Origin of the sequence: Streptomyces sp. NPDC059850, from assembly GCF_042731515.1 — a bacterium.
GTDB lineage: Bacteria > Actinomycetota > Actinomycetes > Streptomycetales > Streptomycetaceae > Streptomyces.
In genome coordinates this window covers 57,672-114,181 of sequence record NZ_JBHWJI010000014.1, presented here as the reverse complement: position 1 = coordinate 114,181, position 56,510 = coordinate 57,672, and the positions used below count along the sequence as shown (strand labels likewise).

At 72.8% G+C, this 56,510-nt stretch carries 49 protein-coding genes and 1 pseudogene (1 of these 50 only partly in view); 28 read left to right on the top strand and 22 right to left on the bottom strand.

Translation table 11 applies throughout. The features are described from left to right. Positions 1-38 precede the first annotated feature (38 nt). The 3 genes from ACFV9T_RS14140 to ACFV9T_RS14130 are packed head-to-tail and all read left to right on the top strand — an operon-like array spanning position 39 to position 3,174. Entirely contained in the window at positions 39-1,448 is a 1,410-nt protein-coding gene (locus tag ACFV9T_RS14140; protein WP_385439772.1) for an extracellular solute-binding protein, read from the top strand. After that, positions 1,445-2,353 (top strand): carbohydrate ABC transporter permease, encoded by a 909-nt coding sequence (locus tag ACFV9T_RS14135; RefSeq protein ID WP_385439771.1) that lies wholly within the window; start codon positions 1,445-1,447, stop codon positions 2,351-2,353. Before ACFV9T_RS14140 ends, ACFV9T_RS14135 begins: the two co-directional genes overlap by 4 nt. Then, positions 2,350-3,174 (top strand): carbohydrate ABC transporter permease, encoded by an 825-nt coding sequence (locus tag ACFV9T_RS14130; protein WP_385439767.1) that lies wholly within the window; start codon positions 2,350-2,352, stop codon positions 3,172-3,174. The genes ACFV9T_RS14135 and ACFV9T_RS14130 overlap by 4 nt, the downstream gene beginning before the upstream one ends. A gap of 9 nt (positions 3,175-3,183) precedes the next feature. Here ACFV9T_RS14130 and ACFV9T_RS14125 read toward each other — a convergent pair whose 3' ends face one another. Next, positions 3,184-3,942, bottom strand: a complete 759-nt coding sequence (locus ACFV9T_RS14125) for a DUF72 domain-containing protein (protein WP_385439766.1) — start codon at positions 3,940-3,942, stop codon at positions 3,184-3,186. Positions 3,943-4,032: 90 nt separating this feature from the next. Here ACFV9T_RS14125 and ACFV9T_RS14120 point away from each other — a divergent pair. From ACFV9T_RS14120 to ACFV9T_RS14100, 5 genes and pseudogenes are all read left to right on the top strand, one after another. Further along, positions 4,033-4,674: pseudogene (locus tag ACFV9T_RS14120) on the top strand (phosphoribosyltransferase); the annotation flags it as partial. A 17-nt stretch (positions 4,675-4,691) separates the two neighbouring features. Next, complete coding sequence (locus ACFV9T_RS14115) at positions 4,692-4,982, top strand: DUF1876 domain-containing protein (protein WP_385439764.1); 291 nt, start codon at positions 4,692-4,694, stop codon at positions 4,980-4,982. Positions 4,983-5,123: 141 nt separating this feature from the next. Next, the gene (locus tag ACFV9T_RS14110) at positions 5,124-5,870 is read left to right on the top strand and encodes a DUF4232 domain-containing protein (protein ID WP_385439762.1); all 747 of its coding nucleotides are present in this window, start codon (positions 5,124-5,126) and stop codon (positions 5,868-5,870) included. A 103-nt stretch (positions 5,871-5,973) separates the two neighbouring features. Beyond that, positions 5,974-6,150, top strand: a complete 177-nt coding sequence (locus ACFV9T_RS14105) for a hypothetical protein (RefSeq protein ID WP_385439759.1) — start codon at positions 5,974-5,976, stop codon at positions 6,148-6,150. Further along, positions 6,147-7,940, top strand: a complete 1,794-nt coding sequence (locus tag ACFV9T_RS14100) for an HEXXH motif domain-containing protein (protein ID WP_385439756.1) — start codon at positions 6,147-6,149, stop codon at positions 7,938-7,940. The genes ACFV9T_RS14105 and ACFV9T_RS14100 overlap by 4 nt, the downstream gene beginning before the upstream one ends. A 13-nt stretch (positions 7,941-7,953) precedes the next feature. On the opposite strand, the gene fxsT is transcribed toward ACFV9T_RS14100, so the two are convergent. The 4 genes from fxsT to ACFV9T_RS14080 all read right to left on the bottom strand — a co-directional run bounded on the left by fxsT (position 7,954) and on the right by ACFV9T_RS14080 (position 16,238). Then, complete coding sequence (gene fxsT, locus ACFV9T_RS14095) at positions 7,954-12,312, bottom strand: FxSxx-COOH system tetratricopeptide repeat protein (protein ID WP_385439754.1); 4,359 nt, start codon at positions 12,310-12,312, stop codon at positions 7,954-7,956. Continuing rightward, positions 12,309-13,499, bottom strand: coding sequence for an AAA family ATPase (locus tag ACFV9T_RS14090; RefSeq protein ID WP_385439753.1), 1,191 nt, complete (start codon positions 13,497-13,499; stop codon positions 12,309-12,311). Before ACFV9T_RS14090 ends, fxsT begins: the two co-directional genes overlap by 4 nt. Beyond that, positions 13,496-14,944 (bottom strand): hypothetical protein, encoded by a 1,449-nt coding sequence (locus ACFV9T_RS14085; RefSeq protein ID WP_385439750.1) that lies wholly within the window; start codon positions 14,942-14,944, stop codon positions 13,496-13,498. Before ACFV9T_RS14085 ends, ACFV9T_RS14090 begins: the two co-directional genes overlap by 4 nt. A gap of 193 nt (positions 14,945-15,137) precedes the next feature. Continuing rightward, positions 15,138-16,238 (bottom strand): hypothetical protein, encoded by a 1,101-nt coding sequence (locus ACFV9T_RS14080; RefSeq protein ID WP_385439748.1) that lies wholly within the window; start codon positions 16,236-16,238, stop codon positions 15,138-15,140. Between the two features lie 128 nt (positions 16,239-16,366). Here ACFV9T_RS14080 and ACFV9T_RS14075 point away from each other — a divergent pair, with 128 nt between their 5' ends. Then, a complete protein-coding gene (locus tag ACFV9T_RS14075; protein WP_385439745.1) occupies positions 16,367-16,711 on the top strand; it encodes a hypothetical protein in 345 nt (114 codons plus the stop codon). Between the two features lie 28 nt (positions 16,712-16,739). Here ACFV9T_RS14075 and ACFV9T_RS14070 read toward each other — a convergent pair whose 3' ends face one another. Beyond that, entirely contained in the window at positions 16,740-18,545 is a 1,806-nt protein-coding gene (locus ACFV9T_RS14070; protein WP_385439742.1) for a sigma-54-dependent Fis family transcriptional regulator, read from the bottom strand. 145 nt (positions 18,546-18,690) lie between these two features. Between ACFV9T_RS14070 and ACFV9T_RS14065 the strand changes: the two genes are divergently transcribed. Both ACFV9T_RS14065 and ACFV9T_RS14060 read left to right on the top strand, forming a co-directional pair. Beyond that, positions 18,691-20,481, top strand: coding sequence for an FAD-dependent oxidoreductase (locus ACFV9T_RS14065; RefSeq protein ID WP_385439740.1), 1,791 nt, complete (start codon positions 18,691-18,693; stop codon positions 20,479-20,481). 250 nt (positions 20,482-20,731) lie between these two features. Beyond that, a complete protein-coding gene (locus tag ACFV9T_RS14060; RefSeq protein ID WP_385439738.1) occupies positions 20,732-21,655 on the top strand; it encodes a YceI family protein in 924 nt (307 codons plus the stop codon). 60 nt (positions 21,656-21,715) lie between these two features. Here the strand turns inward: ACFV9T_RS14060 and ACFV9T_RS14055 are convergent, their stop codons facing one another. After that, positions 21,716-22,300, bottom strand: a complete 585-nt coding sequence (locus ACFV9T_RS14055; protein ID WP_385439736.1) for an MmpS family transport accessory protein — start codon at positions 22,298-22,300, stop codon at positions 21,716-21,718. A 163-nt stretch (positions 22,301-22,463) separates the two neighbouring features. On the opposite strand from ACFV9T_RS14055, the gene ACFV9T_RS14050 reads away from it, so the two are divergent. Together ACFV9T_RS14050 and ACFV9T_RS14045 are read left to right on the top strand one after the other, a co-directional pair. Next, positions 22,464-22,943: a hypothetical protein gene (locus ACFV9T_RS14050; RefSeq protein WP_385439733.1), complete on the top strand. Its 480-nt coding sequence runs from the start codon at positions 22,464-22,466 to the stop codon at positions 22,941-22,943. Positions 22,944-23,020: 77 nt separating this feature from the next. After that, positions 23,021-23,509, top strand: a complete 489-nt coding sequence (locus ACFV9T_RS14045; protein ID WP_385439730.1) for a glutathione peroxidase — start codon at positions 23,021-23,023, stop codon at positions 23,507-23,509. A gap of 60 nt (positions 23,510-23,569) precedes the next feature. Here ACFV9T_RS14045 and ACFV9T_RS14040 read toward each other — a convergent pair whose 3' ends face one another. Continuing rightward, the gene (locus ACFV9T_RS14040; RefSeq protein WP_385439729.1) at positions 23,570-25,366 is read right to left on the bottom strand and encodes a glycoside hydrolase family 9 protein; all 1,797 of its coding nucleotides are present in this window, start codon (positions 25,364-25,366) and stop codon (positions 23,570-23,572) included. Between the two features lie 31 nt (positions 25,367-25,397). Next, positions 25,398-26,423 (bottom strand): cellulase family glycosylhydrolase, encoded by a 1,026-nt coding sequence (locus ACFV9T_RS14035; protein WP_385439727.1) that lies wholly within the window; start codon positions 26,421-26,423, stop codon positions 25,398-25,400. 220 nt (positions 26,424-26,643) lie between these two features. Between ACFV9T_RS14035 and sigJ the strand changes: the two genes are divergently transcribed. Continuing rightward, positions 26,644-27,534, top strand: a complete 891-nt coding sequence (gene sigJ / locus ACFV9T_RS14030) for an RNA polymerase sigma factor SigJ (protein ID WP_385439723.1) — start codon at positions 26,644-26,646, stop codon at positions 27,532-27,534. Positions 27,535-27,951: 417 nt separating this feature from the next. On the opposite strand, the gene ACFV9T_RS14025 is transcribed toward sigJ, so the two are convergent. The 3 genes from ACFV9T_RS14025 to ACFV9T_RS14015 form a co-directional block, all read right to left on the bottom strand. Next, positions 27,952-28,857 (bottom strand): HpcH/HpaI aldolase/citrate lyase family protein, encoded by a 906-nt coding sequence (locus ACFV9T_RS14025; protein ID WP_385439721.1) that lies wholly within the window; start codon positions 28,855-28,857, stop codon positions 27,952-27,954. Then, the gene (locus tag ACFV9T_RS14020; protein ID WP_385439719.1) at positions 28,847-30,058 is read right to left on the bottom strand and encodes a CaiB/BaiF CoA transferase family protein; all 1,212 of its coding nucleotides are present in this window, start codon (positions 30,056-30,058) and stop codon (positions 28,847-28,849) included. Before ACFV9T_RS14020 ends, ACFV9T_RS14025 begins: the two co-directional genes overlap by 11 nt. Before the next feature lie 84 nt (positions 30,059-30,142). Then, complete coding sequence (locus ACFV9T_RS14015) at positions 30,143-31,087, bottom strand: LysR family transcriptional regulator (protein WP_385439717.1); 945 nt, start codon at positions 31,085-31,087, stop codon at positions 30,143-30,145. Positions 31,088-31,252: 165 nt separating this feature from the next. Here ACFV9T_RS14015 and ACFV9T_RS14010 point away from each other — a divergent pair, with 165 nt between their 5' ends. Next, a complete protein-coding gene (locus ACFV9T_RS14010; RefSeq protein ID WP_385439714.1) occupies positions 31,253-32,563 on the top strand; it encodes a CitMHS family transporter in 1,311 nt (436 codons plus the stop codon). Between the two features lie 112 nt (positions 32,564-32,675). Continuing rightward, positions 32,676-34,700, top strand: coding sequence for a 3-hydroxybutyrate oligomer hydrolase family protein (locus ACFV9T_RS14005; protein ID WP_385439712.1), 2,025 nt, complete (start codon positions 32,676-32,678; stop codon positions 34,698-34,700). A gap of 37 nt (positions 34,701-34,737) precedes the next feature. Here the strand turns inward: ACFV9T_RS14005 and ACFV9T_RS14000 are convergent, their stop codons facing one another. Continuing rightward, on the bottom strand, positions 34,738-35,034 hold the full coding sequence (locus tag ACFV9T_RS14000) for an antibiotic biosynthesis monooxygenase family protein (protein WP_385439710.1): 297 nt from the start codon (positions 35,032-35,034) through the stop codon (positions 34,738-34,740). 153 nt (positions 35,035-35,187) lie between these two features. Here ACFV9T_RS14000 and ACFV9T_RS13995 point away from each other — a divergent pair, with 153 nt between their 5' ends. From ACFV9T_RS13995 to ACFV9T_RS13985, 3 genes are all read left to right on the top strand, one after another. After that, the gene (locus ACFV9T_RS13995; RefSeq protein ID WP_385439920.1) at positions 35,188-36,378 is read left to right on the top strand and encodes a sensor histidine kinase; all 1,191 of its coding nucleotides are present in this window, start codon (positions 35,188-35,190) and stop codon (positions 36,376-36,378) included. After that, on the top strand, positions 36,375-37,103 hold the full coding sequence (locus tag ACFV9T_RS13990) for a response regulator (protein WP_385439708.1): 729 nt from the start codon (positions 36,375-36,377) through the stop codon (positions 37,101-37,103). The genes ACFV9T_RS13995 and ACFV9T_RS13990 overlap by 4 nt, the downstream gene beginning before the upstream one ends. Before the next feature lie 96 nt (positions 37,104-37,199). After that, complete coding sequence (locus ACFV9T_RS13985) at positions 37,200-38,378, top strand: serine hydrolase domain-containing protein (RefSeq protein ID WP_385439707.1); 1,179 nt, start codon at positions 37,200-37,202, stop codon at positions 38,376-38,378. Here the strand turns inward: ACFV9T_RS13985 and ACFV9T_RS13980 are convergent. The 7 genes from ACFV9T_RS13980 to ACFV9T_RS13950 all read right to left on the bottom strand — a co-directional run bounded on the left by ACFV9T_RS13980 (position 38,357) and on the right by ACFV9T_RS13950 (position 45,692). Then, the gene (locus tag ACFV9T_RS13980) at positions 38,357-39,427 is read right to left on the bottom strand and encodes a zinc-dependent alcohol dehydrogenase family protein (RefSeq protein ID WP_385439706.1); all 1,071 of its coding nucleotides are present in this window, start codon (positions 39,425-39,427) and stop codon (positions 38,357-38,359) included. The two genes, ACFV9T_RS13985 and ACFV9T_RS13980, sit on opposite strands and share 22 nt — an antisense overlap. 59 nt (positions 39,428-39,486) lie before the next feature. Then, positions 39,487-40,284 carry an SDR family NAD(P)-dependent oxidoreductase gene (locus ACFV9T_RS13975; RefSeq protein ID WP_385439704.1) on the bottom strand — a complete coding sequence of 266 codons (798 nt, stop codon included), beginning with the start codon at positions 40,282-40,284 and terminating at the stop codon, positions 39,487-39,489. 86 nt (positions 40,285-40,370) lie between these two features. Then, a complete protein-coding gene (locus tag ACFV9T_RS13970; RefSeq protein WP_385439702.1) occupies positions 40,371-40,721 on the bottom strand; it encodes a hypothetical protein in 351 nt (116 codons plus the stop codon). 62 nt (positions 40,722-40,783) lie between these two features. After that, positions 40,784-41,953, bottom strand: coding sequence for an amidohydrolase family protein (locus ACFV9T_RS13965; protein WP_385439700.1), 1,170 nt, complete (start codon positions 41,951-41,953; stop codon positions 40,784-40,786). Between the two features lie 3 nt (positions 41,954-41,956). Then, positions 41,957-43,321, bottom strand: a complete 1,365-nt coding sequence (locus tag ACFV9T_RS13960) for a glutamine synthetase (protein ID WP_385439698.1) — start codon at positions 43,319-43,321, stop codon at positions 41,957-41,959. Positions 43,322-43,462: 141 nt separating this feature from the next. After that, a complete protein-coding gene (locus ACFV9T_RS13955) occupies positions 43,463-44,446 on the bottom strand; it encodes an ABC transporter substrate-binding protein (RefSeq protein WP_385439696.1) in 984 nt (327 codons plus the stop codon). Positions 44,447-44,495: 49 nt separating this feature from the next. After that, positions 44,496-45,692, bottom strand: coding sequence for a CdaR family transcriptional regulator (locus ACFV9T_RS13950; protein ID WP_385439694.1), 1,197 nt, complete (start codon positions 45,690-45,692; stop codon positions 44,496-44,498). A 171-nt stretch (positions 45,693-45,863) separates the two neighbouring features. Here ACFV9T_RS13950 and ACFV9T_RS13945 point away from each other — a divergent pair, with 171 nt between their 5' ends. Genes ACFV9T_RS13945 through ACFV9T_RS13935 form a run of 3 tightly spaced genes read left to right on the top strand, consistent with a single transcriptional unit; the run spans position 45,864 to position 49,749 of the window. Further along, complete coding sequence (locus ACFV9T_RS13945; RefSeq protein ID WP_385439692.1) at positions 45,864-47,279, top strand: MFS transporter; 1,416 nt, start codon at positions 45,864-45,866, stop codon at positions 47,277-47,279. Then, positions 47,276-48,580: an NAD(P)/FAD-dependent oxidoreductase gene (locus ACFV9T_RS13940; protein WP_385439691.1), complete on the top strand. Its 1,305-nt coding sequence runs from the start codon at positions 47,276-47,278 to the stop codon at positions 48,578-48,580. The genes ACFV9T_RS13945 and ACFV9T_RS13940 overlap by 4 nt, the downstream gene beginning before the upstream one ends. A gap of 14 nt (positions 48,581-48,594) precedes the next feature. Next, positions 48,595-49,749, top strand: a complete 1,155-nt coding sequence (locus ACFV9T_RS13935; RefSeq protein ID WP_385439689.1) for a glycoside hydrolase family 105 protein — start codon at positions 48,595-48,597, stop codon at positions 49,747-49,749. A gap of 58 nt (positions 49,750-49,807) precedes the next feature. On the opposite strand, the gene ACFV9T_RS13930 is transcribed toward ACFV9T_RS13935, so the two are convergent. Together ACFV9T_RS13930 and ACFV9T_RS13925 are read right to left on the bottom strand one after the other, a co-directional pair. Beyond that, positions 49,808-50,899, bottom strand: a complete 1,092-nt coding sequence (locus ACFV9T_RS13930) for a PQQ-dependent sugar dehydrogenase (RefSeq protein ID WP_385439687.1) — start codon at positions 50,897-50,899, stop codon at positions 49,808-49,810. An 11-nt stretch (positions 50,900-50,910) separates the two neighbouring features. Then, on the bottom strand, positions 50,911-51,720 hold the full coding sequence (locus tag ACFV9T_RS13925) for a hypothetical protein (protein ID WP_385439686.1): 810 nt from the start codon (positions 51,718-51,720) through the stop codon (positions 50,911-50,913). Positions 51,721-52,007: 287 nt separating this feature from the next. Here ACFV9T_RS13925 and ACFV9T_RS13920 point away from each other — a divergent pair, with 287 nt between their 5' ends. The 6 genes from ACFV9T_RS13920 to ACFV9T_RS13895 form a co-directional block, all read left to right on the top strand. Continuing rightward, positions 52,008-53,507 (top strand): glycoside hydrolase family 28 protein, encoded by a 1,500-nt coding sequence (locus tag ACFV9T_RS13920; RefSeq protein ID WP_385439684.1) that lies wholly within the window; start codon positions 52,008-52,010, stop codon positions 53,505-53,507. Between the two features lie 63 nt (positions 53,508-53,570). After that, on the top strand, positions 53,571-53,711 hold the full coding sequence (gene pqqA / locus ACFV9T_RS13915; RefSeq protein WP_385439681.1) for a pyrroloquinoline quinone precursor peptide PqqA: 141 nt from the start codon (positions 53,571-53,573) through the stop codon (positions 53,709-53,711). Between the two features lie 76 nt (positions 53,712-53,787). Next, entirely contained in the window at positions 53,788-54,486 is a 699-nt protein-coding gene (pqqC, locus tag ACFV9T_RS13910; protein ID WP_385439679.1) for a pyrroloquinoline-quinone synthase PqqC, read from the top strand. After that, positions 54,483-54,749 carry a pyrroloquinoline quinone biosynthesis peptide chaperone PqqD gene (pqqD, locus tag ACFV9T_RS13905; RefSeq protein ID WP_385439676.1) on the top strand — a complete coding sequence of 89 codons (267 nt, stop codon included), beginning with the start codon at positions 54,483-54,485 and terminating at the stop codon, positions 54,747-54,749. The genes pqqC and pqqD overlap by 4 nt, the downstream gene beginning before the upstream one ends. Further along, positions 54,746-55,840, top strand: a complete 1,095-nt coding sequence (gene pqqE, locus ACFV9T_RS13900) for a pyrroloquinoline quinone biosynthesis protein PqqE (RefSeq protein ID WP_385439674.1) — start codon at positions 54,746-54,748, stop codon at positions 55,838-55,840. Before pqqD ends, pqqE begins: the two co-directional genes overlap by 4 nt. A gap of 87 nt (positions 55,841-55,927) precedes the next feature. Then, positions 55,928-56,510, top strand: partial view of an SDR family NAD(P)-dependent oxidoreductase gene (locus ACFV9T_RS13895; protein ID WP_385439671.1) — the start only. The gene runs 944 nt beyond the window's last position; 583 of the gene's 1,527 nt are visible here — the first part of the coding sequence; its start codon is at positions 55,928-55,930; its stop codon lies off the right edge, out of view.

The window sequence follows — 56,510 nt, the reverse complement described above, 5'->3', positions numbered from 1 at the left end:
GTCGCCCGCACGTCGCCCGTACGACAAGGGAGAACCGCATGGGATGTCCCCGCCGGGCCTTACCGGCCGCCCTCGCCCTCGGCGCCACCCTGCTCGCCGCCGCCTGCGTGCCCGGCACCGACGGCTCGGGGGCCGCCGGACCCGGGACCGGCGGCGCCACCGCCGTCCCCGATCCGGCCAGGGCCGGGAAGACCACGCTGACCGTGTGGGACCAGGAGATCCGCGGCGGTACGAACGGCGAAATCACCCAGCTGAACCGGGAGTTCGAGGAGAAGTACCCCAACGTAACGATCAAGCGGGTGGCGCGGAGCTTCACCGATCTGAAGACCACGCTCAAGCTCGCCGTCTCCGGCAACAACCCGCCCGACGTCATCCAGGCCAACCAGGGCTACCCGGACATGGTCTCCTTCGTCCGCGCCGGGCTGCTCACCCCGCTGGACAACTACGCCGGGATCTACGACTGGAACACCCGCTACCCGAACACCCTCCTGAACCTGAACCGGGTCTCCGTCGACGGCACCGACTTCGGCCGTGGACGGCTCTACGGCATCTCCCAGACCGGTGAGTTCGTCGGCCTCTACTACAACAAGGACGTGCTGCGGAAGGCGGGCCTGGAACCGCCCAAGACCTGGGGCGAGTTCACCGCCGGGCTCGCCCGCCTCAAGGAGCGGGGCGAACTGCCCGTCCAGTTCGGCAACCTCGACAAGTACCCCGCGATCCACACCTTCGGGGTGCTCCAGGACCAGTACGCCGCCACCGAGGCCCGCGACACCGTCCTCGGCCGAGGGCCCGGCTTCGCTACCTCGGCCACCAGGAAAGCGGCCACGACCCTGCGCGACTGGATGAAGCGCGGCTATCTGCCGAAGGGCGCGGGCGGCCTCGGATACGACGACGCGGCCAAGAAGTTCGCCTCCGGCGACGGCGCGTATCTGATGACCGGAAACTGGCTGCTGGCCGACCTCAAGAAGGCTATGGGCGACAAGCTCGGCCTCATGCCGCCACCGCCCGCGAAACCCGGCGGCGCCCCCGTCACCACCGGCGGCCAGGGCCTCGCCTGGTCCATCACCTCCCGCTCCCGCCACCCCGAAGTGGCCGCCGCCTACCTCGACTTCCTCACCAGCGCGCACGCCTCCGACGTCATGACCCGCCACGGAGTGCTGCCCGCCGTCCCCGGCGCGGCCGCGGCCAAGGTCGGCCCGGACACCGTGGACGGCCAGATGATCGACGGCTGGCAGCGGCTCAGCGCCGCCGACGGCCTCGTCCCGTACCTCGACTACGCCACCCCCACCTTCTACGACACCCTCTCGGCCGCCCTCCAGGGCGTCGCCAGCGGCAAGACCTCACCGGACCGGCTGGCCGACACCCTGCAACGGGACTACGGCGCCTTCATGGACAAGCAGCGCCAACGCCACCCCGATGCACGGCCCGCCCCGGCGGAGTCGCGATGAAGCCCACCGCCCTGACCGGGGGATACCGCCGCCGGGCCCCCGGTGAGCCGCGTGCCATCGGCTATCTCTACATCCTGCCCGCGCTGCTCGTGTACGGGGTGTTCCTGCTCTACCCGTTCGGGCAGTCGGTGTGGCTGTCGTTCGTTCACTGGGACGGGCTGACCGCCGCCACCCCGGCCGGATTCGACAACTACCGTGACCTGTTCGGCGATCCCGCGCTGCGCGCCCCGTTCGCCCACGCCCTGCTGCTGCTCGTGTTCTACTCCGCCCTGCCGGTGGCCATCGGGCTGCTGCTGGCGGCCGCGATGTCCCGGGTCCGGATCCACGGCATGACCTTCTTCCGCACCGTCCTGTTCCTGCCGCAGGTGCTGGCGCTCATCGTGGTCGCCGTGGCCTGGCGGTCCATCCTCGCCCCCGACGGACTGCTCAACGACACCCTGCGCGCGGTCGGCCTCGGCTCCCTCGCCCGCCCCTGGCTCGGCGACTACACCTGGGCGCTGCCCGCCGTAGGGATCGTCGGCACCTGGGTGGGCACCGGGCTGTGCGTGGTCCTCTTCCTCGCCGGGGTCCAGCGCATCCCGCGCGAGCTGTACGAGGCGGCGCGGATGGACGGCGCCGGGCCGGTCCGGGAGTTCTTCGCCGTCACCCTCCCGGGGCTTCGGCCGCACATCGCGGTGGCGCTGACCCTGACCATTGTCGCGGGCCTGCGCAACTTCGACCTCATCTACGTCACCACCAGCGGCGGCCCCGGGAACGCCACCTCCGTACCCGCCTACGAGGTCTACCACCGGGCCTTCGAGACCAACCAGGTCGGCTCGGCCGCCGCCGTCGGGGTGGCCCTCACGGTCCTGACCTTCGCCCTGACCGTCACGGTCTCCCGGCTCGTGGAAGGGCGGCGGACATGACCACACGCCGGGAACGCGCCATCACCTACGCCCTCCTCACCCTCTTCGCCGTCCTCTCGCTCACCCCGGTCGTCGGCATCCTCTCGACCGCCTTCGGCTCGCAGGGCTCCCTGGACACCGGGTTCTCGCTGCCCCGGGACGGACTGCACTGGGGCAACTTCGCCGACGCCTGGAACCGCGGCCACTTCGGCACCTACCTCGGCAACTCGGTGCTGGTCACCACGGCCGTGGTCGCGGCCACCACCGTGCTGGCCGTGCTCGCCGCGTACGCGTTCGGCGTGATGCGCTTCCCCGGCGCCACCCCGCTGTTCTACCTCTTCGTGATCGGGCTGACCCTGCCCCAGGAGGCCCTGGTCGTCCCGCTCTACTTCGATCTGCGGTACGCCGGACTCACCGACACCTACTGGGCGTTGATCCTTCCGCAGACCGCCCAGTCGCTGGCGTTCGGCGTGTTCTGGATGCGGACGTACTTCCGGGGCAGCGCGCGGGCGGTCATCGAGGCGGCCCGGATCGACGGGGCGAACAGCTGGACCACGCTGTGGCGGGTGCTCGTCCCGATGGGCCGCCCGGCGATCTCCACCATGGTCGTCATCACCTTCATGTGGACCTGGAACGAGTTCCTGATGGCGCTCGTGATGATCAGCGACGAGGCCCATCGCACCGTCCCCCTCGGCCTCGCCTTCTTCCAGGGGCAGCACAGCTCGGACGCGCCGCTGCTCGCGGCGGCGTCGGTGCTGATCGCGCTGCCGGTGGTGGTCGTCTACGTGGCGCTCCAGCGCCGGTTCATCGAGGGCATGCTGGGCGGCGCCGTAAAGGAGTAGCCGCCGCGCTCACAGCTCGGGCGTACGGCTGACCGCGCGGCCCAGCCCGGCGACGGCACGGGCGAAGACGGCGGCGTCGTGGACCGCCGCCCCGCCCGTGTCGTTGTTGAAGTACGCGTAGACGTCGGCCTCGCCGGGCCAGGTGTCATGGACCCGGCGCGCCCAGGTGGCGAGTGCCTGGCGGCCGTAGCGCGGTGCGGGCTCGGCCCGGCCGCCGTGGAAGCGTACGTACCCCCACCCGGCGGTCCGCCACAGCGGGGCGGCCGGGCGCGAGCCCACGTCCGCCCAGCACAGCGCGGCGCCGTGGTCCTCCAGCAGGGTCCGGATCTCCCCGGTCCACCAGGAGTCATGGCGCGGCTCGACCGCGACCCGGGTACCGGCCGGGAAGCAGGCCAGAGCGGTGTCCAGCAGTCCGGGGTCGGCCCGCAGGGTCGGCGGGAGCTGGAGCAGGACCGGGCCCAGCCGGTCGCCGAGCCCCGCCGCGTGGGACATCAGCCGCGCCACCGGCTCCTTCGGGTCGCGCAGCCGCTTGATGTGGGTGAGATAGCGGCTGGCCTTGAGCGCCATCACGAACCCGCCGGGCGTACGGTCCCGCCAGACCGCGAACTGATCGTGCTCGGGGAGCCGGTAGAACGCGTTATTGCTCTCGACCGTGGTGAAGCCCCTGGCGTACTCCTCCAGCCACAGCCGCTGCGGGCAGTCGGCGGGGTACAGGACCCCGCGCCAGTCCTTGTACTGCCACCCCGATGTGCCGACCAGGACACCCATGTTTCCAGGGTGCCGGACGCGCCGCCGGTTTGCGGTCCGGGGCATTGTCGGCTTGATTCGAAGGAGAGGAATCCGAACCGGGGGTGAGCGATGATCTTCACTGACCGGGTGGACGCCGGACGGCGCCTCGCCGAGCGGCTGCGGCCCCAGGCCGAGGAGAAGCCCGTGGTGCTGGGGCTGCCGAGGGGAGGGGTGCCGGTGGCCTTCGAGGTGGCCCGGGCGCTGCGCGCACCGCTGGACGTGATCATCGTCCGTAAGCTCGGCGTCCCCTTCCACCGCGAGCTGGGCTTCGGCGCCATCGGCGAGGGCGGGGTACGGGTCGTCCACGAGGCGATCATCCGGATGAGCCGGGCGGACGAGGAAGAGATCGCCGAGGTCGAGCGGACCGAGCAGGCCGAGCTGAGCCGCCAGGCGCGCCGGTTCCGCGGCGACCGGCCGCGGATCCCGGTGGAGGGCCGTACGGCGATCATCGTGGATGACGGGATCGCGACCGGCGCCACCGCCCGCGCCGCCTGCCGGGTCGCGCGGGCCCAGGGAGCGGCCCGGGCCGTCCTGGCCGTGCCCGTGGCGCCGCCGGACGCGGTCGCCTCGCTGCGCGAGGACGCGGACGAGGTGGTGTGCCTGTCCACGCCGCCGGACTTCTCCGCGGTCGGCGAGTGGTACGAGGACTTCTCCCAGACCGACGACGCCGAGGTGATGGAACTGCTGACCAGGTCGACCGGACAGCACGGGGAGGCGCATCCTGGAAGGTGACGCAGGAGGTGATCGTGATGGAGACGATCGTGGGATGCGACATCCAGATGGAATTCCGTGAGATCGGTCCGCTGACCGAGGCGGTCGTCCGGCTGCGGATGCACGACGGCACCGAGATGCTCGCCCAGGGCCGCGCGAACCGCAACCCCGACGACCCGGCACAGCCTCGGGTCGGCGAGGAGATCGCGGCGGCGAGGGCGCTGAGCAACCTGGCCCACCGGCTGATCGGCAAGGCGGGCGGCGACATCGAGGAAGTCACCCACAGCAAGGCACACCTGGTGATGTAACCGGCCTGGTGCCGTTGGACCGGCGGCTCCCCGGTGGCAGCCAGGTCACCGGGGTGCGGCGGAGACATGCGGAGACATAAGGGCGTCCAAGCGGGGAAAGGGGAGCCGAAAGAGAGCGGACACGACCCCGGGAGGTCGCTCATGGCGCACCGGAACGAGATGACGACGCCGAGGCCCCGGCGGTCCCGGCGGTGGCGGTTATGCGCGCTGCTCATCGGAGCGCTGTCCGTGGTGACGGCCTGCGGCGCCGACACCGGGGGTGAGGTGTCCGCGCGCCCCGGCTCCTCCGGCGCACCGGACGGCACACGGTCCGCGGCGCACACCGGGCGCACGGCGCCACCCGTATCGCACCCCGCAACGTCGCGCATCGTCACGCACTCCCCGTCCACATCCGCGACGCACTCCGCGTCCACATCCGCGTCCGTCTCCGCCTCCGCCACGGTGGCGAGCAGCGGCGCCGCGCCGCGGCCCGGTGCCCGGCGCGTCTGCTCCACCGAACAGCTGCGGCTGACCCTCGGGCGCAAGGACGTGGGCGCGGGCAATGTCTATATGCCGCTGGTGCTCACCAACAAGTCCACCGGCACCTGCACCCTCACCGGCTTCCCCGGGGTCTCGCTGCTGGACTCCGCCGGTTCCGCGATCGGCGACCCCGCCACCCGGCGCGGCGGGTCGCGCTCCACGGTCTCCCTGGCGCCGGGCGCCAGCGCCTCCGCGATGCTCCACACCCTCAACGTGGGCACCTCCGACACCCCGTGCCGCCGCGCCCCCGCCCGCATCCGGGCCTACCCGCCGGACTCCTTCACCTCCATGACCGTTCCGGCGCGCTCCTTCCGCGTCTGCGGTGGCGTATTCGAGGTCGAAGCGGTCCATTCCGGAAAGGGCGCCTGAGGCTTCAGCTGGCCGTGTTCACCCTTTCGCAATCAATAGGGGTAGGTCACCATAGGGATGCCTCACGTGAGTCGGTGTGGAACGTCCGGAGGAGGGCGGTGTCATGGAGCGAGTCGCGACCGAGGTCGAGACGGAGCTGCTGGACCTTTCGGGAGCGACACTGGAAGACCTCGACCGGGACGAGGGGGCGGTCGAGGTGGCGCTGCGGCTGATCCGCGCCGTCCGGAACCCGGCGACATCCGCCAGCTCCTCCGACGCGCAGCAGGGTTGCATTAGTTGACGGACTCCCGCCACCACTTATCGGCGCAGTGCTTCACCGAGCTGGCCGTGGGTTCGGGAAGCGCGTCATCCGTCGCCGAGCTGAGATCGGGTCAGCGCAGCCGCGCGATGCTGCTGTTGCGGGCGCTGGTCGAGGTGGCCGCCGCGCACCCCGCCCTGCCCGGCCCGCTGCCGCCCGCCGGGGAGGCCTGGCGGCTGCTGATCCGCGCCGAGCGCCGTTCCCCGGCCGCCGTGGAGCGGCTGTTGCTGCATCCGCAGACGGGGGTGTGGCTCAGCCGGTGTCTGCGGCGGCTGCGCGGGCAGGAACCGGCGGACGCGCCGCTGTGGAGCGAGACCGGCTATCTGTACGCGATGGCGGCCTCGGCCGCCCTCCTCGCGGGCATCGACTTCCGTATCGCGGTCGTGGTGCGCGACGGCGGGGTGATGCTGCCCGCGCTGGGCTTCGCCCTCGTACCGGACCGCGCGCCGGACCTAGCCGAGGTGGTGGGTACGGCGGAGGGGACGGCCGCCGTGGTGGCCGGGCCGCACACGGTGCCGCTGCCCGCCTCCGGTTTCGCGGACGACGCCCCAGGATGGCACGGCCTGAGACGGCTGCGCGGTGACCACCGGGGGCACAGCTGCTCGCCGTTCCTCGACGATCTCGACCCCTATCGCGACTTCTTCTGCCGCAGACCACCGGACCGGCTCACCGACGACGCGTGGAAGCACTGGCAGGAACGTTTCGCGGGCGCCTGGCGACTGGTCGCCGAGCAGCGCAACGTGGACCCGTCGGGGCTCGCCGCCTGCATCGCCTCCGTGGTCCCCGTACCGTACGCGGCCCACCCCGAGCCGTTCAGCGCCTCGTCCCCGGAGGCATACGGCTGCGTCCTGATGGACGGGCCCGTGGACGAGCCGGACCTGGCCGCCGCGCTGGTGCACGAGGCCCAGCACATCAAGCTCAGCGCCCTGATGGATCTGGTGCCCCTGATCGAAGGGGGACGGGAGGAGGTCCACCACGCGCCGTGGCGGCTGGATCCGAGGCCGCTGCGGGGGCTTCTGCAGGGGGTGTACGCGTTCCTGGGCGTGACCGGCTTCTGGCAGGACCGCCTGCACCGTACGGACCACGGGCCCGATGGGGACACCGCCGCGTTCGAGTTCGCCCTCCGGCGGGAGCAGACCGCCCACGGGCTGGAGACGCTGCGCACCCACGCCGAACTGACGCCCCTGGGAGAGAGCTTCCTCGATCAGGTGGCGGAGCGGCTGGCCGACTGGCTCGCGGAGCCGGTCCCGTCCGTCCCCCGGCGGCTGGCGGCGGATCTGGTCGTCGATCACCGGCTCGTATACCGCATGCGCCATCTGCGGCCCGAACCCGCGCCGCTCGCCCGGTGGGTGGGGGCCTGGCGGACGCGCGGTACGCCGCCCCGGCAGGTGCCCCCCGCCTCGGTCGAGTCCGCCCCGGCGGAGGCGGTGCCACGGACAGCGCTCGCCAGGCTCCGGTTCACCGAACCGGAACGGCTCCGGGACGCACCGGAACGGCTCCGGGCCGGGCAGGGCTGCGACGGCGCCGATCTCGCCTGGGCCAGGGGCGACCGGGCGGCCGCGCTGCACGGCTACCGGGGCCGACTGGCCCGGGACCCGGACGATGTCGCGGCCTGGGCGGGCCTCGCCCTCACCCTGCCGGACGGGGCGGCCAGAGCGGCGCTGCTCCGCGCGCCCGAGACCGTCCTCGCCGTCCACCGGGCGCTGCGGGACGGCGGCGGCGAGGTGCCCGATCCGGTCGCGCTGGCGACCTGGATCGGGGACTCCCTCTGACGGCGAAGCGGCGTCAGAAGGCGATCGCCTCCACGTCGCAGTCGGCGCGGATGCCCCGGGCCGCCGCGACCGTGGCCGGGTGGTTGGGAGTCAGGACGGCGCGCATCCGGGCGAGAGTGTCGTTGTGCAGGTCCTCGGCGGACCGGCCCTCACCGAGCGCGCGCAGATCCCCGGACAGATTGACCGCGCAGGCCAGCGTGGTGGGGTGGTCCTCGCCCAGCCGTGACCGGCAGGCCGCGAGCGTCTCGGTGTCCAGGTCCCGCGCCTCCTGGTAGTCCGCCAGCGTGTAGTGGTCGCTGGCGAGATTGATCGCGCAGGCCAGGGCGATCGGATGGTCCGCTCCCAGCTGCTCGACCTGCACCGGGAGCGTCTCCTTGTTGAGCGCGAGCGCCGCCTCGGTGTCTCCCAGCAGCCGCAGCGTGACGGCCAGGTCGATGGCCGCGCTCAGCGTCACCGGGTGCCGTGGCCCGAGCACGGACCGCATGTCGTCCAGGCAGGTGCGGCCCAGCTCACGGGCGCCGTCGAGGTCGGCGGTCTGGCGCAGGTCCATGGTCAGGTTCAGCGAGGTCGCCGTGATGTGGAGGTTGGGCTCGCTGTAGCGCAGCCGGTACCGCTCCAGCACTTCCCGGGTGATCTCCAGCGCCCCCTCGTGGTCGCCCGCCTTGCGGCGCGCCACGGCGAGGTTGCGCAGGGCGAAGACGCCGATCGGCGCGTTCTGCGGAAGCTGTCGGCGGACCCGGGCGCAGGTCTGCTCCATCATGGTGCGGGCGGTCACGTAGTCGCCGCTCTCCCGGACGTCGATCGAGAGATTGGCCTCCAGCAGGATCGTCAGCAGCGAGTCCTCGCCCAGGACGACCTTCGCGACGGTGTGGGCCTTCTGGTCCACCTCGCGGGCGCGCGCGTAGTCACCGGTCGAGCGCAGCGCCAGGGCGTAGTCGTTCGCGGCGGCGATGGTGTACGGGTCCTCGTCGCCGAACAGCCGGATGGTCCGCCGCCAGCGGTCCTCCTCCAGCTCCACGGAGCGCGCGTAGTCCCCCTGGTAGCGGGCGTCTTTGGCGACCGCACCGATGGTGACCAGCGTGTTCTCGTGGTCGTCGCCGTGGCTGGCGCGGGTCAGCTCAAGCGTCCGGCTGTTCAGCTCGCTGGCCTGCTTGAACTGGCCGAGCAGGGTGAGGACATGGCCGAGCGTGCGGGAGATGGCGAGCGTCTCCGGGTTGTCCTCGCCGAGCGAGACCAGCCACTTGTCCCGTACCCGGCTGCCGAGTTCGAGAGCGCCCCCGTGGTCGCCCCAGACATGGAGGAACCGGACCAGGTTGCGCACCATCTGCCGCACCCATTTGTCGTCGCAGTCCATCGCGCGGGACGCCCGGACATGGGACAACAGGTCCGCGTAGCGGCTCCAGTTGGCGGGCGCGACGTCGTTGGGGTCACCGTAGGCCAGCAGCACATGGGCGCTGTGCCGCATGTCGGCCTGCTGCTGCGGGGACATCTGGCCGATCAGCACCGCCTGCACCAGCCGGTGCAGTTCGATGGTGTTGCTGCGGTGATTGATCTTGATCAGGGCGTAGCGGTTGATCTCCCGGATCGCATGACCGAGTTTGATCGGATCCTGAAGCACTTCCGACAGCTCGGGGGAGAGGGAGACACCCCGGATGCCCGAGAAGAGCCGCCGGGAAATGGGCTCGGGGGCGAAGAAGGAGCACATCTGCAGCAGCTGCAGCGCCCCCGGATGGTGCTCGGCGAGGCGGCGCAGTGACATGTTCCAGGCGGCGGCGACCGGTTCGGGATAGTCGACCGGAACCCCGGCCGCCAGCAGCTCGTTGCGGCGGGTGCTGACGTCGGCCCGCTCGTCCTCGAAGACCTGGAGATACTCGTCGACCGGCATACCCGTCTCGGTCAGCCACGCCGCCGCCTGCTCGATCGCCAGCGGCAGGTCGCCCAGGGTCTCGGCGACCCGGTCGGCCTGCTCGTGCGGCAGCTCCGGCCCCCGCCGCAGCAGGAGTTGGATGCTCTCCTCGCGCTCGAAGACATCCACCTCGACGGTCCGGGCGGCCCGCGACCACTGGGCGTTCCGCGACGTCACCAGGATCCGCCCTGGTCCGCCCGCGGGGAAGAACGGCCGGACCGTCTCCAGCTCCTCCGCGTTGTCGAAGACCAGCAGCCAGTTGCGGCAGGGGCGCCCGGTGCGCAGCGCGTCGAGCACGGTGGGCACCGCCGTGTTCGCCTCCATGCCCGCCTGCAGCCCGAGCCGGTCGGCGAGCTGCACCAGCGCCTGGCGGATCTGCTCCGGGCGCTCCGCCGGGATCCACCACACCGCGTCGTAGTCCGCGGAGTGCGCATGCACGTATTCCAGGGCGATCTGGGACTTTCCGACTCCGCCGAGACCGTGCAGTGCTTCGGGGAGCACGGCGGCCGTACCCTCGCTGCGCAGCCGCTCGTGAAGGGTGTCGAGCAGCGTTCGCCGTCCGGTGAAGTTGTTGTTCCGGGGCGGCACATTGCCCCAGATGGACGGGGGTTCCCCGGCGCGGCGCTCCTCCACGGCGGGCAGGGACCGGGCAGCGGTCACGGACACGAAGGTTCCTCTCGAATGCTCGCCCGCCGTACCCGGCGTGCCGTGCGCCGGCGGGGATGGTGAATCGTCGGCTTGGGACGACGGACGGGATCGGGGAGTCATGGAGTCAGTCACGGCAACCTCAGGGACCACATTTCCCCAATGGGGTACGTCTTCAAAGGGATCCGGACGGCTTTCGCCCGTGCGGGGGAGCGCTTGACGCGCGAGGACAAGGGCGCGAAAGGAGCGCGCGCCTTCGAGGTAGGGCCCGGAGAGCGCCTGGTAGACCTGTTCCTGAAGGCGGATGTACGGCATCAGGCGGTCGGTGTCGGGCAGGTCCCGCACCGGCCCCGAGGGATGGTTGAGCAGATCGCGCAGCAGATGCAGCGGCTTCCAGCGGCGGCCGAGCCGGTCCAGGACGCTGCGCAGGGTGTACAGCGACTCGTCCCGTAACCCGGCGGACAGCAGCAGCTCCCGCACCCCGTCGTGGAACTCGTAGCCGATTCCGGTCTCGTCCAGCGGATCGGCGGTGCCGACCTTGCGTAACAGCCCGCCCAGCAGGATTTCGGCCAGATCGCCGGGGCTGCCCTCCGGCTGGTGGATCCCCTGGACGAACTCCATCACGGGAATGTTCAGCGGCGCCGCCGCGAGCCGGGCCGCGAGCCGGAAGGCGCTCGGCGAGGCGGTGGAGCGGAACCGGAACACCCGGTCCCAGGCGCTGGGTTCCGGCCGTGGATCCCAGGGCTCGGCCTCCGCCCCGGGCAGCAGGGCGAGGGTGTCATGGCCCCGGTCGGACGGACGGCCCACCAGCCGCGCCCAGTTGCCCAGCCAGCGCGCGTCCAGCTCCAGCACCGGAACCGGCGGTTCGCCGCCCGGCCAGGTGCCGCCGTCGCCCCGCCGCCAGGCGCCGTTGGGCGCGCCGGGCTCGGGGACCCGTACCCGGACCCGCTCCGGCGCGATCCCGGTGTGGTGCCAGCGGCCCTGGCGCAGCACATGGAGCACGGCGACCGACGCGCGCCGGGCCCAGCGCCCCAGGGCGCGCTGGGCGCTCTCGTCGCCCCAGGCCGCGCCGATCCCGTCGGTGAGCACCAGCACCGCCCGCTTCCCGCGCGGCGCCATGCCGTCCACCGGGGAGTCGTGGCCTTCGGGTATCGGGAGGTCGGTGTTCATCCGGTGCACCCGGACGTCCCGGAAGGCACCCGTCCGCTCCAGCACGGTGACCAGCCGCGCCGCCGTACGCCGCCACACCACCATCGAACTGCCGCAGTCCAGCACCAGGACCGCGTCCATCCAGCGCTCCCGGACGGGCGCGAACTCCGGCAGCCACAGCCCCTCGCGGGCGGCCCGCTCGGCCGTGGCCTCCTCGTCCAGCTCCAGCGCGACCGGCGAGGGCGAGGTGCGCTTGAGGGGGCGCAGCGCCCGGGAGAGCGCGCGCTCGGCGACCAGCGGTCCGGCGGCGGTCGGCCGGGGCGCGGGCACCATGACGTCGGTGACCAGCGCCGGTTCCGTCCCGGCCGGTTCGTCCGGGGCGCCCGGGGCGTCGACGAGTTCCACGGGCCACGGTGCCGAGATGGCCGGTTCGGGCACGGACTCGGGCTCGGGCCGGGGCCCGCCCTCGTCCTCCGGCGGCGGTTCGGGGGACTGGTCGCCCGTGGGCGGCGGGGACTCCGGGGGCGCGGGGAGCGGGCCGGGCGCCGGATGGCCGGGTCCGCGCTCCGTTTCGGCCGTGCAGACGGTCAGCCAGAAGGCATCGGCGATCTGCTGCCAGTCGAGGTCCTGTGGGCCGTGCTCGCAGGACCCGCCGCCTGGGTCGTCTGTCATGTCGAGCCTGCGGCGTCCAGCCGGTGCCAGACAGCGCGCAGCAGCTCCTCCCACTCGGGCCCCGGAGCCTCCGAACGGGCCGTCACCAGATACACCGCGTTGAGCAACTGATCGGCGGCGAGACCGCCTTCGTGCCGACTGCGCTCCAGGAACACATCGATGAGTTCCCGGGCGCGCGGGTCGTCCGCTCTGCCCAGATGCGCGGCCACGATCGCGGCGAGCCGGTCGGCGTCCGGGTCGGGCAGCCGCAGCTGGAGACAGCGGCGCAGGAACGCGGGCGGGAACTCCCGCTCCCCGTTGCTGGTGATGACGACCACGGGGAAGGCACGGCAGCGCACCCGGCCCGAGGCGATAACCGTGCTGCGGTCGGGGTCGTCGGTGAGGACCGATACGGCCGGGCGCCGCCTGCGCAGGCGCACCAGCTCGGGGATGGAGTACTCCCCGGCCTCGAAGATGTCGAGGAGGTCATTGGGCAGATCGATGTCGCTCTTGTCGAACTCGTCGATGAGCAGGACGCGGGGGAGGCGGTGCGGCAGCATCGCCGTGCCCAGCGGGCCGAGTTGGAGGAAGTCGCCGATGTCCTCCGGTCCGGGTTCGTGTCCGTCCTCCTCCGCCGCCGCTCCGGCCGCCGCGGCGTGCACGCGGCCGACCGCATCGTAGCCGTACAGACCCGACCGCAGGGTGGAACGCGTGGTGATCGGCCAGCGCAGCACCCGGCCCAGGCCCAGCTCCCGGCTGATGCGGTACGCGAGCGTCGACTTGCCCGTGCCCGGGCGGCCGGTCACCAGCAGCGGGCGCCGCAGGATGAGCGCGGCGTTCACCACGTCCGCCTCCTCCGCCTCTGACCGCAGGCCGAGCGGGGTCGCACCGAGGCGGCGGACGGCGTCCTGGGCGTCCTCCGGCGGCGCCGGGGGCTCGGTCGGCGGCTCGTCCGGGTCGGATAACGCGCCGTCGGGACCGTCGGCGCCGTAGCCGTCCGGCGGGGAGGCCGAGACCCCGCCGAAGGTGCGCCAGGGCGGCGGGGGCGGAAGGATGTCCTCCAGGCTGACGTCGTGCAGCGGGCGCCCGGTGCCCTGGTAGATCCACCAGGGGCGCGGTATGCCGGACGGCAGGGGACTGGAGGAGGAACCGGGTTCGCCGCCCGGGATCCGTCCGTTGTGCCGCCGTGCAGGCTCCGCCTCGCTCATCGACTGCCCACCCCCTCGTCCGGCCCCGTCATGCGTCCTTGCGTCTCCACGGGGCGGGTCGGGTCGTCCCAGACGAGCACCACATGCTGCCCCGGGTGATGCTCCCGCTCCGCGGAGTCGATCGTATGGGCGTCCAGACGTAACTTTGTCACGGCTTCGCGGAGCCGTGCCAGGTCCCCGCTCGCCTCGTCCGGTTTTTGTCTCAAGTGCTGGACGAACGCCGGATCCCGGGTGGCGCGGCGGTCCCACGCCACCAGCGGAATTCCGGCCCGCCAGGCCGCCAGTGCCTCGTGCGAACCCTCACCGGCGCCGCCCGGCGGCGAGCCCAGGATCAGCGCGACGACGTGCGGATCCGCCTGGAGCCGGGCCAGCAGCGCGGCCGGATCCCCGGAGCGCGGACTGTCCGGATCCTGGCCCTCGACGACGAGCTGCCGGGCCATTTCCGGCCGTCCGGTGAAGAGTTGCCAGCGCTGGTTCCACGGTCGGTGCCAGCGTCTGGTCTGGCTCCGCTCCAGACTGCGCACCACCACCGGATAGTCCATGCACAGTGGAGTGGCCAGCGCGCTGTCCAGTTCCTTGCGCCACAGATGGACCGGCAGATTCAGGTCATCCGGGCCCAGCAGGAATTCCAGATGGATGCACCGGGCGTCCTTCCACTCCTCCTCCGCCGCGTACACCAGCTCCTGGACGGCCCGTTCGGCGGTGGCGGCGGTGACCTGGGTGACCGGGCCACGGGCCGGATACCAGCCGCTCGGGTCGTAGCTGTGCCAGGACGACAGCTCGTAACGGCCCGGCTCCTCCTGCGGCAGCAGCCGGATCACCAGGTACGCGTCGTCCGGGTCGGCCGGGGCGGCGTGCCCCACCTGCTGGCGCAGCGACCTCAGCTGCGAGGTCAGGTCCAGCTCCCGCGCCTGCTCATCGGCCCAGGCCCGCAGCGCGTCGGCCTTCCGCAGCGGCTGGGCGGACGCCGCCAGATACTCGACCAGGGCGAGCCCCGGCGGCAGCCCGTCGGGCCGCGCGTTCATCCGGCTCAGCTCCTCGAAGGCGTGCCAGGGGCCGGTGACCGCCGGGACGTCCTGCAGCGGACCCGCCGCGGCCCGGCACAGCTGGCCCAGCTGCCCGAACTCCAGATCCTCCAGCAGCGACCGCAGCCCGCCCGCGGCCGGTGTGGGCAGCAGCGGTTGGGCCGTCATCTGCTCGACGACCGAGTCCAGGTGCTCCATGGCGTCCGTGCCCGGCGCCATGACCGCGAGCGAGGCGCGCAGCGCGCGCATCATCCGTACGTTCTCCAGGCACTCCCGGGCCAGCTCCACCAGGAAGTAGTCGGTGACGCGGTGGCCGCGCACCGGGACGGACGCCAACTCCATCTCCATGGCGACCAGATCCAGACACAGCGCCCGGGAATCCGGATCCGTCAGACAGCGGAACTCCTTCAAAGCCGACACCAAATGATGGACCGATCTGAGGCCGCCTTCCCGCATGGCCGCCATGCCGTGCCTCCCCCGTACCGCATCACCGGTCCCCGCCGCCGATGATCCCGCCGGAGACCCTGTCACAGGCGTGCGCCGCCCGCGCGGACTCCGGACAACTTGTATGCCCCGCACGCCCCCGGCGACACCCTTCCCGCGCCCCTGCGGGTCAGCCCAGGCCCAGTTCCCCGATGCGGCGGGCGAGTTCGGCCGCCGCCGGGTCGTCCGGGGCCAGCACCTCCAGGACGGACACCAGCTCGCCCAGCGCCCGGTGCGCCTCGCACGTACGCAGCAGGGCCAGCGCCTCCGCGCGGCTCGCCGACTGGCGGCTGACCGCGGTGCCCACGGTGGGCAGCTCGTCGAGCAGCTGCTGCCAGCGGCCGGGCGAGGACAGACCGGGGACCTCCAGCAACAGCCCGGCGAGGCCGCCGAGTTCCTGGAGGGAGAGCTTGCGGGGACGCGGGCGCGGTACGAGGGCGTCGGGCGTCGTGCCGGGGAGTCGCCCGATGAGTTCGAAGGCGAAGGCGGCCGCGTGCCGGGAGGCCACCGGCTGCCAGTGCTCGTCGTGCGCCTCGCCCTTGTCGCCCAGCAGATCGGAGATGCCCCGGATCACCAGCGCGTCCAGGTGCTGGTTGACGTACGCGCCCGCCAGGAAGCCGAAGCCCTCCATGTCCACCGCGACCGTGTCCCCGGCGACGGCCGCGAGCCGCAGGCCCACCTCGGAGCGTTCGTGCCCCACCACCCGGCCGCCCGCCGCGAGCGGCTTGACGTGCGCGCTCGGGCGCCGCGCGGCGCCGCCGGGCAGGATCCGCCGCTGCCAGTCGTCGGCCGCGGCGACACTCCGGGCCAGCTGCACGAGCCCGTACGCGGGCTGATGGGTCTTCTGCCGGGGCGCGAACCCCGACTCGGTGTCCTTGCCGGTCTCGTAGTCGTACACCGCGTCGGCGGCCACCACATCGCCCAGCACCACATCCTTGACCCCGCCCGCCACCCCGACGAACAGCACCGCACGCGGCGCGAAGAGCGCCGCCGCCCGCTCGACCAGCGCCGCCGCGCCCGGATTCCCCGGGCCCGTCATATGGATCGCCACCTGACGGCCGCCGGGCTCCGCGCCGGAGCGGAAGACACCGGTCTCGAACAGGGAGCCGCGCTCCGCCCGGACGGGGCGCGGATCGTCCAGATGCGCCCGTACGGCCCGGTACTCGATCTCCAGCGCGGTCAGCACGACGACATCCGCCCGCCCCGCGCCCCCGGTGCCGCCAGCCCCCATGGTCCCCCCTTGAACAACGACGTGCACAGGACGACCTCAGAGCCTACGTCGAACACAGGATCTGTCTATCTGCCGCCACTTGCCCGGTGGACAATCGGGGAGTTGGCTTCCACGTCAAGGGGGACGGGATGAACGCACGCTTCACACGCTTCGCGCTGGTCGCCGGAACGGTCGCCGTGACCGTGCTGGGCCCCACCACACAGGCCCAGGCACTGCCCGCGTGCGCGAGCAACGCGATCTGCCTGTGGCGGTTCCAGGACGGGACGGGCGAGCTGTACACGTGGCGGGGCGGCTACGTGGACCTGCCCAGCCGGTTCGTGGACCACGTGGGTTCCTTCCGGGCCAACCGGACCGGCGCCTTCATCGACTGGGCCTCCGGCAAGGAATGCCACTCGGTCCGCAAGGGCGACTACGCCAGCAACTACAGCGGCCGGTTCGGCGCGAAGATCGACGCGGTGGGCGACACCTGCTGATCCCCGCCCCGGGCGTGAAGCGTCGTCGTCACGAGGGCTGGTCCGCGCCCAGGGTGCGGAGTTTGCGGTAGAGGGTGGCCCGGCCTATGCCCAGTGACTCGGCCGCGCGGGCCTTGTTGCCGCCGTGGCGGCGCAGCGCCTCCAGGATCGCGGTGCGCTCGGCCCGTTCCATTCCGCTGAGCCGCCGCGCGGCCGGTGGCACCCGCAGCCCCGGTGGCAGTTCCCCGCGCCGTACCGGGCCGGTGGCGCAGCGGTGCTCGGCCACTTCCCGTACCACCTGGGACAGTTCGGCCACGTTGCCCGGCCAGCTGTGCTGTTCCAGGGCCCGGCGCGCGTCCAGGCTCCAGGACAGCGGCGGGTGGCCGGGGGAGGGGCGCCCGGCAAGGCCCGGCAGCAGTACGGGGATGTCCTCGACGCGCTCGCGCAGCGGCGGCAGGACGACGGAACGGGCCGTCAGCAGGTCCAGCAGCCGCCGCAGACACGGGCCGACCCGGGTGCCCGGGGTGTGCGTCGCCGTCAGCGGCACCTCGGGACGCCGCGCCAGCAGCGAGAGCAGCGCGGCGACATCGGGCTGGTCCAGCCGCTCGGCGTGGAGCAGGAGCAGCGGGGGCGCGCCGGCCCCCTCCGCCACGGTGTGACACCAGCGCGGAACGTCGCCGGGCGCGCCCTCGGCGGCGTCCACCACCAGGGGCGCGGTGGCGCCGCGCCACGCGAACAGGGCGCGGGCGAGCGAGGACTTGCCGACGCCCGCCTCCCCGGTGAGCAGCAGCGGTTCCGCCGCCCGGGCCAGCCCGGTCGCCCGCGCGACGGCCACCCGCCACGGCCCCGACGTACCGGCCAGCCCCGGCAGCCGCTCCCGGCCACCGCCCCGGCCCGCCGTACGCTCCGTACCGGCTGGGGCACCCGGGTGGGCCACCGCGACCGCGCCGATGACCTCGTCCTCGTGCACGACCGGTGTCATACGGACGACCAGCCCGGCACCGTCCGGCACCGGGAACTCCCGCGCCTGCCGCCCGTCCGCCGCTCCCGCGTCCCGCAGCAGCGCCGTGGCCCGGCGCTCCAGCCGGGTCAGCGTCTCGTCCGACAGCAGCCGCGCGGCCCTGGAGCTGACGATGCGGCTGCTGCCGTCGAGCGCCACCACCGCGCGCCCCTCCGGCGCCTCCCGCAGATACGCGTCCAGCAGCAGCCGCTCCGGGGGCCGGGCCCGGCCCAGCAGCTCCCTCTCGACGGCGAGCGCGGTGGCCTCGGCGAGCGCCGTGCCCGGGTGGGGCGCGCGGTCCTCGCGGACCCGGGCCAGCGCCGTGACGGTCCCGGCCGGGCGGCCCGCCCCCGGTTCGTACACCGGGACGCTGACCGCCGCCACCTCCTGCCACAGGTCCAGGACGTGTTCCGGGCCGTGGGTCTCCGCCCGGCGGCCGAGGCGCAGCGCGAGCACCACGCTGTGGTGTCCCACCGCCCGCTCGGACAGATCGTGGCCCGCCTCGGGCGCGGGGCCGCCGCCCGATGGGTCGCCACTCGACCACAGCACCCGGCAGCGGGCATCGGCGAGGACCAGCGCCGTGTCGCCGCCGTCCAGCGTGGGCAGGATGCGGTCGAGCACCGGGCGGGCGGCGGCCAGCAGCGGGGAGTGCGCGGGCACGGGGGCGTACGGCGGCGTCACATCCCGCCGTACGCCGAGGAACCGGGCCCGCCGCCACGCCTCGGCGAGGTCGCCGGGGACGCCGGGGACATCCTCGCCCGGCGGCCGCCCGCTGAGGAACGCCTCACGGGCCCGCCGCAGCGGGGCGAGAGCCGGGGCGCGCTGGGCGGCCGGGGTGTCGTTGTCGCTCGTCACAGCGACCTCACCGTATACGGCCCGGGTGTCTCGTATTGAGACACCTCCGCCGCCCGCTCCTGAATCAAGATCATCAACGCTGGCCGGAGAGCGGCGAACCGCGCCCTCGAAACGCGTCCGGCCGCCAGGAGAGGAGCCCTACGCAGTGGACACCGTCGAGACCGACGTGCTGATCGTCGGCAGCGGCCCGGCCGGAGCCGCGACGGCGCTCGCCCTGAGCACCTACGGCGTGCCCAACATGGTGGTCACCCGGTACGGCCGCCTCGCGGACACGCCCCGCGCGCACATCACCAACCAGCGCACCATGGAGGTGCTGCGCGACCTCGGCGTCGAGGAGCGGGTACGGGAGCGGGCCACCCCGCAGCACCTCATGGGGAACACCGTCTTCTGCACCAGCCTCGCGGGCGAGGAGCTGGGGCGGCTGCGCTCCTGGGGCAACGACCCGCGCGTTCAGGCCGAACACGAACTGGCCGGTCCCAGCGCCATGTGCGACATGCCGCAGCACCTCATGGAACCGATCCTGGTGGACGCCGCCGTCGCCCGGGGCACGGCGCTGCGCTTCGACACCGAATACCTCGCCCACGAGCAGGACGCCGAGGGCGTCACCGTGACCGTACGGGACCGGCTGCGCGGCGACACGTACCGCATCCGGGCCCGCTACCTGGTCGGCGCGGACGGCGGGCGCAGCCGCGTCGCCGAGAACGCCGGGCTGCCCACGGTCGGGCGGATGGGCGTCGCGGGCAGCCTCAACATCGTCTTCGAGGCGGACCTGACCGCCCTCACCGCCCACCGCCCCTCCACCCTCTACTGGGTGCTCGCGCCCGGCGCCACCGTGGGTGGCATCGGCGCCGGGCTGGTGCGCTGCGTACGCCCATGGACCGAGTGGATGGTGGTGTGGGGGTACGACCTGGAGGCCGGGCCGCCGGACCTCACCGAGGAGTACGCGCTGTCCGTGGTGCGGCAGCTGCTCGGCGACGACGAGATCCCGGTCCGTATCACCTCCACCTCGGCCTGGACCGTCAACCACCTGTACGCCGAGACCTACGCCGACCGGCGGGTGCTGTGCGCGGGCGACGCCGTCCACCGCCACCCGCCGTCCAACGGCCTCGGCTCCAACACCTCCATCCAGGACGCGTACAACCTCGCCTGGAAACTCCGCCACGTCCTCGACGGCACCGCCGCGCCCGCCCTCCTGGACAGCTACTCCGCCGAGCGGGCCCCGGTCGGGCGGCAGACCGTGGAGCGCGCCAACAAGAGCATCGGCGAGACCGCGCCGGTCTTCGAGGCGCTGAACGTGCTGTCCACCGCCGACCCCGACCAGATGTGGCGCAATGTCGCCGCCCGCAAGGACGCCACCGCCGAGGCCGAGAAGCAGCGGCAGCGGCTGCGGGAGGCCATCGCCGCCAAGGTGTACGAGTTCAACGCGCACGGCGTGGAGATGAACCAGCGGTACGCCTCGGACGCCGTCGTCCCCGACGGCACCCCCGACCCCGGCTTCGCCCGCGACCCGGAGCTGTACCACCAGCCGTCCACCCGGCCCGGCGCCAAGCTGCCGCACGCCTGGGTCACCCGGGGCCGCGACCGCCTCTCGACCCTCGACCTCGGCGGCCGGGGCCGGTTCACCCTCTTCACCGGCATCGGCGGCGACTGCTGGCGGCAGGCCGCCGAGGCCGCGCGCCGCGAGCTGGGCATCGAGGTCGCCACCGTCGTCATCGGGCCCGGCCAGGAGTACGAGGACCCCTACGGCGACTGGGCGGGCTTGCGCGAAACCGGGGACGGCGGCGCCCTGCTGGCCCGCCCCGACAACTACATCGGCTTCCGCCACGCCACGGCCACGCCGGACGCCGCGGATCTGCTGACCGGCGCGCTGAGGCAGATTCTCGGCCATGCGCGCCCGGCTCCCGAGGCCTCCGAGGCCCCCGAGGTGGCCGACTGACGGAGCATGTGCACGACTGGTGTACGACTGGTGCACGCCATTACCCTGACCGGCGCCCTTCAGCTCGACACCCGTTACGGTGTCAGCAACCCCTTCCGTCCCGCCGACTTCGACTTGGTGCTGTCACGCGCCGCCGTATGAGTGGTGGCGCGAACGCGGCTGTTGGCCGATACAACCACCTCTGATGGGTGACGTCCCCCAGCGCCCTCCATCATGGGGAGACCCCGTTACCGAGAGAAACCTTAGAGAGATGACTGCAACACCCCTCGCACTGCTCCGGCGCATGCGCCCCAAGCGCCCGAACCGTGGACCGGGCCTTCGCCTGCCCATGCCCGTCGGCGCCGGTGCGTTCAGCTGCGAGGTCCTGGACCCCGTCGGCGAGCCGCTGGGCGGCGTCGAGGTCACCATCACCGCGACCCGCGGCGCGGGCAAGCAGGCGGTCAAGGCCACCACCGACCCCCACGGGCTCTTCGTGGCCACCCTGGAGCCGGGCGAGTACTCCGTGCTCTTCACCGGCAGCGGCCTGACCCCCCATCGCCTCACCACCGAGGTCCGGCCGGGCGAATGCGGCGAACCCCACCGCATCCCGATGCAGCCCTCGCAGCAGCTCGAACTCCCCCCGCCGGGCACCTGGCTGTTCGACCCCCCGCACACCGCCATCCGCTTCATCGCCCGCCACGTCGGCATGGCCAATGTGCACGGCCGCTTCACCCGCTTCCGGGGCGGCATCCACGTCGCCGAGCGCATGGAGGACTCCCGCGTAGAGGTCCTCATCGACGCCTCCAGCATCTCCACCGGCAACGCCACCCGCGACAACCACCTGCGCTCGGCCGACTTCCTCGATGTCGAGAACTTCCCCGACATCCACTTCGCCAGCTCCCGCTTCACCTGGCGCAGCGGCGCGAAGTGGAGCCTCCAGGGCCCCCTGACGATGCACGGCGTCAGCCGCTCGGTCACCCTCGACACCACCTACCTCGGCGCGGTGAACGGCGGCTACGGAGAGGAACTCCGCTGCGCCGCCCACGCCAGCGCCGAACTCCACCGCGAGGACTACACCCTTAACTGGCGCAACATGCTCGCCCGCGGCATCGCGGTCGTCGGCCCGACGGTCAAGCTGGAACTCGACATCCAGGCGATGTACCGCAACCACGACACCCCGACCCCGCCGGAGTAACTCCCTCGCACACCCCAGCGGGGCCCGCCACCCCGGCGCGCCCCGCTGCCCCCGCTCTCGTCAGTCCCAGCCGCCGGAGAAGTCGCCGTTCAGCTGGGCGGAGCAGATGTTGTATTCGCCGCGGGCGTGGCCGGTCTTCGTCTGGCCGTCGATCGTGACGGAGCAGCGGATGTCGCCGCCGCCCTGGAGCTGTGCCGAGATGTGGTAATAGAGCGCGTCGTCCTGGGTTTTCAGCGTCTTGGTCATCGGCAGACCGCTGCCGTCGAGGTTTTCGCTGTCGCTGCCGTAGGTGATGTCCGCCCCGGCGGGGGCGGTGCCCCAGACCTTGAAGACGGCTGTCCCGGCGGGTGCCTCGTCGCTCTCCGTCGCCTTCGGCTTGGGCTTCGGCTTGGCGGTGACGGTCTTGGTGACCGTCACGGTGGGGGCCGGTTCGGCGGCGTCCTTGATGTGGGCGGGCTTGGCCGTGACCGTCACCGTCACCTTGGGGGTGGGTTTGTCGGCGCTGGCCGACTTCGTGTCGTCGCCCTCGGCCGAACCTATGCCGACTCCGACGAGGAGCAGCGCGGCCGCGGCCGGTATGGCGATGCGCTTGCGGGCCCATCTGGGGCGGGCGGGTGCCGGTGATGGCTGGTTATTCCAGGACATTGCTCCCCCTTGCGTGAAACTCGAGGAGTTGACCATAACCGCGCTGGTTGAAAAGTGAAGAGGTTGTGTGTGAATGAAGGTCAAGTCGTAATGAACCTGTTCATCCAGTGACTTCGGCACCCCGCCGGGACCCCCCGCGCGGTGGCGCGACATGATGGCCGGTATGGCTGTACACCCTCCCGCCGAGACGACCACCGAACCCCTCCCGCCGCGCGCTGTCATGGGGACGGTGTGGCGTGCCGTCGCGACTCTGGTGGTCGTCCTCGGGTTGTGCGGCGGTGCCGCCTGGGTGGACACGACGATGCACCGGGACGGGCTGCCCGTCGCGCTGCCGAGCCAAATCGCGGCCCTGCTGACCCTCGCGGTGGTGGCCACGTGGCTGCGGGTGGGAACCACCTTGTGGGCCGTGGTGCCCGCCCTGGCCGCCGCCTTCGGCGGCATCATGGCCGCCGCACTGCTGGACGCGGGCGCGCTCGACGGCGGACGGCTCCACCGGGACGTCCTCACCGGCTCGCCCTGGTCCCAGGCGCAGTCCGGGATCGTGGCGGCGGGGCTCCTCGTGGTGGTTCTCGGTGTCGCCCTGGCCGCCGTACGGGGGCATCGGCATCCACGTTCGTTCAGGACGGCGCAGGCGACCTCCTAGCGCCACCTCCTGCGGTGGGCACGCGCCCGCAGGGCATAGATTGGCCGCATCCGCGAACGACGAAGGTGGGATCCGCTATGAGTCTGTACGACATTCCTCTGCGCACTCTGTCCGGTGAGCCGACCACGCTCGGTGTGCATCAGGGTGCCGCGGTGCTGGTGGTCAACGTGGCGTCCAAGTGTGGGCTGACGCCGCAGTACGAGGGGCTGGAGCGGTTGCAGCAGCGGTATGCCGGGCGGGGTTTCACGGTGCTGGGGGTGCCGTGCAACCAGTTCGCGGGGCAGGAGCCGGGGACGGCGGAGGAGATCGGGACGTTCTGCTCGGCCACGTACGGGGTGTCCTTCCCGCTGCTGGAGAAGACCGACGTCAACGGTGAGCAGCGGCATCCGCTCTACGCCGAGCTGACCCGGACCGCGGACGCGGCGGGGGAGGCCGGGGATGTGCAGTGGAACTTCGAGAAGTTCCTGGTCTCGCCGCACGGTGAGGTGGTCGGACGCTTCCGGCCGCGGACCGAGCCGGAGGCGGCGGAGGTCGTCGGGGCGATCGAGGCCCAGCTGCCCCGTTGAGGGGGAGAGGGGGTGGGGCGAGGGACGCCTTGGCGCCCTTCGCCCCTTCGCCCCTTCGCCTCAGCGTTCGGCGGCGAATGCCACCAGCCATGCCAGCGGTGCGTTCCAGTTGATGGCCACCTCGTTGGTGGAGTACGAGCCGATGTCGTCGATGTAGCACCTCGCGGGCTTGCACCCCGCCAGTTTCTCCTGCGCCACCGGGTCCTGCAGTGCCGCGTTCGGGCCGCCCGCGAAGGAGCCGGAGGGCGGGTTCGGGAGGGACGCGTCGTACTGGTGAGCCCAGAAGCGGTGGTGCTGGTTGAGCGCGGCGCGGTCGCCGTAGCCGGTGACGTAGGACTGGCCGAGGGCGTTGCGGCCGAGGAGGTAGTCCAGCGCCTCCAGCGCCCCGGTGCGGTAGCGCCGCTGCTGGGTGAGTTCGTAGGCGATGGCGATGACGCTCGCGTTGTTGGCCACCTGGCCGTTGGAGCCCCAGACGTAGCCGTCGGTGGGCAGCGGGACCGCGTAGCCCTGACGGCCCATGGCGGCCACGTAGCGGTCGGCGGCGGACACCACCGAGGCGCGGACCCGGGCGAGGTCGGTGGCGGGCAGGGTGTTCGGGACGGTGGCCAGCGTGATCCGGCCGAGGGCGGCGGTGTCGGGCCAGGCGAAACCGCCCGCCGTGAAGACGTCGTCCGAGGTGTGGAAGGGCGAGGAGGTCACCGCGTCCCGGTACCGGCTCTCCTTGGTGGTGACGTACAGCTCGGTGGCCGCCCAGTAGAACTCGTCGCCGACCCGGGTGTCCCCGTACGCGCCGCCGCCCGTGCTGTCGGAGTCGGGGGCGAGCAGGCCGGGGTGGGCGGTGGCGGCGGCCCAGGCGCGGCGGGCGGAGGTGAGGCAGCGGGCGGCGAAGGCCGCGTCGTAGGGGGCGTAGACCCGTGCGCACTGTGCCGCCGAGGCGGCGAGGTTGAGGGTGGCGGCGGTGGACGGCGGGTGGAGTTCGCGCGGCTGTGAGTCCTGTTCGGGGCGGGTCGGCAGACCGGTCCAGGCCGCGTCATGGATCTTGTGGAAGGCCATGCCCGCGTGTGGTTTCCCGTCCGGGAGCTGCATCCGCATCAGGAACTCCAGCTCCCAGCGCGCTTCGTCGAGGACATCGGGCACCTGGTTGCCCCGCTCGGGTACGCGCAGGGTGGAGTCGCCGAGTTCGGCGGCGTGTCCGGCCCGCTTGGCGCGCTCGAAGGAGTTGACCAGCTGCCAGGTCGAGATGCCCCCGTTGACGACGTATTTGCCCTGGTCGCCGGCGTCGTACCAGCCGCCGCGGACATCGCGCGCGTAGTCGCACACGCCGGGCTGGCACGGCACGCTGGTGTCGCCCGTGTTGGGCGCGACACCGAGGTGTCCGGCCGGGCGCGCGTACGCCGCGCCGGCGAGCCGCGCCTCGATGGGGGTGCCGCTGCGCTGCTGGTAGAAGAACGACATGGCGTCCGCGCGCAGCCCGTCGTACAGCGCCGCGCGGATGTCGAACGGATGGCTGGTCCGTCCGTCCACGGTGAGGGTGTAGCCGGTGCCGGTTCCCTGGTACGAGGAGAAGTCCACCAGGTGGGTGGAGTCGCCGGAGGCGGCGTCGGCGCCGACTGCGGTGGTGGTGCCGGAGGCGGCCGTTCTGCCGGAGGCGTCGCGCAGCTGCCAGGGCAGGGCGGTGGTGCTGGGGGTGACGACGGTGGCGCGTTTGGGGCCGTCCGGCAGGTAGCCGAGCTGGTTGACGTGGACGGCCGAGGGCGCGGCCACGGGGGCGGCTTGTGTCGTGGGCGCGGAGAGGAGGAGTAGCGCTCCGGCCAGCAGGGCGGTGGCGGTGCGGGCCTTGCGGGGAGGGGTGGGCATGGCTGGGGGCCTTCCGGTGTGGGGGTCTGGGCTAGGCGCGGTAGACCGTGGCTTCTCTGGACGTCGAGCCGATGCCGTTCGCACCCTTGAAGATCCGCTGCCCCCAGCTGGTGAGCGCCGCGGCGTTGAATCCGGTGGCCATGTCGAGGTATTCGACACCGCCGCTGTTGCCGCTCCAGGACCAGCCCAGATAGCCGACGCCGAGTGTCTGGGCGTTCGCCATGATGGCGGCCTCGTCGGGGTTGCCGTCGGAGTGGTTGTCGCCGAACTCGCCTACGACGAGCGGGAGTTTGGCGTTGACGAAGCGGGTGAGGTAGTCCTTGACCTCGGCCGCGGTGTCGAAGACTCCGTACATGTGCACCGAGAAGACGGTGTTGCGGTCCGGGTCGGCGGCCAGCACCGCGGCCGCGTTGTCGCGCATGGTGAAGCTCCAGTCCTGGCCCCAGTTGGGGGCGTCGGCCATCAGGGCGTGGTGGATTCCGGCGCTGCGGAGCTTTCGGATGGCGGCGGTGGTGTCGGCGGTCCACGCGGTGGCGTTGGTGTTGCCGTACGGCTCGTTGCCGAGGTTGACGACGACGTAGCTCTCCTGGCCGGTGAGGGCGGCCCGCACGCTGACCCAGTAGTCGGCGGCGCGGGCGAGCGAGACGGCGCCGCCCTGTTCGCCGTAGCCGGTGGTGTCATGGGCTTCGAGTACGCAGATGAGCCGGTTGCGCTTGCACTGTGCGACGGCGTTCGCCACGTCGGCGGTGTCGTTCTTGGCCCACCGGTCCCCGGTGGACAGCACCACCCGCACGGTGTTGGCGCCCAGCGCCTTGATGTCGGCGAGCGCCTGGGTGGTCCGGGTGGCGTACCAGGTGTGGGCGTGGTTGACGCCGCGCATCACGAACGGGGTGCCGTTGCCCTCGACCAGCTTGCCGCCCGCGACGTGTAACCCCGCCGCGGCGGCGCGGGCGGGTGGCGCGAGGCCGGGGAGCGACAGCAGCAGAGCGGCGACGGCGGCGAACACGATGGCCACGACGCGGCGGGGGGTGGTGGCGGTGGGGGCGGTCGTACGCATGGGCGACTCCTGGTGGGGAGCGGTCGGCCCGGTGATTTGCCCGGGTCATGACAACGATGTCTGGACTGCGAACGGCTTGGGAGCGCTCCCAAGTTATGTAGTGAGGGGGCCGCGGCGCGTCAAGGGCTGCGGGGCCGAACGGCGTACCGGCCCGTCATGTCACATCTCCCTCGGCTCGTACGTCAGTGTTCTGAGAACAGACGACGAGGAGAGAGGCCCGATGGGCGGAGACGCGTTCCTGGCGGAGAACTTCGAGGCACACCGCGGTCATCTGCGCGCGGTGGCCTACCGCATGCTCGGCTCGCTCAGCGAGGCCGACGACGCCGTGCAGGAGGTCTGGCTGCGGCTCAGCCGCTCCGACACCAGCGAGGTGGCGAACCTGGGCGGATGGCTGACGACGGTCGTCGGCCGCGTATGCCTCGACATGCTGCGTTCGCGCACGGCGCGGCGGGAAGAACCCCTCGGGGCGCGGGTGCCGGACCCGGTCCTCAGCGGTACGGACGGGGTCGGCCCGGAGGACCAGGCGCTGCTCGCCGACTCGGTCGGGCTCGCCCTGCTGGTCGTCCTCGACGCGCTGGGCCCGGCCGAGCGGCTGGCGTTCGTCCTGCACGATCTGTTCGGCGTGCCGTTCGACGAGATCGCGCCCATCGTCGACCGCACCCCCGCCGCGGCCCGCCAGCTGGCCAGCCGAGCCCGCCGCCGGGTCCGGGGCGCGGCGCCCCTCCCCGACCCGGACCTGGGCCGGCAGCGCGCGGTGGTCGACGCGTTCCTCGCGGCGGCGCGCGAGGGTGACTTCGGCGGGCTCATCGCCCTCCTCGCCCCGGACGTCGTGCTGCGCGCCGACGAGGGCGCCGCCACCCCGCTCGGGTACCGGGAGCTGCGCGGCGCGGAGAGCGTGGCCAACCAGGCGCTCACCTTCGCCCGCTCCGGCGGCGAGGACGCCGTCCCCCGGCCGGTACTGGTCAACGGCGCCGTCGGCGTGGTCGGCACCCGCGCGGGCAGGCCCGCCTCGGTGCTGGGCTTCACGGTCACGGACGGAAGGATCGCCGCGATCGACATCCTCGCCGACCCGACCCGCCTGGCCCAGCTAGACCTGACGGCCCTGGACTGACCGAGCCGGGCGCGCCCCCGTCTGACGGGCGCGGGGCGCGCCACGCTGGTGCCCGTCGCGGGGTGCGGTGGTGACCGCGGCGGTTGCGGTGTCCCGCTCTCGGGCGCGCGGGGGCGCCCGGTGTGGTGCCGGTCGCGGCGGGCGTGGTGGCGGCCGCCGCGCGCGGGCCGGTACGTCGGGATGGCCCTTGGGCGGGTCTTCGGCGTCGGGTGTCCCTGGCCCTCGGGTGGAACCTGACCGTGCCGGGTGCCTCCGGCGCGGCCGTGGTGCCCCCAGCCGCGTAGCTGGGCGGTCCCCGGCTGATCGGATGGGCGCACCGCGCTGGGGTGCGGTCGGCCGTCGGCCGGGCACCTCCCGGCGGTGGTCGGGGGCACCTCCCGGCGGTGGTCGGGGGCGTCTTCCGGCCGTGGTCGGGGGCTACGTGGCGGGGCGTTGGGACAGGGTGTGGCGGGCCGTGGCCGCCATTGCCTCGTCCACCATCCGCCCCTCGAACCGCACCGCCCCCGCCCCCCGCGCCTGGGCCTCCTCCACCGCCGCTATCAGCCGCGCGCACCGGGCCAGCTCGTCCGGACCCGGCGAGAACGCCTCGTTGACCACCGGCACATGGGAGGGGTGGATCACCGCCATCCCCTCGTAGCCCAGCGCGCGGTTCTGCTCGGCGAAGCGGCGCAGTCCGTCGAGGTCCGCGATGTCGGTCCACAGCCCGGCCACCGGGTGCGGGCAGTCCGCTGCGCGGGCGTCGAGCAGGACGCGGGAGCGCAGGTCGCGGGTCTCCTCGCCGCCCGCGCTCCAGCGGTAGCCCACGGCGCGCTCCACGTCCCCGCCGGGGCCGGTGAGCGCGCCCAGGTGGGCGACGCGGTCGGCGGCGCGGCCGATGGCGTACGCCTCGCGCAGGCCGCGCGCCGTCTCCAGCAGGGGTACGAGCGCGAAGTGGCCCTCGGGCAGCCCGTGGTGGCGCTCGCACCACGCCAGCATCCGGTCTGCGGCGCGTACGTCGTCGGCGTGGGCCACCTTGGGCAGCACGACCCCGTACAGGCCCGGGCGGGCCACGGCGCGCAGTTCGTCGGCGGCCTGCCAGCCCGCCGCGCGGTCGAGCGAGTTGATACGGACGAACAGCCGCATGCGCGACGACGCCCGGTCCGCCCGGTCGATGGCGTCGGTCACGGCGTCGAGCGCCGCCGCCTTGCCGTCGTCGGGGACCGCGTCCTCCAGGTCGAGGATCGCGGCGTCGGCGCCCGCCGCCTCCGCCTTGGGTAGCCAGTCGGTTCTGCTGCCCGGGACGAAGAGCAAAGAGCGCAGCGGGACACGTCGTTCAGATGACACCGTCGTCCTCCAGGCTCGCCAGCCGCTTGTCGTCCATGCCCAGCCACTCCCCGTAGACCACGGCGTTGTCCTCGCCGAGCGCCGGGCCCGTGCGCCACACCGCGCCGGGGGCGCGGCGGAAGTGCGGGATGACGGCCTGCATCCGGACCGGGCCGAGGTCCGGGTCGTCGACGGTGATGATGTCCTCGCGCTCCGCGTAGACGGAGTCGGCGGCGATGTCGGCGGCGGTGAAGACACGCGAGGCCACCACCTCGGCGCGCTCGAACTCCGCCAGGCACTCCGCCGAGGGGCGCCCGGCCACCCACTCCCGCAGCGCGGCGTCCAGCCGGTCGCGGCCCGCGTGCTGCTGCTCGACGGTGGCGAATTCGGCGTCGGGCAGGCCGAGCAGCCGGACCACGTTGCGCACCGAGCGGGTGGTGGCGGAGGTGACGGTGAGCCAGTCGTCGTCGGCGCTGCGGTAGGTGTTGATGACGGCGGCGGGCGCCACCGCGAGCTGGTTGCCCGCCCGCTCGGGCGCCGTGCCGAGCTGGTCGTACGCGATGATCTGCCACTCGACCAGGCGGTAGAGGGGTTCGAAGAGGGCCAGGTCGATCCACTCGCCGTCGAAGTCCGGGTCGGTGTTACGGCGGTGCAGCGCGGCGAGCACCGCGAACGCGCCCATCAGCCCGGTGACGGCGTCGCCGTGCGAGAAGCCGGTGTGCACGGGCGGGCCGTCGGGGAAGCCGGTGAGATGGACGACCCCGCTGCGGGCCTCGCCCATCTTGCCGAAACCGGGGGCGTCCGCGCGGGAGGAGGTGGCGCCGAAGCCGGAGATCTGGAGCAGGATGGCCCGGGGGTTGAGCGCGTGGACGGCCTCCCAGTCCAGCCCCCAGGCGCGCAGTCGCCCGGCGCGCAGCGTCACGATCACCACATCGGCCCAGGCGACCAGTTCCCGGGCGACTTCCCGGCCCGTCTCATGGTGCAGATCGAGCGTCACGGAGCGCTTGTTGCGGCCCGCCACCTTGAACCAGAGCGGGACGCCGTCCCGGCGGGGCCCCATGGCCCGGGCGGCGTCCCCGTCGCCCGGCGGCTCGACGTGGACGACGTCGGCGCCCTGGTCGGCGAGCATGCCCCCGGCCAGCGGGCCCGCCACGACGTGGGCGAACTCCACCACCTTGAGCCCCGCGAGCTGTCCCTGTCGTGTGCTGGTGTGGTCGTCCATGCGGTTCAGGCTGCGGGGTGGGGAATATGCGGGTCCAGCATTGAACGAGCATCAATTCATGCGGATGTCGCAAAAGAAGGTGCCTCAGCCCTCGTCCGGCTCCTCCCACGCCACGCCCTCCGGGAGCCGGTGGCCCGCCGTCCGGAACGCCTCCAGTTCCTCCAGGAACCGCGCCGCGCCCGGCGGCAGCGCCCGGTGCGCCGGGAGAACCACGTACAGCCGTCGCTCCAGCACCGGGCCGACCAGCGGGCGGCGGACCAGCGGGCCCGGCGGGATCAGGGGGTGGACCAGGGCGGGGAGGGCGGAGACGCCGAGGCCCGCCGCCACCAGACCGCCCACCGTGGCCACGCTCGACGCCTCGGCCGCCGGGGCGGTGTCCCGGCCCGCCCGGGCGAACGCGGCGTCCGTCATACGGCGGACGCTGGAGTCCGTACCGACCGCGAGGAACGGCTCCCGGCCCAGCTGTTCCCAGGTGACCTCGGACCGCTCGGCGAGCGGATGGTGTTCGGGGAGCACCGCGTGGAAGCGGTCGCGCACCAGGGGCCGCAGCCGTATGCCGCCGTTCGCCTGGTGGCGGGGGACCGTGCTCACGGCGAAGTCGGCGTCGCCGTCCACGACCCGCTGGAGCACTGAGCGTTCCAGGCCGTCCAGGAGCCGTACGGTCATCTCGGGGCGCCGGGCGCGGAAGGCGGAGATGACCGGGGGCAGGAGGACGGCCGCCACCGAGGGGAGGGTGGCCAGCGACACGGCGCCGCGCTCGCCCGCCACATAGCGGCCCAGCTGGGCGAGGCCCGCCCGGTGCGCGGAGAGGATCTGGTCGGCGATCCGCAGCGCCTCCGCCCCGGCCGGGGTGAGTTCGACGTTGCGGGTGTCGCGTTCCAGCAGCCGCATGCCGAGGGTGCGTTCCAGGTCGGCGACCGCACGGCTCAGGGAGGACTGGGACACGTGCAGTTCGGCGGCGGCCGCGGTGAAGCTGACCGCGCGGGCGACCGCGGTGTACGCCGTGAGCTGGCGCAGGGTGACGTCCATGGTCGGCGAGCGTATGCGGGAGCGCCGCCCGGGGGAACTGTTGCGCAGAACGCATGGATAGATCTGTGTTCGATGCTGGACGCGGATCTTTCGCCGCTCGGACACTCTTCGGCAACATCCGACACGCATCGGCAACACCTGACCGGACGAGGAAGCGAGCGGCCCATGCTGGCAGCCCTGGGATTCTGCACGATCGGCGGCTTCCTGCTGCTCACCATGTTCAAACGGGTCTCGGTGCTGGTCGCCCTCGTGCTGACGCCGGTGGTCGCCGCGGTCATCGGCGGCTACGGGGACGACCTCGGCCCGATGGCGCTCGACGGGCTGTCCCAGGTCGCCCCCACCGGCATCATGATCGCGTTCGCGGTGCTCTACTTCAGCCTGATGATCGACGCGGGGCTCTTCGAGCCGCTGATCCGCGCCATCCTGCGCGTCGCGAAGAACGACCCGCTGCGCGTCACGGTCGGCACCGCCGTCCTCACCATGTGCGTCGGGCTCGACGGCGACGGCTCCTCGACCTTCCTCATCTCCATCTCCGCTCTGCTGCCCGTCTACCGGCGGCTCGGCATGAGCCGCCTCGTGCTGGCCGGGGTCGTCGCCCTTGGCGCGGGCGTTATGAACCTCATCCCCTGGGGCGGACCGACCGCGCGGGCCGCCGCCGCCCTCAAGCTGGAAACCTCCGACATCATCACGCCGCTGCTGCCCGCGTTCGCCGCGGGCATCGTCTGGGTGCTGTTCGCCTCGTACGCCATCGGGCGCCGGGAACGCGCCCGGCTGGGTGGGCTCGCCACACCTGACCCCGAGCCGGTGGCGGCCGTCGGCGACGGTCCCGGGACGCCCCGGGTGGCCCAGCGCGCGGGCACCGCGCTCACCGTCTTCAACCTGCTGCTCACCCTGGCCCTGCTGACCGCTCTCGTGCTGGAGGTCATGCCGCTGCCGGTGCTGTTCGTGCTCGCCTTCGCCGTCGCGCTGCTGGTCAACCACCCGCGCTGGGACGACCAGCAGGCCCTGCTGGAGCGGCACGGCAACAGCGTCGTCCTCGTCACCACCATGATCTTCGCCGCCGGTGTGTTCACCGGCATCCTCACCGGCACCGGCATGATCGGGAAGATGGCCCAGGCGATCGTCGAGGTCATCCCCGACGGTCTCGGCGGGCATCTGCCCGCGCTGGTCGCCGTCACCAGCATGCCGCTCAGCCTCGTCTTCACCCCCGACGCCTACTACTTCGGCATTCTGCCCGTGCTCGCCGGAACCGCCGACTCGTTCGGCACCGACCCCGCCGAGGTCGCCCGCGCGGCCGTCCTCGGCCAGATGACCACCGGTTTCCCGCTCTCCCCGCTCACCGCCGCGACGTTCATCCTGCTCGGCATGAGCGGGGTGCAGCTCGGCGAGCACCAGCGGTTCATCTTCCGCTGGGCGTTCGGCACGACGCTGGTGATGACCGCGGTCGCCATGGCGACGGGCGCGGTGCCGCTGTGACCCGTACGTGCTCCGTCCGTGCCGCCACCACGCCCCGAGGAGGAGCCCCGCGATGCCATCCGTACGCCGTACGTCCGTGAGTCTGTTGACCCTTGCGCTGACCGCGGCTCTCATGCCTGCCGCCGCCGCGGCCCAGGAGACCCCGCCGCCATCCGGGTTCCACCACCTCACCTCCGTCCACTACGACGGCACGGGCGACGACCTGCTCACCGCCGGGCTCGGCTTCGACGGGCTGCGCGGTCCGCTGCCCGCCCCCGCGGACCCCGACCGGCCCACCGCCACCGAGCTGCGCCGCCAGGCCGTCTGGGCGTCCGCCGGGATGAGGGCAGGGTCCGGCGGCGGACTCGGGCGGCTGTACGGGGCCAACGTCGACCGGGGCCGCCCGCTGCCCGGCGACGGCCGGATCGCGGGCACCGAGTACCGGGCGGTGGCGGGGCGCGGCGCGGGCAGCGTGAGCTTCGTCGTCCAGGTGCCGGACACCTTCGACCGGGCCAGGCCCTGCGTGGTGGCCGCGCCCGCCACCGGACTCGGCGGCGTCTACAGCATGGTCGGCACGGCCGGGGCGTGGGGACTGCACCGCCGCTGCGCCGTCGCCTACACCGACAAGGGCATGGGCCCGGCCTTCGACGATCTGCGTTCCGGCACGGTCATGGGCTACGACGGAACGACCGGGCCGCGCAAGGAAGTTGGCGACCGCAGCGCTTTCGACCCCGGGCTCACCGACGCCGAGCGGGCCCGCTTCGACGCCGAGCGTCCGTATCGCGTGGCGTACAAGATGGCCCACTCCCGGACCGATCCGCAGGCCACCTGGGGGCGCGACGTCCTGCGCTCGGTGCGGCTCGCGCTCGCCCTCCTCAACCGCGACCGGCGAAGTGGCGCGCCCCGCAGTGGCTACACCGCCGCCACCACCACGGTCCTGGCCACCGGCGTCTCCAACGGCGGCGGCGCGGCCGTCGCCGCGGGCGAGGACGACCGTACGGGGCTCATCGACGCCGTCGTCGCCTCCGAACCGCAGATGAACCTCGCCCCGCTGAACGGCATCCGGATACGCCAGAGCGGGCGCGCCGTCCCCGCCGCCGGGCTGCCGCTGATCCGCTACAACTCCCTGGCCTCGCTGCTCCAGCCGTGCGCCGCACTCACCGAGCCCTCCGCGCCGGGCTACGCCACCCTGGACGTCCCCGCCGCCCGCCGCCGGTGCGCGGCGCTGGTCGGCGACGACCCCCGGCTCATCACGCGCCGCGACGCGGAGCGCGCGGGGGAGGGCGGGCTGCCACGGCTCGCCGCGCGGGCCCTCGTACGCGCCGGATTCCAGCAGCGGTCCGGTTATCTCCAGCTCTCGCACTACGATCCGCAGACCCCGGCCTCGTACGCCATGAGCTACGCGCGGGCCTCCGTGGACGACGCGCTGTGCGGCTACGGGTGGGCGCGCACCGACGACACCGGTACCCCCGTGCCCTACCGCCGCTCCGAGCTGGCCGCCGCCTTCGGCACCAGCCCCGGCCGGGCGCCCGCCCCGGGCGTGCTGATCGACGAGAACGCGCCCGGCGGGCCCGTCGCCGACAGCACGTCCCGTGGCGCGGACGGCCGCCACGACTACAACCTGCGCGGCGAGCGCTGTGTGGACCGGCTCGCCTTCCCGCGCGCGGACGCGCCGCCCGCCGAGCGGACATGGGCGGCGCGGCTGGCCGCCGGGCTGGACGCCACGCGGCGCAGCGGCGACCTGCACGGCAAACCGGCGCTCATCGTGCACGGCCGGGACGACACACGAGTGCCCGTGAACCACAGCTCGCGGCCGTATCTGGGACTCAACGCCCGTGCCCAGCAGGGGAGTTCGACGGTGAGCTACGTCGAGGTCACCCATGCCCACCACAGTGACGCGCAGACCCCGGGGCTGGACAACCGGTACGTCCCGCTCGGGTACTACTACCAGCAGGCGCTCGATGTGATGTGGCAGCGGTTGCGGGGCCAGGGCCGGGACGCGGCGCTGCCGCCCAGCCAGGTGGTGCGGACAGTGCCACGCGGCGGCGAGCCGGGCCACGCCCCCGAGCTGACCCCCGCCAACGTCCCGCCGATCGCGGCCCACCCGGCCTCGGCGGACCGGGTGCGGGTGGCGCGGGACACCGTACGCGTGCCGTAGTGCCCGGCGCGATCCCGGGCCCGGCCGCTCGTCGGCGTTACGGGGCGAGCACGGAGTACACGTGCTCGACCTGCGGCGGAGTGGCGAAGTGGGGCCCGGCCAGGGCCCGCCACCGGGTGAAGCTCTCGGAGCCGCGGAAGGTGACGGTGTGGTGCTCCAGCGTCTCCCACTGGACGATGAGCCGGTAGCGCGTGGGGTGTTCGACGCTGCGGTGCAGGTCGATTCCGTGGCAGCCGTCGGCCGCGACGAAGAGGGGCCGTGCCTCGGCCACGGCCTGCTCGAACTCCTCCTCCTGGCCGGGGAGGATCTCGATCTGGGCGATCTCGGTGATCACGGTGGTGGCTCCTGCCGTTCGACGGGGGTGCGGGTGGCGCCCATGAAGCGTAGATCGTTCGCCCTCCCCGTCGCGCACCCTCCCTGGGTAATCTGACGCGTCGGCGTCGCTCGCCGCCGCCGCCGAAACCGCGAAGGGGCACTTACGGTCGTGATGGACATACCGGAGCGATTACGGGAGTGGTGGGCGCGGGGCCGGGCGGTGTCGGCGGCCAATCCGCTGGCCGTCGACATCGGGGTCGCGCTCCTGGTCCAGGCGGCGATCACGATGCCGTTCGTGGTGCCGCGCCCGGCCGGGTCCGGACCGGCGACCTGGCCCGCGTACGGGCTGATCACGCTCACCGTGATCCCCCTGATCTGGCGTCGGCGGGCTCCCCTCGCCGCCCTGATCGCGATCCTGGCGACCAGCGCGCTGTACAAGCTGGCGCTGGACGGGCCCGGGCAGCCGCTGCCGTACACCGGGCTCGTCATCGTCTACACGATCGCCGTCCTGTCCCCGCCGGGGAAACGGCTGGTCACCGGGGTCCTGGCGCTGGTCGCCGTGCCCTTGTCGGTCTGGCTCAACACCCGGACGGCACGTGAACTCACCTTCTCGTTCTTCGTGTTCGCGGCCGCCTATGGCTTCGGGCGGCTGACCGCCGTCCGGCAGCGGGCCCACCGGGTCGAGGCCGAACAGGCCGCCGCGCGGGAACGGGCCCGGATCGCACGGGAGATGCACGACATCCTCTCCCACGCGGTGAGCCTGATGATCGTGCAGGCCGAGGCGGGCCCCGTGGCGGTGCGTACGGCTCCGGAGCGGGCCGAGGCGGCCTTCGACGCGATCTCCGAGGCGGGCCGGGACGCCATGGCGCAGCTGCGCCGCATGCTGGGGGTGCTGCGCGAGGGCGACGAGCCGGGCGGGGAACCGCGCGCCCCGCAGCCGGGCCTGGCCGCTCTGCCCGGTCTCCTCGACCGGGTGCGCACCAGCGGCCTCGATGTCGTCTACGGCACGGCCGGGCCCGTGCGGCCGCTGACGGACGCGACCGGGGCGACGGTCTTCCGTATCGTCCAGGAGGCGCTGACGAACACGGTGCGGCACGCGGCCGCCCGCACCGTATCGGTCCACCTCACCTACACGGAGCGGGAGTTGGGCATCCGGGTGACGGACGACGGGCGCGGTCCCCGGCCCGGTTCCGGGGGCGGCCACGGCCTCGTCGGGGTCCGGGAGCGGGCGGCGGCCCACGGCGGTACGGCGGTCACGGGGCCGGGCCCGGACGGCCGGGGCTTCGAGGTGCGGGTACGCGTCCCCGTACCGTCCACGGCGGACGCGGCACGGGCGGCACAGGCGGCGGAGGTGGCGCGGTGACGATCCGGGTGGTGGTGGCCGACGACCAGGAGCTGGTGCGCGGTGGTTTCGCGATGATCCTGGACGCCCAGCCGGACATCGAGGTGGTCGCGGAGGCGGGCGACGGAGCCGAGGCGGTCGAGGCCGTACGGCGGCACGCGCCCGAGGTGGCGCTGCTCGACATCCGGATGCCGGGCATGGACGGCATCGACGCCTGCCGCGAGATCAGCGCGATCAGCGCGATCAGCGCGGCCGGTGGCTGCCGGACGGTGATGCTGACGACCTTCGACTCGGACGAGTACGTGTACGAGGCGCTGCACGCGGGCGCGAGCGGCTTCCTGCTGAAGGACGTACGCCGGGACGATCTGGTGCACGCCGTACGGGTGGTGGCGCGGGGCGACTCGCTGCTCGCGCCGTCCGTGGCCCGGCGCCTGGTGGAGCAGTACACCCGCCCGGCCGCCCGCACGCGGCGGCCCGATTCCCGGCTGGACGCGTTGACCGGGCGGGAGCGGGAGACGCTGCTGCTCCTCGCGCGGGGCCTGTCGAACGCCGAGATCGCGGCGGAGCTGGTCGTCAGCGACCACACGGTCAAGACACATGTCGGCAATGTGCTCGCCAAGCTGGGGCTGCGGGACCGGATCCAGGCGGTGATCTGCGCGTATGAGACGGGCCTGGTCACGGCCGGGGATCCCCCGCCCGGGGGAGCGGCCAGGACCGGATCCTCCCCCGCGTCGGCGAGGGACTGACCCGGCGGAACCCGCCCGTGCGGGCGATCCGCCAAGGGCCGCTGGTCAGCAGGATGGAGCCATCGAGAACAACGGCTCACACCCCTGGAGTTGACCATGAAGAGCACCACCCGCACGCTGCTGGCCACCGTGCTCGTCGTGGGGGTCACCGCGGGCCCGGGGGTCCTTCCGGCCCTCGCGTCCGCCCCGCCCCTCGCGGTCTCGGCGCGGCCCGCGGACCCCACGGTGCCCGCCCTTGAGGCCGCCATCGCGGACCTGCCGACATCGGGCGCGACGGCCGCGCTGGTCAGGGTCGGTGGCACCGAGGGCGTCTGGCGGGGCAGTTCGGGCGTACACGACCTCAAGACCAACCGGCCCGCCGATCCGGCCGCCCGCTTCCGCGCCGGTTCGGTGACCAAGGTCTTCACGGCGGCCGTCGCCCTGCAATTGGCCGCCGAGGACAGACTGGACCTGGACCGCAGCGCCCGCTCCTACCTGCCGGAGCTGATCCCCGCGTCGTACCAGAAGGTCACCGTCCGGCAACTGCTCAACCACACGCATGGCATCCCGGCCCCCGACTTCCCCTGGGACACGGTCGAGGAGGTGTACGCGGACCGCTTCCGCGTCTATGACCCCGAGGACATGGTCCGCTCGGCGACCGCGAAGAAGCCCGAGTTCGCGCCGGGCACCAGGCAGCACTATCTGAACATCGGCTACACCATCGCCGGTCTGCTGATCGAGCGGGTCACGGGCGACTCGTACGAGCGTCAGGTGGCCCGCCGGGTCCTGAAGCCGCTCGGGCTGTGCGACACCTACTCCCCGGAGGCGGATCCGCGCATCGTCGGCCCGCACAACCACGGCTACCAGAAGATGAGGCTGGACGACGGCACGACCGGCCTGCGCGACGTCTCGGTGTGGGGGGTGACGGACGGCTGGGCGGCCGGGGACATCATCTCGACCACGGCGGACCTGGAGCGGTTCACGAAGGCCCTGTTCGAGGGCCGGGTGGTGCGCGGCCCGCTGCTGCGGGAGATGTTCACGCTGCCGAAGGTGAAGGACGTCAAGACCGGTGCCCCGGCCGCCTACGCCGTCGGATTGTCGATGAAGAAACTGGGCGGCCGTGAAGTGTGGGGGAAGACCGGCGGCCGCTGGGGCTACAACACGGCCGTCGCCGCCACCCGCGACGGCTCCCGCACCCTGGTCTACAGCGTCAACTCCACGGACGCCAAGGGGCAGGGCATGGACGAGGTGGCCAGGAACCTCATGGTGGCCGCCTACGGCGAGCCCGCGTCATGACGGCCGCGGTGGGGCTCTATCACCGTCACCCCGCCCTTGGCCGCCGACGGCAGCGCGGTCAGGGCCTCGGGTACGGCGTCCAGGCCTATGAGGTCGGTGACCAGCAGATCCGGCCGTAGCGTCCCGGCGTCGACCATCTCCATCATCGGCCCATACGCGTGGGCGGCCATGCCGTGGCTGCCCAGCAGCTGGAGTTCCAGGGCGATGACCCGGTCCATCGGGAGCATCGGCTTTCCGGCGGCGGGCGGCAGCAGGCCGATCTGGACGTGGCGGCCGTGGCGGCGGAGGCTGCTCACGGAGGCCGCGCAGGTACGGGGCGAGCCCAGCGCGTCCACCGAGACATGGGCGCCGCCGCCCGTCGCGTCCGCGACGGCCTCGGCCACCGAGCCCAGGGTGGAGGAGGCGTCCACGCAGACCGCCGCGCCGAGGCGGGAGGCCAGGGCGAGCGCCCGCGCGGAGATGTCGACCGCGACGACCCGCGCCCCGCAGGCCGCCGCGATCATGACGGCGGACAGTCCGACCCCGCCGCAGCCGTGCACCGCGACCCATTCGCCCGGGGCCACCCGGCCCTGGGTCACCACCGCGCGGAAGGCGGTGGCGAAGCGGCAGCCGAGCGAGGCGGCGGTGGTGAAGGGCAGTTCGCCGCGGAGGCCGACGAGGTTGATGTCGGCGTTCTCGACCGCGACGTACTCGGCGAACGACCCCCAGTGGGTGAAGCCCGGCTGCGTCTGCCGCTCGCACACCTGCTGGGCGCCGTCCGCGCACGCGGCGCAGCGCCCGCAGGCGCAGACGAAGGGCACGGTGACCCGCCGCCCGGGGCGCCAGTTCGTGACGTCGGGGCCGATCTCCTCGATCGTGCCCGCGAGTTCATGGCCGGGGACGTGCGGCAGCCGGATGTCCGTGTCGTGGCCCATCCAGCCGTGCCAGTCGCTGCGGCACAGCCCGGTGGCCTCGACGCGGATCACCACGCCGCTCCGGGAGGGGGCGGGATCGTCGACGGTCCGTACCTCCGGCCTGCGCCCGAAGTCGTCGAACACCACAGCACGCATGAACCCGCTCCCTCGTCAGCTCACTGGTTCGGGTCGCCCGAACCTACACCACGGTGTGCTCAGCGCTTGTCGCGCTGTCCGTCCGCGAGTTGCCGGGTCGTGTTCCCGGCACCGGCCTGGCGCTGGGCACGCTCGGCGAGGGTGGGGAAGAGACCGCCGAGGGCGCTGCCGAAGCGCAGCTCCAGCGGGGCCACGTTCACCTCGCCCCGGTTGCGTTCGATCGCGCGGACGGTGGCGGCCGCCACCCGGCGGGTGGTGATCGTACGGACACCGGGCGGGGTGCTGGCGCCCGAGTCGGCGAACATCCCGGCGTCGCCGACGAACCCGGGCTGCACCAGCGTGACCCCGACGCCCGTGCCGTGCAGGTCCTGCCGCAGCCCGAGCGCGAACCCGCGCAGCCCGAACTTGGCCGCGTTGTAGAGCGCGGCGCCGGGGGAGGCGGTACGGCCCGACAGCGAGCCGATCATCACCAGCTGCCCGGACCCGGCGGCCACCATCCGCGGTGCCATCAGCCGGGACAGCAGCAGCGGGGCGCGGAGGTTGACGTCGAGGGCGCGGTCGAGGTGCTCGGTGTCGTAGCCGAGGACCTCACCGCTGGAGGGCAGCGCCGCGTTGGCTATGAGGATGCGGGTGTCCGCCGCCTCCGCCTCCTCGGCCAGCCGCTCCAGATCGGACCGGTCGGCCAGGTCGGCGACGATCGGACGGGCGCCGAGCCGCTCGGCCAGCGGCCGCAGCACCTCCTCGCGGCGCCCCGTGAGCAGCAGCTTGGCGCCCTTGGCGGCGAGGGCCCGGGCGAGGGTCTGCCCGATGCCCCCGGTCGCTCCGGTGAGCAGGACGGTGGTGCCGCTGATCCGCATGCGTTCTCCTCCGGGGACGGTGGTGTGCGGGGCGGACAGTGCTACACGCCGCCGCCCCACGCCGAACCGTACCCGCCGGTAGACCCTTACGCGCCCCCGGGATCCATGCCGCTGGCCCGGGCTATCGCCTCGACCTCGCGCCGGTCGCGCTCCTGCTGGTTGCCCAGCTCGACCACCAACTGCAGCCCGTGCGGCCCCAGCAGACTGGTCAGCTTGGCCAGCTCCCGCCCGAGCGCGGGGGTGAACAGATCCCGGTCGAGCGCGGTGAACGGTACGTCGATACCGGGGGCGCCCGAGGACCGGCCCACGATGGCGTCGTTGATGCCGTGCAGGATGCGCAGCAGCAGATCGTACGACGCGGGGTCGAGGCGCGACTGAAGCTCGGCCAGGTGGAGCGCGAAGTCCTTCGCGCGCTCCAGGAAGTGCTCTTCGTCCATCCCACCATCGTGGCGAAAACCGTGGCGCAGCGCCCCGGGAACCGGGGATTCTGCGGCGAAGGCTAATGACCACGGGTGATTGTGCTGCCGAGCCCGTACACTCGGCGCGCGTTGTCCGCGCCGAGGAGCGCCGCCACGCGCCCCGCGTCGCCGCCCGACCACGCGCCCTCGCGCACCCACTGGTCCAGCAGCCCGGCCAGCGCCTCCCGGAACAGCCGCGCGCCCACCACGTACAGCTCGGGCAGCCCGTAGGCGTCGGTGGAGAAGAGCACCTTGCCGAACGGGGCCAGCTCCAGCATCTCGGCGAGCACCGCCCCGGCCCGCGCCCCGGTGTGGGTCAGGGACAGGCCGACGTCGGCGTAGACATGCGGGAAGACGGCGGCGAGGTAGGCCGCGCCTCGGTGGTACGGATAGCCGTGCAGCAGGATCAGCGAGCAGCCGGTGGGGCGGACCGCGCGGATGAAGTCGGTGAGCGCGAGCGGATCGCAGCGGTCCAGCCGCAGATCCGGATCGCCGAAGCCGGTGTGCAGCTGGAGCGGCAGCCCGGTGCGGGCCGCGGACCACAGCAGATGGCGCAGCAGCACCGGGTCGGTCACCCGGGCGGCGGGCGGGCCGCCCTCGGCGCGGTGGGCGAGCCAGCGCTCGGTCGCGGTGTGCACGGCGGCGGGGGCCGGTGGGTCGGGGTCGAAGTGGAGTCCGTAGCGGTAGGCGGCCACCGACTTGAAGCCCGCGGCGGTACGGGCGGCCTCCCGGATCCCGTCGGCGAGCCCGGCCAGGAAGTCGTCGGCGCTGCGCGAGGTGTCGGCGGTGCGCTCCGCGAGGTGTTCCAGCCGGACGATCTCGTGGGCGGTGCCCCCGGCCGCGGCGGCCAGCTCGTCCGGGGTGGTGAGATCGCCGGGGAGGCCCGTGTCGACGAGGAATTCGGTGATCCCGGCGGCGGTCAGCAGCCGCCGGTTGACCTCCCGTACCCCCAGCTCCCGCCGCCGGGCGAGATAGCGGGCGGGCGGGCAGTGGGGTTCCAGGCCGAGCAGCGGCGGGCACCAGCGGCGCAGCGCGAAGCCCAGCTGGCTGTCGAAGAAGGTGGTGCCGAGCGCGGCGGGCGCGTCGGACTCGGTCAGGAACGCCTCGAACGCGGCGGGGTCCAGTTCGCGGCGGGCCACCCCGTGACAGTGGTGGTCCACCAGCGGCGGCAGAGACGGCCCGGTGGGCGCCGTCCCCTCGGCGGAGTGCATCGTTCAGTACCGTCCCCGGGTCGCGGCCGCGATGTCCTGCGGGGTGGCCTTCTCGAACAGCGCCGCCTCGGCGCGGCGTACGGCGGCGATGGACTCGAAGAGCGGATCGCCGAGCGCCTCGCGCAGCACCGCCGAGTCCTCGAAGTGTTCCAGCGAGTCGAGCAGCGAGGTGGGCAGCCGCCGCTCGCGGCCCGTGTGCGCCGGGTCGCCGGAGACCGGCGGCGGCAGGGTGAGCCCGGCGTCGAGCCCGGCGAGCCCGGCGGCGATGACGGCGCCCGTCACCAGATAGGGGTTGGCCGCCGGGTCGAAGCACTTGACTTCGGCGTTGGCCGCGCCCGGGTCGTCCGGGGCGCCGGTGATGAAGCGCAGCGCGGCCTCGCGGTTCTCCAGCCCCCAGCACTGGTACGCCCCGGCCCAGCGGGAGGGTTCGAGCCGCAGATAGCTCGCGGGGGAGGGGGCGCCGATGGCGAGCAGGGCGGGCAGGGCGCGCAGCACTCCGGCGAGGAACGCCTCGCTGGTCGCGGTCATGCCGTGCGGTCCGTCCCCGTCCCGGCACAGATTGCGGTGGCCCTGCCACAGACTCAGGTGGAGATGGCCGCCGTTGCCGACCGTGCCCGCCTCGGCCACCGGTCCGAACAGCGGGGTCAACCCGTGGCGCGACGACACCCCGCGGATCGTCTCGCGGACGAGGACGGCCAGATCGGCGGCGCCCACCGGGTCCGCGGGCGCCACGGACACCTCGAACTGCCCGGCCGCGTACTCCGGGTGCAGCTGCAGCACCTCCACGCCCTGGGTGTGCAGCGTGTCGAGCAGGTCGGCGAGGTAGCCGGAGAGGTCGACCAGGCGCGCCATGCCGTAGGCCGGACCCGCCCCGGCGTAGGCCGCCGCGCCGTCCGGGCCGGGCGTGTCGCGTGTCGTGACGACCCACTCGGTCTCGAACCCCATGCGCACCGCGAGCCCCCGCCCGTGCGCCCGCTCGGTCATCCGGCGGGCGAACAGCCGCTGGCAGGCGGGGTGTTCCAGGCCGGACTGGGCGTACCGGTCGGCCGGGGCCCACGCCCAGCCGGGCTGGGCGGCCAGCGGGGTGAGCCGCCCGAGATCGGGGAAGAGCCGCAGATCGCCGTCGGGCCCGCCGATATGAGGGCTCGTCGTCATGGAGTCGTCCACGAGGTACACGTCGAAGACCGGGGACATGCCGACGCCCCGCCGGGCGCTCTGGGCGAGCCGCCCGGTGGGCACGGACTTGACCCGGGTGATTCCCGCGTTGTCCACCCAGGTCAGCGCGATGCCATGGATGCCCTGCGCGGTGAGCCGGTCGGCTTCCTGCCGCGCTTGTGCCTGTGCCTGTTCGCGATCGCCCGTCCCCATGGGCTACCTCCTCCGCCGCGGCCTGTACGCCGAGACTATTGCCTGCGGAGGGCATTATGGTGACGGATTGTCCCGAACGCATACGGGGCGTGACGGTGGGATATGCCTTCCCCATAACCGTCGCGAATGTCCCGGGCCGTCTCAGCGCCCCAGGTGCTCGGTGATGTCGTGCAGGACGACACGCGCGGCGGTCGGCCCGGCGTTGAGGTACCAGGGGTCGTCGTCCACGGTGACGGCGTGTCCGGCGCGCACCGCGTCGAGCTTCTTCCACAGCGGATTGGCGAGATAGGCGCCCGCGTCCGTCTTCCCGGGGCGGCCCTGGATGGAGTAGAAGATCCAGTCGCCGTCCATCTCGGGGATCCGCTCACCGCTCAGATCCTGGGAGATGTCGTCGAAGCGCTGTGACTTCGGGCGGCCGAGGCCCATGTCGTCGGCGATGGTGCCGGTGAAGGACTTCGCGCCGAACATCCGGACCCGGTCCGGGTTGAACCGCACCATGGACAGCTCCGTGTCCTTTCCGCCCAGCTTCCCGCCCCGCCGCGCGGCGTCCTTCTCGAAGCGGCTGACGATCGAGACCGCCCGGTCCCGCTGGCCGACCGCGTCCGCGACGGTCAGCAGGTCCTTCTTCCAGTTGACCCCGCGGCCCTTGGTGACGACGGTCGGCGCGATGGCCGACAGGGTCGGGTAGAGGTCGCCCTGGGTGCTGTTGACCAGGATCAGATCGGGCCCCGCGGCCGCGAGCTTCTCCATGGCGGGGGAGTTGCGGGTGCCGATGTCCGTCATCGCCGCGAGCGCCTTCGCCTTGCCGGGGAAGGCGTCGCGCAGATAGTCCGGGACCAGACCGGCGTTGTCGGCGCGGGTGGTGGCGGCGGGCACGAGGCCGAGGGTGAGCAGATCGTCGAGCTGTCCGGTGCTGATGACCGCGATGCGCTTCGGCTTCGCCTTGACCGGGGTGCTGCCGCGTTCATGGACGACGGTACGGGGGAAGGCGCCGTCCGCCTGCCGGGCGCCCGGCTTCCGCGTGGACGCCGACGACGAGTCCGCGGACTGAGCGGGGCCGCAGCCGGTGAGGACGGCCGCGGCCAGGGCGGCGGCGATCAGGGGAAACAGACGGTGGTTGCGCACGAACGACTCCAGAGGCTTAGGTGAGCCTTACCTTAGCCTGGGTGTGTGGTCAGGGTTCCCTCGCGGGGCGAGTGTTCTCCTGGAGGACGTCGGTCAGGCAGGCGAGATACATCTCGATGGCCTGGGCGGGCTCCCGTACCCGCTTCCCCGACAGCTTCGCGATCTTCTCCAGCCGGTACAGCAGCGTGTTCCGGTGGATGTGCAGCCCCTCCGCGGCCCGCACCAGATGGAAGCCGCCCTCCGCCCAGCCGATCAGTGTCTCGCGCAGCGTCGGCCAGTCCGGCTGCCCGCGCAGCTCCCCCAGTACCGCATCGGCGAACCGTGCACGCCCCTGGCCGGGAACCGACCCCAGCAGATGCGGTATCCGCAGGTCGCAGGCGGTGAAGACACGGTCGCCCGGATACACCGCCGGGCCGGTGCGCAGCGCGGTGGCCGCGTCCCGGTAGGAGTGGTGCATCCCGGTGGTGCCCGTGCCGGGCTCGCCGACGGCCATCCGCCCGTCCAGACCGTGGCGTTCACGCAGCAGCGACAGCAGCTGGCCGCAGGCGTCGGCGAGCCGTCCCGGGGCCGTGCGGTCACCCTGAGCGGCGGCCAGCACCACGTACCGCCCCGCCGCCTGCTCGCCCGCCACGTCCTGCCGGTCCCGGAACACCTCCCGTACGGTCCGCAGCACCGTGATCCGGGACACCGCGGCGCCCGCGCCCGCCGTACGCACCTCCAGCAGCAGCGCGGCCCGGGGCGCCCCGGGGGCCAGGCCCAGTTCCACCGCGCGGGCGTCCACCGCCCCGGCGTCGACCACCTCGGGATCGTAGAGCGCGACATCCCGTACGAAGTCGTCGACCGCCCGTTCATGGAGCATGCGCGAGCGCAGCAGCGCGTGCTCCTCCAGCAGGATCTCGGCCTGCCGCCGCACCACCAGCCCGAAGCGGTCCACCTCCGACGGTTTCCCGGTGAGACAGACCGTGCCGATGACCTCCTCGCCGACGGTGATCGGCAGGCTCATCCCGTGCCGCACCCCGCGCATCCGGCTCGCCTGCCCGGCGGTGTGGATGGCGGGCCGCCCGGTGCGCACCACCTCCAGCGACGCCTCGTGGACGGTGCCGACGCGCGAGAGGTCGCCGCAGCCGATGACGACCGCCCCGGGATCGGTGATCAGCACATTGAAGCCGGTGATCCGGCCGATGTCATGGGCGATCTCCTGAGCCAGCTGCGGCGTCAGGACGGGGTGGCCGCTCAGAGGGTCCATGGGCGGATCGTACAAGCGACCCCGCCGAGCGCTGGATCACTTCGTGCGACTCCTACGATGACCGAGAGCCCCGCGCTGCCTACCGTCTTCCGACATCAGCACCGGGCGCCCCGCGACCGCCCGGCCATCCGTCCTCCTCCTCCCCAGGAGCACCCCCTCCGGAGACGGCCTATGAGCACAGCATCACTCGAAAAGTCCCGCCCCACCCGCACCCACTGGCTCATCACGCTCTACGCGGGCGGCGGCGAGTTCTGCGACGGCTACATCCTCAGCATCATCGGCGTCGCGCTCCCGCTCCTCACCGCCGACTACCACCTCGACTCCTTCGACGCCGGGGTCATCGGCTCGGCCTCGCTGGTCGGCATGTTCGCCGGTGGCCTGATCTTCGGCTATGTCACCGACCGGGTCGGGCGGCAGAAGGTCTATCTCTTCGACATCGCCGCGTTCATCGTGCTGTCGGCGGCCCAGTTCTTCGTCACCGACCCATGGCAGCTCACCGTGCTGCGCTTCCTCATGGGCATCGCCATCGGCGCGGACTTCGCCATCGCGGGCACCATCGCCTCCGAGTTCGCACCCCGCAACTCCCGGGGCCCGCTGCTGGTCATCATGGTCACGATGTGGTCGGTCGGCGCCGCCGTCGCGTACGTCGTCGGCTGGGCGATGCTGTCCTCCGGCCACGACGACTGGCGCTGGATGCTCGCGAGCAGCGCCCTCCCGGCCGCGCTCATCCTCCTGCTGCGCTTCGGCACCCCCGAGTCGCCGCGCTGGCTGCTCAGCAAGGGGCGTACCGACGAGGCGCAGGCCGTGCTCACGCAGATGCTGGGCCCGGGCGCCAGCGTGGCCGACCTGGAGGCGGACACCGCCTCGCGCACCCGCTACAGCGACATCTTCCGCGGCGCCTATCTGCGCAGGACCGTCTTCGTCAGCGTGTTCTGGGCCTGTCAGCTGCTGCCCATCTACGCCATCACCACCTACGAACCCACCATCCTGGCCTCCTTCGGACTGGCCGACGGCAACGACTCCTACCTCGGCGCGGTCGTGGTGCAGATCTTCTTCGTCCTCGGCTCGCTGTCCGGAATCCTGGTGGTCAACAAGGGGCGGCGCACCCTGCTGCTGTGGAGCTTCGGCCTCTCCGCCATCCCGCTGCTCTGCCTCGCCGCCCTCGCCCACCCGGCACCGGCCGTCGTGGTCGTCCTCTTCGCGGCCTTCGGCGTGGCGTGCTTCTCCAGCCAGTGTCTGCAGGCCATCTACCCGTCCGAGCTGTTCCCGACCGGGGTGCGCGCCACCGCCAACGGCTTCGCCACCGGCATCAGCCGGGTCGGCGCCGCCATCGGCACCTGGGGAGCGCCTGTGGTCCTCGCGCACAGCACCCGGCTGGCGATGCTCCTCGGCGCGGTGATCTGCGCCATCGGCTGGGCCGCCTCGTACGTCCTCGCGCCGGAGACCAGCGGGCTGACCCTCGCCGACGCCAGCTCGGCGGAGCGCGACGGCGAGACGCGCGGCCGCTCCCGCCTGCGCCGCGATGCCGCCCCGACCACCGATGCCTCCCCGACCACGCCGCGGTCCGCGGTGAAGGAGACCTCATGACCTCCCCCGGCACCGCGCCCTCCTCGGTCACGGTCGTCGGCGGCGGAGTCGTCGGCCTGGTGTGCGCCCACTACCTCAGCGCCGCCGGGCTGCGGGTCACCGTCCTGGAACGCGACCGGCTGGGCAGCGGCGCCTCCCGTGGCAACGCCGGGGAGGTCTGCCCCGACCTGGTGGAACCGCTCGCCGCCCCCGGCGTCATCGGCACCGCGCTGCGCGGACTGCACCGCCCGGACAGCGCCCTGGCGGTCCATCCGTCGACCAGCGCCGCACTGCTGCGCTTCCTCGTCCGGTTCGGGCTGCGGGCCACCGCACGCCACTACGACCGTGGGGCGAGCGCCCTCGGCGCCCTCGCGCAGGGCACCTTCGGGCTCTTCGAGGAGCTGGAGGCGCTCGGCGTGGACGGGGACGCGCACAAGGACGGGTTCCTGTTCGCCTTCCCCTCCCGCGAGTACGCCGCCAAGGCGCTCACCGCCTTCCGCGGTCTCGGCGCGCCGATCGCCACCGGCGGGCTGCTCACCGGGGCCGCCCTCGCGGACACCGAACCCGCGCTCACCGAGGGGGCCCGGGCGGGGTTCGTGGTGGACGACCAGTGGTCGCTGGACCCCGGGCTCTTCGTGGACCGGCTCGCCGAGCGGCTGCGCCGACAGGGCGTCGAACTCGTCGAGGGCGCCCGGGTGTCGGCCGTGACGGACCGGGCCGGGCGCACCGAGGTACGGACCTCGGCGGGGACGTACCGCGGCGACGCGGTGGTCGTCGCCGCGGGCATCTGGTCCCGCGAACTGGTCCGCGGCCTCGGCGTGGACATCGACCTGGTGGCGGGCAAGGGCTACAGCTTCTCGGTGGCGGCCGAGCCCCCGCCCGCCCGGCTGGTCCACCTCGGCGCGGCCAAGGTGGTGCTCACGCCGATGGGCAAGCGGGTCCGGGTCGCCGGGACGATGGAGTTCGAGCGCGACCCCGACCGGTTCCGGCGGCGGCGCGTCGAGGCCATCGTGGCGGCCGCGCGCCCGTATCTGCGCCACGCCGACTGGGACGACCTCCAGGAGGAGTGGGTGGGCCCGCGCCCGATGACCCCCGACGGGCTGCCGCTGATCGGCCGGGTGCCCGGCCACTCCCGGGTGCTGCTGGCCACCGGCCACAACATGCTCGGGCTGATGCTCGCCCCCGCCACCGGACGGCTGGTGGCCGGACTGCTGACGGGGGATGCGGATCCGGCCCTTTCCTCCGCGTTTGCCCCGGTACGGTGCGCTCGGCGCTATCCTTGGCGTGCGCATGGCAACTCACCTGTCAATTCGCCTGTCTAGAGGAGAGTCCAGTGATGAGACGCAGGACCGTACTCGCGAGCGCGTTAGGCATCGGCGGCGGCCTTCTGCTGCCGGGGCTGCCGGGGACCGGGGCGGCCCACGCGGCCCGGGCGGACTGGTCGCGGGCGGTGGTGGACTCCACCATGGCCCGCTACCCCGACCCTGCCTCGCTCGGCGGCTGGGGCTACACCCGGGGGCTGTTCCTGCTGGGGGCGTACCGCGTCTACCAGCGGGTGGGCGAGCCCTCGTACCTGGCGTACATCAAGCGCTGGGTGGACAACCACGTGGACGCCGACGGCCATATGAGCCGCACCTTCGACAACCTCGACGCCATGCAGTCCGGGAACCTGCTGCTGTTGCTCCACCGGGAGACCGGCGACACGCGCTACCGGACCGCCGCCGACCAGATCCGCGGCCGCTTCGCCGACTACCCGCGCACCACGGACGGCGGCATGTGGCACGCCACCGGCAAGACCAACGAACTGTGGGCCGACGGTGTGTTCATGGCCCAGCCGTTCCTGCTGCGGTACGGCCTCGCGTACGGCGACAAGGCGTACGCGTACGACGAGGTCACCCGGAACCTCTCGGTGTACTTCCGCCACTTGAAGGCGTCGAACGGGCTGCTCTACCACGCCTATGACGCGGATGGCGACGCCCCCTGGAACCCGGACGACGCCACCGGCACCTCCGCCCACTTCTGGGCCCGCGCCATCGGCTGGACGGCGATGACGCACATCGAGGTGCTGGAGATGCTGCCCGCCCGCCATCCGCGCCGCGCCGAACTCATCGCCAACGTACGGCACTTGGCCAAGGGGTTCTTGCGCTACCAGGACCGGGCGACCGGCCGCTGGTTCCAGGTCGTCGACCGGGCGGACGAACCGGGCAACTGGCTGGAGACCTCGGCCTCCAGCATGTACACCCTGATGCTGCACGCCGCCTGGGAACACGGCTGGCTCCACGGGGGCGGCTACGCGGCGGCGGCGCGCCGGGGCTACCGGGGCGTCCTGGACAAGGTGACGGTCGACGCGGACGGGCTGACCAGCATCGCCGACATCAGCGAGGGCACCAACGTCGGTGATCTGGCGTACTACTTCGGGCGCAAGCGCAACACGAACGACCTGCATGGGCTGGGCGCCTTCCTGCTGATGAACGAGCGGCTCGCGCGCTGACACGCGGGTGCGGCCGCGCTCGGCGGAGCGCGGCCGCACCCACCCGGCCCGGAGCCCGCTACTTCAGCTCGACCTGGAACACCTTGTCCGCGCCGTCCGCCTCGCCACCGTTGTTGTCGGCGTTCGTCGTGGACAGCCACAGCGTGTTCTTGCCGGGCACCGTCTCGACGGTGCGCAGCCGCCCGTACGAGCTGGTGTAGTACGCCTTCGGGGTGCCCGCGCTCGTCCCGTCGACCGGGATCTGCCACAGCCGCTCACCCCGGAGCGCCGCCATGTAGAGTGCGCCGTCGGCGTAGGTGACCCCGCTGGGCGAGGCCTCGCCGACCGACCACTGGCGCTTGGGGCTGGTCATCCCGGAGGTGGAGCAGCTGCCCTCACAGGTGGGCCAGCCGTAGTTCTTGCCCGCCTCGATGAGGTTGAGTTCGTCGTACGTGCTGTTGCCCAGCTCCGCTTCCCACAGGCGGCCCTGCGCGTCCCAGGTGAGGCCCTGCGGGTTGCGGTGGCCGAGGGAGTAGACGAGGGTGCCGAACGGGTTGCCGGGGGCGGCCTTGCCGTCGGTGGTCATCCGCAGGATCTTGCCGTTGAGCGAGTTCTTGTTCTGCGCGTTGCTGGATGTCTGCGCGTCCCCGGTGGTGGCGTACAGATAGCCGTCCGGGCCGAACTTGAGGCGTCCGCCGTTGTGGTACTTGTTCTTGGCGATGCCGGTGACGATCGCCTTGTAGCCGCTCAGTGAGGAACCGTCGTAGGTCATGCGGGCGATCCGGTTGCCGTCCGACGCGGTGTGCATGATGTAGACGTAGTGATCGGTGTTCCAGTTCGGCGAGACCGCGAGGCCCATCAGCCCGCCCTCGCCACTGGTGGTCACCACATTGGGCACCGTGCCCACCGACGTCTTGGTGCCCGACTGGGTGAGCTTGAAGAGTTTGAACGAGTCCCGCTCGCTGATCAGCGCCGAGCCGTCCGGCAGCCAGCTCAGCCCCCACGGGATCGACCAGCCGGACGAGACGGTCTTGATGGACGAAGGGGCCGAAGTGGCGGAATCGGCCCCGGCCGGTGCGGCGTTGCCCGCGCCCGCCTGGGCGAGCAGCAGCCCGGCGGTGAGCGCGGTGGTGGCGGCCGCGGCCGCCAGGGTGTTCCGAGGGCTCTTCATCGCGTGTCCTCCTACTGGAGCTTGTACGCCTTGAAGTTGCGGGTGAGCAGGTACGTGGTCTGGAGGTTGCCGCTGTTCAGGCTCCGGTAGATGCCCCACTTGGGCCGCAGATAGTTCTTGCCGCGCCACAGGTCCAGGCCGGTGCGCTTGTGCGCGGCGACCTTCTTTCCGTCGGCGGTGGTCACGGACCAGTCGGCGTACGCGCCCGAGTCGGCCGCCTTGACCTCGACCGACACATCGCTCCAGGCGCCCTGGAGCGGCGACATGTTCGCGGCCCCGGCCTCGGTCAGGTTCTCGGCGTCGTCCGACGTCCGGATCTCGACCTTCGGGCCGTCGTCGTGCTGGTGCAGCGACATGGTGAACAGCGGGGCGGCCACGTCCCCGACCTTGATCTGCATGATGTGGGTGAAGCTCGTCGTCGCGTCCAGCGTGTCCGGTACGTACATCTGGTACTGGATGCGCCAGGTCTCGTTCTTGAGGATCTTGACGGCGGAGCCGTCCTGCTTCATGCCCCGGACCTCGTTGCGCTGGCGGTCGGTGCTGGTGTCGACGTCCTTGGGGTAGTGCATATCCGTCCGGAAACCGCCCTGGGAGGGGTAGATGTGGGTGGTCCCGGGGTGGGAGTCGGCGCGGTCGTCCTCGGCGCCTTCGAAGGCGCTGGCGACACTGGCTCCGGCCGCCGGATTCCACTTGAGGCTCCAGGCCGCGGCCGGTGCCTGCGGGGAGCGCTCGGTGCCGTAGGCGACCGCGGCCGGAGCGATCAGCGCGGCGGTGGCCGCGAGGGTGAGGGCGGTGCGCGGTAAGAGCGGTGGGCGCTCCATCAAGGATTCTCCTGTCTGATCCTTGTTCACATCGGGGGACTGTGAAGGTAGGAGGTGTGCCCTCATGAGTCAAGGAATGGTGTGGACCAGGAAGAGGGTCGCTCCGGGCTCTCGCTGTCCGAACCCCGCGACTACCTGCACATTCCGCTTGTTTAGCTGAATCGTGCACCCCATGCACCTCCCGAGAGATCGGAGGATTTTGACTGCACGCTTATTGACCGGACACCGACAGACCGTGACGCTGCATCAGGAACGTCACCGCCACGCGCCCGAGAAGGAGCTGCCACATGGCCCGATGGACGCGTCTGCGCCTCGCCGCCGCCACCGCGGCCGGGGCGTGCGCGCTCGCCACGCTGCCCTCCGCCGCCACCGCGGCCCCCGCCGCTCCCCGGACGTACGACGTGCGCGACTACGGGGCCACCGGCGACGGCACGACCCTGGACGACGACGCCATCGACCGGGCCATCGACGCGGCCGCCGCCGGGCCCGGCCGAGGCACCGTGCTGTTCCCGCCCGGCACCTACAAGTCCCGCACCCTCCACCTCAAGAGCGACATCACCCTGCACCTCGCCAAGGGCGCGACCCTGCTCGCCGCCGCCGGGGGCATGGACGAGGCCGAGCCCAACCCCTGGGACGCGTACCAGGACTTCGGCCACAGCCACTTCCGCAACGCGCTGCTGACGGGCGAGAACATCCACCACCTCGCCATCACCGGCTCCGGCACCCTCGACGGCGAGGGCCTGGGCACCAGCAACACCCTGGAGCCGGGCGTCGGCGACAAGATCCTCTCCCTCAAGCGCTGCTCCGACCTGGACATCAAGGACGTCACCTTCACCCGGGGCGGCCACTTCGCGCTGCTGCTCAACGGCTGCGACGGGGTACGGATGACCCGTACCAAGGTGCTCACCAGCACCGACCGGGACGCCGTCAACCTCATCAACAGCCGCCATGTCGACATCGGCCACTCCCGCATCGAGGGCCGGGACGACGGTGTCGTGCTCAAGAGCGACTACGCGCTCGGCCGGACGTACACCAGCCATGACATCCGGGTCCATGACTCCGATGTGCTCTCCACCGAGAACAACGCGCTCCAGTTCGGCTCGGAGACCTGCGGCGACTTCCGCGACATCCGCTTCGACCGGCTCCGGATCGGCGGCGGGGGCAAGGCGGCCATCGGCATCGTGTCCATGGACGGCGCCGACATCAGCGATGTCCGCTACTCGGACATCACCATGACCAAGGGCGCCACCCCCGTCTTCATCAAGATCGGCGACCGTAAGCGCTGCCCCGGCGCCCCGCCCGCCGGACGCATCCACGACATCGCCTTCGACAATGTCACCGGCACCGCCCTGACCCACCCGGTGACCGGCGTCGACTACACCAGCACCATCACCGGAGCGCCCGGCGCGGACGTCGAGGACATCACCTTCAACCGGGTGCGGCTGACCGTGCCCGGCGGCCACCCCGCCTCCGACGCGGAGCTGGTCCCCGGCGAATTCCTCACCGACTACGTCCCCAAGACCTATGGAGTGCGCCCCTCCTACGGCTGGTGGATCCGGCACGCCAAGGACATCACCTTCACCGACAGCGCCGTACGGACCGACACCAACGACGACCGGCCCGCGTTCATCGCGGACGACGGCGCGGCCGTCACCCTGGACCGGGTCACCGCCCAGCGCGGCAGCGCCAGCCCGTACGACGTGGGCTTCAGCGGAGTCACCGGCCCCGTGGTCCGGAACAGCACGACCACCGACGGCGAGGCGCTGCGGATCAGAACCACCCCCTGACTCCTCGCGAGCGACCGACCCGACCTCACCCACCCATCGGAAACCGGAAGGCAGGTCACCACCATGAACGAGACCGTGCGGCAGACCCCCACCACGGCGGACCGGACCCCGCCCGCACCGGAAGCCACCGCCTGGCAGACCCCCGACTACGTGGTCGTCGATACCGCGCTGGAGGTCACCGCCTACTCGCTGAACGCCCGCTGACGGAGCAGCACAGCGTGTGCCCCGGACCTCCCCGGGGCACGCGCCCACCCGGAGCCGACGGGATGGTGATCGAGTGATGACCCCGAGCCTCGAAGAGCGGCTGCGCGCCGTCGCCCAGGAGCGCTACCACGACCGGCACCCCTTCAACCTCCGTATGCACGCGGGTGACCTCACCCCCGCCGAACTGCGCCGCTGGATCCTCAACCGCTTCCACTACCAGCGCCACATCCCCGTCAAGGACGCGCTCATCACCGCCAAGCTGGACACCCCACGGCTGCGCCGGATGTGGCTGCGCCGCATCCAGGACCACGACGGCGCGGCCGACGGCGAGGGCGGCATCGAGCGGTGGTTACGGCTCGGCGAGGCCGCGGGCATCGGCCGGGAACGGCTGCTGACCGGCGCCGACGTGCTGCCCGGCGTACGGCTCGCGGTCGACGGCTACGTCAACTTCTGCCGCCTGGGCACCCCGCTGGAGGCCGTCGCCGCCTCGCTGACCGAACTGTCCGCGCCCGGCATCATGCGCACCCGCATCGAGGCGTTCGAAAGCCACTACCCGTGGATCGAGCGCGACGGGCTCCGCTACTTCCGGGACCGGGTGAGCCAGGGCAGCCGGGACAGCGCCGAAGCCCTCGATCTCGTACTGACCTGGGCCCGCACCCCCGAGGACGAGGAACGGGCGGTCGCGGCGCTGACCTTCAAATGCGAGGTGCTGTGGTCCCTGCTGGACGCGGTGGACCACGCCGACACCAAAGACACGGCGGGGGAGGGGACATGAGCGCCCCGGCCGTCTGGCGGCCCGCCCTGGCCCCTGCCGTGCATCTGCGCCACGACCGGGTGCGGGAAGTGGACCTGCTGGTGCTGCCCGAGCGCGTCGTCGTCCTGCGCGGCACCGCCGGAACCGTACTGCGGCTGTGCGACGGCGCCCGCGACCTCGATGCCATCGTGGCCGAACTCGCCGAGCGCTTTCCCGGCGCCCCCGTGGACACCGAAGTCCCCGCGTTCCTGGACCGGATGCACGAGGAGGGCTGGCTACGGTGACCACCCAGGCCCGCCCGTGGGCGCTGCTCGCCGAGCTGACCCACGGCTGCCCACTGCACTGCCCCTACTGCTCCAACCCGCTCCAACTCGTGCGCCCCTCCCGCGAACTGACCAGCGAGGAGTGGGGCCGGGTGCTGCGCCAGGCGGCGGATCTCGGCGTCGTCCACACCCATCTGTCCGGCGGCGAGCCACTGCTGCGCCGCGACCTGGAGCCGATCGTCGACGCCGCCGTGTCCGCCGGGCTCTACACCCAGCTCGTCACCAGCGGCGTCGGGCTGGACGAGGCCCGGCTGACGGCGCTGACCGGGGCCGGGCTGCACAGCGTCCAGCTCTCCGTCCAGCACGCCGACCCCGCCGCCTCCGACCGGATCGCCGGATACCGCTCGTTCGCCGCCAAGGAGCGGGCCGCCGCCCTGGTGCGGGAGTCGGGGCTGCCGCTGGGTGTCAACGTCGTCCTGCACCGCGACAACCTCGACGCGCTCGACGGCATCATCGAACTGGCCGTGGAGTGGGGTGCCGACCGCGTCGAACTCGCCAACACCCAGTTCTACGGCTGGGCCCTGCGCAACCGCGCCGCCCTGCTGCCCACCCGCGACCAGCTCGCCCGGGCCCGGGAGGGCGTCGCGCGCTGGCGCGAGAAGCTCGGGCGCCGCACCGAACTGGTGTGGGTCCTCCCGGACTACTTCGAGGGCGTCGCCAAGCCCTGCATGGGCGGCTGGGGCGCGGTCTCGCTCACCGTCGCGCCCGACGGCACCGTCCTGCCCTGCCCCGCCGCGGCCGCCCTGCCCGGCCTCGACCCGCCGAACGTCCGCGATCACGCGCTGGAGTGGATCTGGGACCACTCCACCGCCTTCAACCGCTACCGGGGCGAGGAGTGGATGGCCGAACCCTGTCGTAGCTGCGCCCACCGCGCCGAGGACTTCGGCGGCTGCCGCTGCCAGGCGTACGCGCTCACCGGGGACGCCGCCCGCACCGACCCGGCCTGCTCCCTCTCACCCGATCATGGCCTGATCCGTACGCTCACCGGCCCCGCCGCGGCCGCCGAACCCCCGCCCACGGGCTATACGTACCGCGGGTACGGGAGGGGGTGAGACCGCCTGGGTTTGGCGCAACCGTCCCCGCTTCCGTAAAGTTCGGCCGTTAACCAGGGAGAACAGAACCAGAAAGCGGCAGCGGCGATGACGGTGACTGACGACGGCCGGGCCCAGCGGACGGAGGCCGGGCAGCCGGGGTCCGAGGAGCACCCCGGGGCCCAGGCGCCCCCTACCGACGAGCCCGGTATCGACCCCGAGCGCCTGGCGACCTGCCTGAGCGTCCTGGCGGAGCTGGACCGGCTGCCGGTCGACCACCCCGACGCCATCACGGTGCGCCGGGCCACCGCCGGTATCTACCGCACCGTGAAGCAGCGCAGGCGCTCGGAGCGGCGGGCCGCCAAGACCGCCAACGACAAGGCGGTGACCGAGGCCACCGCCACCGGCGCCGCCGACCGCATCGACGACGAGACGCTGGGCCGCGCCCTCGCCAGCTCGGTCACCACCGAGATCGCGGGCATCCTGGACCGCCCCCGCTCCTGCTACGTGTGCAAGACCCGGTACGTCGAGGTCGACGCGTTCTACCACCAGCTCTGCCGTGGCTGCGCCGCCGACAACCGGGCCCGCCGCGACGCCCGCGCCGACCTCACCGGCCGCCGGGCGCTGCTCACCGGCGGCCGCGCCAAGATCGGCATGTACATCGCGCTGCGGCTGCTGCGCGACGGCGCCC

Bases quoted from the DNA above. Each gene is read 5' to 3' on its own strand.
- ACFV9T_RS14140 (WP_385439772.1), top strand. From the start codon at position 39: ATGGGATGTCCCCGCCGGGCCTTACCGGCCGCCCTCGCCCTCGGCGCC.
- ACFV9T_RS14135 (WP_385439771.1), top strand. From the start codon at position 1,445: ATGAAGCCCACCGCCCTGACCGGGGGATACCGCCGCCGGGCCCCCGGT.
- ACFV9T_RS14130 (WP_385439767.1), top strand. From the start codon at position 2,350: ATGACCACACGCCGGGAACGCGCCATCACCTACGCCCTCCTCACCCTC.
- ACFV9T_RS14125 (WP_385439766.1), bottom strand. From the start codon at position 3,942: ATGGGTGTCCTGGTCGGCACATCGGGGTGGCAGTACAAGGACTGGCGC.
- ACFV9T_RS14110 (WP_385439762.1), top strand. From the start codon at position 5,124: ATGGCGCACCGGAACGAGATGACGACGCCGAGGCCCCGGCGGTCCCGG.
- ACFV9T_RS14105 (WP_385439759.1), top strand. From the start codon at position 5,974: ATGGAGCGAGTCGCGACCGAGGTCGAGACGGAGCTGCTGGACCTTTCG.
- fxsT (WP_385439754.1), bottom strand. From the start codon at position 12,312: ATGACAGACGACCCAGGCGGCGGGTCCTGCGAGCACGGCCCACAGGAC.
- ACFV9T_RS14090 (WP_385439753.1), bottom strand. From the start codon at position 13,499: ATGAGCGAGGCGGAGCCTGCACGGCGGCACAACGGACGGATCCCGGGC.
- ACFV9T_RS14080 (WP_385439748.1), bottom strand. From the start codon at position 16,238: ATGGGGGCTGGCGGCACCGGGGGCGCGGGGCGGGCGGATGTCGTCGTG.
- ACFV9T_RS14075 (WP_385439745.1), top strand. From the start codon at position 16,367: ATGAACGCACGCTTCACACGCTTCGCGCTGGTCGCCGGAACGGTCGCC.
- ACFV9T_RS14060 (WP_385439738.1), top strand. From the start codon at position 20,732: ATGACTGCAACACCCCTCGCACTGCTCCGGCGCATGCGCCCCAAGCGC.
- ACFV9T_RS14055 (WP_385439736.1), bottom strand. From the start codon at position 22,300: ATGTCCTGGAATAACCAGCCATCACCGGCACCCGCCCGCCCCAGATGG.
- ACFV9T_RS14050 (WP_385439733.1), top strand. From the start codon at position 22,464: ATGGCTGTACACCCTCCCGCCGAGACGACCACCGAACCCCTCCCGCCG.
- ACFV9T_RS14045 (WP_385439730.1), top strand. From the start codon at position 23,021: ATGAGTCTGTACGACATTCCTCTGCGCACTCTGTCCGGTGAGCCGACC.
- ACFV9T_RS14040 (WP_385439729.1), bottom strand. From the start codon at position 25,366: ATGCCCACCCCTCCCCGCAAGGCCCGCACCGCCACCGCCCTGCTGGCC.
- ACFV9T_RS14035 (WP_385439727.1), bottom strand. From the start codon at position 26,423: ATGCGTACGACCGCCCCCACCGCCACCACCCCCCGCCGCGTCGTGGCC.
- sigJ (WP_385439723.1), top strand. From the start codon at position 26,644: ATGGGCGGAGACGCGTTCCTGGCGGAGAACTTCGAGGCACACCGCGGT.
- ACFV9T_RS14020 (WP_385439719.1), bottom strand. From the start codon at position 30,058: ATGGACGACCACACCAGCACACGACAGGGACAGCTCGCGGGGCTCAAG.
- ACFV9T_RS14015 (WP_385439717.1), bottom strand. From the start codon at position 31,087: ATGGACGTCACCCTGCGCCAGCTCACGGCGTACACCGCGGTCGCCCGC.
- ACFV9T_RS14010 (WP_385439714.1), top strand. From the start codon at position 31,253: ATGCTGGCAGCCCTGGGATTCTGCACGATCGGCGGCTTCCTGCTGCTC.
- ACFV9T_RS14005 (WP_385439712.1), top strand. From the start codon at position 32,676: ATGCCTGCCGCCGCCGCGGCCCAGGAGACCCCGCCGCCATCCGGGTTC.
- ACFV9T_RS13995 (WP_385439920.1), top strand. From the start codon at position 35,188: ATGGACATACCGGAGCGATTACGGGAGTGGTGGGCGCGGGGCCGGGCG.
- ACFV9T_RS13985 (WP_385439707.1), top strand. From the start codon at position 37,200: ATGAAGAGCACCACCCGCACGCTGCTGGCCACCGTGCTCGTCGTGGGG.
- ACFV9T_RS13980 (WP_385439706.1), bottom strand. From the start codon at position 39,427: ATGCGTGCTGTGGTGTTCGACGACTTCGGGCGCAGGCCGGAGGTACGG.
- ACFV9T_RS13975 (WP_385439704.1), bottom strand. From the start codon at position 40,284: ATGCGGATCAGCGGCACCACCGTCCTGCTCACCGGAGCGACCGGGGGC.
- ACFV9T_RS13970 (WP_385439702.1), bottom strand. From the start codon at position 40,721: ATGGACGAAGAGCACTTCCTGGAGCGCGCGAAGGACTTCGCGCTCCAC.
- ACFV9T_RS13965 (WP_385439700.1), bottom strand. From the start codon at position 41,953: ATGCACTCCGCCGAGGGGACGGCGCCCACCGGGCCGTCTCTGCCGCCG.
- ACFV9T_RS13960 (WP_385439698.1), bottom strand. From the start codon at position 43,321: ATGGGGACGGGCGATCGCGAACAGGCACAGGCACAAGCGCGGCAGGAA.
- ACFV9T_RS13950 (WP_385439694.1), bottom strand. From the start codon at position 45,692: ATGGACCCTCTGAGCGGCCACCCCGTCCTGACGCCGCAGCTGGCTCAG.
- ACFV9T_RS13945 (WP_385439692.1), top strand. From the start codon at position 45,864: ATGAGCACAGCATCACTCGAAAAGTCCCGCCCCACCCGCACCCACTGG.
- ACFV9T_RS13940 (WP_385439691.1), top strand. From the start codon at position 47,276: ATGACCTCCCCCGGCACCGCGCCCTCCTCGGTCACGGTCGTCGGCGGC.
- ACFV9T_RS13935 (WP_385439689.1), top strand. From the start codon at position 48,595: ATGAGACGCAGGACCGTACTCGCGAGCGCGTTAGGCATCGGCGGCGGC.
- ACFV9T_RS13930 (WP_385439687.1), bottom strand. From the start codon at position 50,899: ATGAAGAGCCCTCGGAACACCCTGGCGGCCGCGGCCGCCACCACCGCG.
- ACFV9T_RS13925 (WP_385439686.1), bottom strand. From the start codon at position 51,720: ATGGAGCGCCCACCGCTCTTACCGCGCACCGCCCTCACCCTCGCGGCC.
- ACFV9T_RS13920 (WP_385439684.1), top strand. From the start codon at position 52,008: ATGGCCCGATGGACGCGTCTGCGCCTCGCCGCCGCCACCGCGGCCGGG.
- pqqA (WP_385439681.1), top strand. From the start codon at position 53,571: ATGAACGAGACCGTGCGGCAGACCCCCACCACGGCGGACCGGACCCCG.
- pqqC (WP_385439679.1), top strand. From the start codon at position 53,788: ATGACCCCGAGCCTCGAAGAGCGGCTGCGCGCCGTCGCCCAGGAGCGC.
- pqqD (WP_385439676.1), top strand. From the start codon at position 54,483: ATGAGCGCCCCGGCCGTCTGGCGGCCCGCCCTGGCCCCTGCCGTGCAT.